The sequence below is a fragment of the Paraburkholderia haematera genome (assembly GCF_905220975.1).
Lineage (GTDB): Bacteria > Pseudomonadota > Gammaproteobacteria > Burkholderiales > Burkholderiaceae > Paraburkholderia > Paraburkholderia haematera.
In genome coordinates, this window is sequence record NZ_CAJNBK010000021.1 from 56,459 (window position 1) to 114,129 (window position 57,671).

The window sequence follows — 57,671 nt, forward strand, 5'->3', positions numbered from 1 at the left end:
CGCTCTATTGCCCTCAGCCGATTTCCATAGCTAAATGCGGACTTCGCAACCGGAGGCCGTCACATGTCGAAATCGAAGGGTTCTCGCATCGTCGCCTGGGCGATCGCTGCTGCTGTCGCCAATGCGCCGCTCGCCGTTCTTCTGACGCTCGCCACACCAGCCGGCATCGATCGCGCGGTTGCGGCGACGTCAAGCACCGGCACCGACGATTACGCGGCAACCCGCTATCCGATCATCCTCGTACATGGCCTCACAGGCACTGACAAATATCTCGGCGTGCTCGATTACTGGTACGGCATTCAGTCCGATCTCCAGCAGCATGGCGCAACCGTGTATGTCGCGAACCTCTCGGGTTTTCAGAGCGACGACGGTCCTAACGGGCGTGGCGAACAGCTACTTGCTTATGTGAAGCAGGTCCTGGCCGCAACCGGTGCGCAGAAGGTGAATCTGATCGGCCACAGCCAGGGCGGCTTGACCTCGCGCTACGTCGCGGCCGTAGCGCCCGAACTCGTTGCGTCGGTCACCACGATCGGCACGCCGCATCGCGGCTCCGAGTTCGCCGATTTCGTGCAGGACGTGTTGCAAAAAGACCCCACCGGTCTCTCGACACCGATCATCGGCGCTTTCGCGAATATATTCGGCATCCTGACGAGTAGCAGTCACAACACCAACCAGAATGCAGTAGCCGCGCTGCAAACGTTGACCACGGCAAACGCCGCGGCGTACAACTTGCGCTATCCGAGTGCCGGCCTGGGTGCGCCCGGTTCGTGTCAAACCGGTGCGGCGACTGAAACCGTCAACGGCAACACGCATCTGTTGTACTCGTGGGCGGGCAGTGCGATTCAACCGACCTCGCTGTTCGGCATTCCGGGCGCCACCGACACCAGCGTCGCGCCCATCGATTCCGCCGACCTGCTCGATCCGTCGACACTCGTTTTGTACGGCACCGGTGCCATCATGCTGAGCCGCCAGTCGGGGCAGAACGACGGCCTCGTCTCGGTGTGCAGCGCGCTCTACGGCAAGGTGCTCGGCACCAGCTACAAGTGGAATCATCTCGACGAAATCAACCAGTTGCTCGGCGTGCGCGGCGCGAATGCAGCGGATCCGGTGGCGGTGATCCGCACGCAGGCTAACCGGCTGAAGACACAGGGCGTGTGAACGGATGCGGCGATTGGATCGGCAGCAGGGCAGTGCGCGGACGCAGTGGCTGACTTTCGTCGCGGTGGGCGCGGTGTCGGCGGGCGCGGCGTTCTGGCTGAACCGGCCGCCGCCCGCGCATGATGCGTCGGCGCTGCACGTGGGGAATGCGGCGAGTTCCGCGCAACCGGCGCGCGCTTTGGGCCAGGACCCGACCGCCGGCGCAGCGACGGCCGGCACATTGCCCGCTTCGCTCGAAGGCTCGTCACCGCCACCTTTGCCAACCGATGGCCATGGCCACCTCGCGCGCACGCATGCGGTCCGTGAATTCTTCGATTACTTCCTGACGACGCAAAACGAAATCTCCGCCACGGCGTTAGACGCATTGGTGCGGCGCCAGATTGCGGCTCAACTCGACGGCACGCCAGCCGCCGCCGAAGCGGTGACGCTCTGGCAGCGCTACAACGCGTATCTCACGGCGCTCGCACAATTGCCGCCAACCTCCTCAAACCCCAATCAGAGCGGTGCAAAGCTGGACCTCGACGCGCTGCAACTTTCGCTCGATCAGCGCGACGCAATAGGTGTGCGGCTCATGGGCGAATGGAGCGAGCCGTTCTTCGGCGCCGAATCGCGGCAGCAACACACGGATGTGGCGCGCCTGCGCATCGCCTCGGATAGCTCGTTGAGCGACGCGCAGAAAGCGGCGCGTCTCGCCGCACTCGACACGGCACTGCCACCGGAAACACGTGCCGCCCACGAGCGTGCACGCCAGCAGCAGGCGGCACTCGATGCGATCGGTCAGGCGCAGAAGCAGGGCGGTTCGCTCGACGCCATGCGTGCGCAGATCACACAGACGCTTGGGCCTGAAGCGGCAGAGCGCGTCGTCCAGATGCAGCAAGCCGACGACGCCTGGCAAGCTCGCTATGCGGACTACTCGAGCCAGCGCGCGCAGATCGACAAACAGGATTTGCCGCCTCAGCAACGCAATGCGCAGATCGCGCAACTGCGTCAGCAGTTCTTCAGCAACCCTAGCGACGCCCTGCGCGCGGCGTCGCTCGATCGCGGCAGCGGTTCCGCAAACTGAACGCTCTATCGCGTGCGGTGCGGTGCGGTGCGGCGTGGCCAGTCAGCCCGGCGCCGCGCCCGTCAACTGCGAATACACGTCGTGCGAGAGCTGCAACAGCACCTTGCGATCGATCCCGCCTGACACGGCATAGCCAAAGTCACCGTCGACCCAGTAGAACACGTTCACCGGCCCGTCCTGATACAGCTTGAACGCGGTGGTATTCGCGTTCACCTGACGATGCGAAATGCACAACGTCACGCGTTCGCCGTTTGGCCCGCGATACATGAATTGCGCAGTCGGCCCATCGGCGCCCGGCAACAGGCGGCCGCCCGACAGGTTGAAACCGCTCTTCGAAAGAATCGGCGGATGCACGTCGGTGCCGAGCCGGTTGGAGAGCCACTGCACGAAATCCTGTTCGTGATCGGCATTCATGTCGGCCGGACGGTCGACGGCGGGCATATAGACCACATGCGCCACCGCGGCTTGCCGTGCAAACAACTCGGAACTATCGGCACTGACGGGCCGCGTATCCGAGTGACTTGCGGCTGGCGCCAAGACATCCTGTCCCCTATGCGTACCCACGCCGATACCCACGCCGATCACCAGCGCCGCGGCCATTCCGGCGAACTGCGGCCAGTTGGCGGCAATGCGCCAGCGGCGCCCGCTGGCCGGAGGCGCCTGCAGACGCTTGGGCACAGGCTCGCTCAGCACGCGGTCATAGCGTTCATGAAACATGTTGTTCAGCGAGAAATAATCGCTGATGCGTGTGGCCAACTCGGGGTTCTGTTCGAGCGCGCGTTCCACCGCGGCGCGTCGTTCGTCGGACAGTGCGCCGTCCACATAGGCGTGCAGGTCGTCTTCGCCGATCGGCGTGTGTTGGTTGCTCATCGCACCACCTGTAATTTTGCACCGCGCTGCGTGCCCGCCATCAATGCCCGAAGCCGCTCGCGCCCGCGCGAAAGACGCGACATCACCGTGCCGAGCGGAATGCTCAGCGCGAGCGCCACATCGGCATAGCTCATCTCCTCGAGGCCGACCAGCAGCACGACTTCGCGCTGTTCGATGGGCAGGCGCTGCAATGCATAGTCGAGGTCGCGCATTTCCAGCGAACGGGTCTGATCGGACGGCACGGCAAATTCGCTTTCTTGGACGCTGTCGTCGTCGACTGCCACGTGGACGGCACGCGCTGAAGCCTTGCGCGCCTGATTGGCGAACACGTTATGCATGATCGTGAACAGCCACGCACGCAGGTCGGTGCCAGGCTGGAACATGCCCGTGCGGCCGAGCGCGCGTTCGAGTGTGTCCTGCACCAGATCGTCGGCGAGATCGCGATTGTTGATCAGCGCTCGCGCGTAGCGCCGCAAGCGCGGCACATGCTCCATCAACTCGTCACGGACATCCATTTTCTATCCCAATCGTGGGGCTTCTCGTAGGCGCCGGGTGGGCGGCCGTCGATTGAATCACCACGCGTATTCGAGGTGGAAACACGCGTGGACGAATTTTATTCCGTTGTTTTTTGCAACGTTGCGAATAAACCTGAAGTGGCCTTATCGCATGGTCATCACGTCGGCGGCGCGCATCAAGCCGTGGGTCCGGGCGTCGCCGGCGACCACAAAGCGCTGGCGCTGCGCCGTCCAGGTCAGCAGCCGGATCTCGCCAATGCGGCGGGCGGTCCATTGCGGCTGGGCCGGCGCCAGCAGGGCCAGGGTGGAAATCACCACGACGGGCCGGCTGTCTCCGTTCAGATAGACGAATTCGTTGGCGCGTTGGAACGGGCCTGGCGATAGGACCCTTTGATCCACGAGCCGCAAGCCGATTGCGGCGAGCTCCGGCGCGGATACGTCGGTTCGAGTCGGCGACGCAGCGGAATACGATGCGGCGGCGGCTTCCGCCAACGCCATCACGGCGGCATTGTTGAGCGCCTGCTGGGACATCTGGGTGGCGGCGAACCATCCGCTCGCAGCCACCAGCGTCAGAACGAGTGCCGCGAGCGCATTCACCACCTTGCGCGGACGCCTTGCAGCCTTCAGCCGGTCGAGCGCGCCGCGCCATCCTCCGGGACGGTTCGACACGGGCTCGTCGGTTGTCTGGAAAGCCTGCTGCATTTGCGCATTCAACCTGCCATAGAACGCGACTCGGCGCGCTTCGGCCGGATCCCGGCCCAGATAGTCCCGCAGAAACGCCGCGCGTTCCGGCGTCAGCGTGCCGTCGGCATAGGCCTGAATGTCGGCTTCGGAAAGTGGCGCGCCGGAGGGCGCGTGGGTCGAGGTCATGGTGTCGGCGTTCATCGGATTGCGGCTATCGATGGGCGAACACAGGCAGGAGCGGGTTTATTCCCCATTCGAAATATGTTTTTTGCGTAACGCCAAGGCAGGAATAAAAGCCGCAAAGCCGTGGTTCTCCCTCATGCAAACCCGCACAAAACTCTTTGGAGTTCATCATGAAGAAGATCGTTTTTGCCGCATTGTCCGTGGTCATTCTGGCTGCTTCGTCGAGCGCATTTGCAGAAGGCAAGACACGTGCTCAGGTGTACCAGGAATTGATTGAAGCTCAACAGAATGGCCTCGATTTCATCACGGATTCATCGTATCCGGATGTGAATCCCGTCTTCGCACAGCAGGTCAAGCATCAAAAAGAAGCACTCGCCGCCAAGGCGGCCGCCGCGAACCACGTCGCGAGTGGCAGCGCGGCGACGGGCGCCGTCAATTGAAGGGATCGATATCCGGCGCGCGTCTCGAACGGACGCGCCGGATATCCAATGGAATAGATCGCCGATTTCGGTGTTTGCCGATGAGTGCATCTTTCCGAGAGTCAACGAGTCGTCATGACAAAACCATCCGTTCCCAACGCTGAACCCCGATGTCTGCCGTGCCGGCTCGCCGCGATTGGCGCGGTCGTTGCAGTCTTTGCCGGCGGCTTTGCCTACACGGCAGGCTGGCTGACACCCACGCGGCTCTCTGCGCCGCGATTCATCAATACATTCGAAGCAGTGGCAGGCCAGCCGCATCCTGGCTACCGCCGCAACCACGCAAAGGGCCTGTGCGTGGAGGGCTATTTCGACAGTAACGGCGACGGCGCGGTGTTGTCTCGCGCTGCGGTGTTCGCTACCGGCCGCACGCCGGTCACGGGGCGTTTTGCCGTACCGGGTGGCAACCCGTCCGCGCCCGATACCAGTTCACCGGTGCGCAGTATGGCCTTGTTATTCCAGTTGCAAAATGGCGAGCAGTGGCGCACGGGAATGAATTCGACACCCGTATTCGCAGTTCATACGCCCGAGCAGTTCTATCAGCAACTGCTTGCGGCGAAGCCCGATGCCGCGACCGGCAAACCGGACCCGGCGAAGCTGAAGGCGTTTTACGACGCGAATCCGGAAACCCAACCGTTTCGCGCGTGGGTGAAAGCGCATCCGCCGTCATCGAGTCTCGCGAACGCCGCGTACTACAGCATCAACGCATTCCAGTTTACCGACCGTGCGGGCAATACCCGTGCGGTGCGCTGGTCGATGGTGCCTGAAACGCCATATGCGCCGATCACCGATGCCCAAAAAGCCGGGAAGAATTTCCTCGAGGCCGACCTCGACCAGCGCCTGCAAAGCGGACCGTTACGCTGGCATCTGATCCTGACGGTCGCCCAGCCCGGCGATCCCGTCGACGACGCGACGATGCAATGGCCCGACGATCGTCAGCATATCGATGCCGGCACACTGGTGATCGATCGCTCGACATCGCAGGAAGGCGGTACGTGCCGCGACGTCAATTTCGATCCGACCATCTTGCCGGCGGGCATCCGGCCTTCGAACGATCCATTGCTCGCGGCACGCTCGGCTGCTTACGCGCTGTCGTACAAGCGCCGCACACGCGAAGAAACGCTGCATCCCGCGATCCACCAAACGCAGACAAACGGAGGCCAGTCATGAAGCAGACGCGCGCACATTTCAGTCCGCTCGCGCGAGCGCTGCATTGGACGATGGCACCGCTGATCGTCGCGATGCTGTTCATCGGGGTGGGGATGGTCGCGACGGTATCGCGTGCGCATATCACGCTGATCGCGATTCACAAGCCGCTCGGCATCGCGCTGCTGTTGTTGGTGATACTGCGCGCGAGCGTGCGGATCAGGCGCGGCAGTCCGCCGTTGCCGGTAGACATGCCGGCGTCGCAGCGCATCGCCGCCAGACTGTCGCATCTCGTGCTGTACGTGCTGATGGCGGCGATGCCATTGATCGGCTGGGCGATGCTATCCGCAGCGGGATACCCGGTCACGCTATATGGTCCGCTGTATTTGCCGCCGATCGCGCCGCATAACGTCGAATTGTTCGCGGTGCTGCGCGCGCTGCACACATGGCTCGCATTTGCATTGTTTGCCACCGTGCTGTTGCATCTCGCGGCGGCGTTACTTCATGGATTGATCCGCCGCGATGGCGTGTTTTCGAGCATGGCGCGCGGTGGGCGTTAGCGCTTCACCCGCTCCGAGCGCGGATCGTAGGGCGCCTTCAGATGCACGGTCGCCGGCAACAGATCGCCGGCGACGTCGATCATGTATTGGCCGCTGTTCAGATACGCCGCATCGGCAACGCCATCCGGATTGTTGATATAGCCCATCGCGACCGGACAGCCGAGCGTGTGCCCGAATGCCGCCGAACTGACGAAGCCGACCGGCTTGCCGTCACGCAGAATGGCTTCGCCGCCCCATAGCATGCGATCGGTGGCGCCATCGGCGGTGAGCACCGCCATCCGGCGGCGCTGCGGTTCGGCGCGCAATTTCAGCAACGCTTCGCGGCCGCGGAAAGGAATGTCCTTGTCGAGCTTGCAGGCAAATGACAGACCCGCTTCGAACGGATTCGTATCGGGAGTCAGTTCGCGCCCCCACGCGCGATAACCCTTCTCGATGCGCAAAGAATCGATCGCGTAGTAGCCCGCATTGACGAGGCCGAATGCCGTGCCCGCGGCGTGCAGCGTTTCGTAGACACCCACTGCGAATTCCACCGGCACGTAGAGCTCCCAGCCGAGTTCGCCGACATAGGTGAGACGCGTGGCGCGCACCGTCGCGTAGCCGAGATCGACCTCGCGGCTTTGGCCGAACGCAAACGCCTCATTGCTCCAGTCCGCCTTCGACACGCTTTGCAGCAACTCGCGAGAGCGTGGGCCCATCACGGCGAGCACGGCGTATTGCCCGGTGACGTCGACCAGGGTGCAGTGTTTGTCGTGCGGAATCGCTTTTTCGATGGTGTCGAAATCGCGCGTGGTTTGCGCGGTGCCGGTGACGAGCAGGTATTGATCGTCGGCGAGGCGCGTCAGCGTGAAGTCCGATTCGTAGGTGCCGCGCTCGTTGAGCATGCCGGTATAGACCGTGGTGCCTGGCGGCACGGCGACGTCATTGGTGACAATGCCTTGCAGCACGCTTTCCGCATCACGTCCTTTGATGAGAAATTTGGAGAACGACGTCATGTCGAATAGCGCGACGCCTTCGCGGCATGCGCGATGCTCGGCGCCGCTCCACGGCAGCCAGTTCTGCTGGCCGAACGCGTAGTCGATCTGTGCCTCGGCGGGTGTCGGCGCGAAAAAGTTGGCACGCTCCCAGCCCATCTTGCTGCCGAAAGAGGCGCCTTCGTCGCGCAGCAGCGAATAGAGCGGTGAGCGGCGAAACGGCCGCGCGCTGTCGAGTTCGCGATTCGGCCACGGCATCGCATAGTGCAGGCCGAGCGTTTCCTTCACGCGATCGTGCAACCACGTGTCGTTGCCGTTAAAGCGCGCGAAGCGGCGGATGTCGACCGGCCACAGGTCCATCGTAGGTTCGCCCGCGACGATCCATTCGGCGAGCGCCATGCCCGCACCGCCCGCCGACGCGATCCCCATCGAGTTGAAACCTGCGCCGACGAAAAAGCGCCGCAATTCCGGCGCTTCGCCGAGCATGAAGTTGTTGTCCGGCGTGAACGACTCCGGGCCGTTGTAGAACTGCTTCACCTGCGCCGTTTCGAGCGCGGGCACGCGTTGCAGCGCATTTTCCATCAGGATTTCGAACTGATCCCAGTCGTCGGGCAGCAACTGGAATTCGAAATTCTCCGGAATGCCGTTCATGCCCCAGGGCTTCGCGTTCGGCTCGAAGCCGCCCATCACGAGACCACCCACTTCCTCCTTGAAGTAGATGAAGCCGTCCGGATCGCGCATGACCGGCAGGTCCGGATGCACCCCGGCGATGCGTTCGGTGACGATGTAGTAGTGCTCGGCCGAGTGCAGCGGCACGGTCACGCCGCACAGGCGGCCGACCGCCTTGGCCCACTGGCCCGCGCAATTCACGACGATATCCGCGCCGATCGTGCCTTCCTCGCCGTCCTTGTTGCGCCACGCGAGGCCGCTGACTTCGCGCGCGCCGGTTGTGCCGTTGGTCTTGTTTTCGAGAGCCGTGCGCGTATGGATCGCCGTGACGCGGGTGTTCTCGACGATGCGTGCGCCGCGCGTGCGGGCGCCGCGGGCGAGGGCCTGGGTCAGATCGGTGGGATTCGCCTTGCCGTCACCGGGCAGCCAGACGGCGCCGAGCAGGTCGTCGGTGCGCATCACCGGCCATAGATCGCCGGCTTCCTGCGGGCTGATCACGTCACACGCTACGCCGTAGGCGCGCGCGACGGCGGCGGTGCGCTTGAGTTGGGTCATCCGTTCAGCCGTGCGGGCCACTGAAAGCGAGCCGCATTGCTTCCAGCCGGTCGCGAGACCGGTGTCGGCTTCGAGTTCGGCATAGAGCGCGGTCGAGTAGCGGATCAGCCTGGTCATACTTTCCTGCGCGCGCAGTTGGCCGACGAGGCCGGCCGCGTGCCAGGTGGTCCCGCAAGACAACTGGCCTTGTTCCAGCAAAACCACATCGGTCCAACCCAGTTTGGTGAGGTGATAGGCGACCGAGCAGCCAATGATGCCGCCTCCAATGATGACGACACGGGCGTGGGCAGGGATGGATGTGGACATATGTGGAAATGAGTTGAATTGATGCGCGTAGATTGCAACAAAATTTGGCAAAAAGCAATGATCGATTTGGTGCGCGTGCGATCAAAGGAGGCGGCGGTTGCACTGGCAATAAGCAGCAGCACTACCATTTTATAACCAAGTAGGTTAATATCCATTGGAGGCAAAGTTGGAAAAAAACACGCCTCACTGCACATTGGCCGATGCCCAGAGCCTCGCGCGCGAAGGGAAGATCAGAATCACGAAATCGGCCGTGATTGGGGCCGCGGCACTGGGCTTCGGGCCTGCGGCAATTGTCGACACGTTGATGTCGCTTGACCGCCGCGCTTTCAGAAAAAGCATGACCACGTATGCGGATCATCGGGTGTGGCAGGACGTCTACTGCGCCATGACCGAAGCAGGCATGGTCTATTTGAAATTGACGGTGATCGATGACGTCCTCGTCGTCTCATTCAAGGAGTGGTGAACATGAAATGCCCGAACTGCGGAGCGGCCGAGCTGGTGCGCGATACGCGCGATATGCGCTATGTCTACAAGGGAGAGATGGCCGTCTTCGAGGCCGTCACGGGTGACTATTGCCCGGCCTGCGAAGAGGCGGTGCTCGACATGGACGAGGCGACCCGCACGGGGCAGATGATGCTGGCCTTCAATAAAGAGGTGAATGCATCGCAAGTGGATCCTGCGTTCATTGCCGCGGTACGCAAGAAGCTCGATCTGGACCAGCGCGAGGCAGCGGAAATTTTTGGCGGCGGGGTGAACGCTTTTTCACGCTACGAGAATGGCAAGACCCGGCCGCCGCTTGCTCTGATCAAACTCTTGCAGGTGCTGGACCGGCATCCCGAGTTGCTGGCGGAAGTAAGGGCGAGTTGAGCATTTTTGCCACAACGTGTGGGTTCGTATGGAAATGCGTTGGGTTTTCTTGGCGAATTATGAGGGTGTTTGCTAGACTGGGCGCCGTTATCCAGGTCGCCCTCTTATGTTCTCCACCCAACGCCAAGCCGAAATTCTGCGACTCGTCCGCGAGCAGCGCACCTGCACGATCACCGATCTCGCCGGCCGCTTCGAGGTTTCCGACGAGACCATCCGCCGCAATATCAAGCCGCTGATCGCCGACGGCCTGCTCATCAAGGTCCATGGCGGGGTCATGCTGCCCGAGCGTCTCGACGAGCCGCCGTTCCAGCGGCGCATGGTGGCAAGCCGCGAGGGCAAGCAGGCGATCGGCGCGCGCATCGGCGAACTGGTTCGGGACGGGGATTCGTTGATTCTCGAGGGCGGTACGACCTGCCTGCATATCGCCCAGACGCTCGCCGCGCGCTCGCAACTCACGGTGGTGACCAATTCCATTGAAGTCGCCCGCGTGCTCGCGTCACGCAACGGGAATCGGGTGTTCATCGCCGGGGGCGAACTGCGCGCTGACGACTCCGCCGCTTTCGGCGACAGCGTGTTGACTTTCCTGCGGCAGTTCCACGTGCGCTACGCGATCGTCTCGGTCACCGCAATCGACATGCAGGGCCGTTTCATGGACGCGCTGCCCGCCGACGTGGCGTTTTCGCTCGCGGCTTTTGCGCAGGCCGAGCGGCGTGTGGTCGCGGCGGATCACGCGAAATTCGGCCATAGCGCGCTGGTACATGCTTTCGGCCCGGATGCGGTCGACCTGCTGGTGACGGACGAGACGCCGGCTCCCGCGCTAGCTCAGGTGTTTGCTGCAGCCGGCCTGGAAGTCAGTGTCGGGGCGGATATCGGCTCCGCGCTCTGAGCCGGGCCAAGCCAAGCCATTCGCCCCTCGCAGCACCTTCAAATCCGTCTCCACAGTCAATAGCCTCCAACGCGTAAAATGGCCGGTTACCACAGGCAACCTACGCTAGGCCGAATCCGCGCCGCCAGGCGCGATCCATCGCCTGCTGCGCCACTTTGCTTCCGCGCCCGATCGTTGTTGCCGGCTCGAATAGGAATGGACCCTGATGTCGTCAGTTTTCTTTGATCGGGAAAGGATTGCGGAATGGCTTGGCGACCACACTGTCGCCAAGGCGCGTTCGGTCGGCGCCGTCACGAACGTGAAATGGGACGGCGCGACGCTCAGCGGCTATGTGCAAGGCACCCGCGTGCTGCCGTATCACACGCGGGTGCGGTTTCGCACCGACGGTCGCACACCGTGGGCGCAGAGCGACTGCAGTTGCCCGGTCGGCCGCAACTGCAAGCATGTCGCCGCGCTGCTGCTCGCCGAGCTCGAGTATCACGACGAGATGGACCACATCACCCACGTCGAGATCGACTCCGATGAGCACCCGTCTGCCGGCTACCCGCAGGCGCCGTCCGGGGCGACAGCACAGCCGGCGTCCGGTGTGCGTCCCGAACTGGTCAGCTGGCTGGAGCGGTTTCGCGCGCGCGCCGAGGCCGCCGACGCGGTTGCCCAGAAGGCCGGCGCCGCGCGCACCCAAACGCTGGCCTACCTGCTGAACTGGTCCAACTTTCACATGCGCCATGAGGTCGTCCTGTACCGGGCGCGCTGCAATCCGGACGGCACGATTGTCGAAGTCGACGAGCCCTGGGGCAATGTGGAAGCCGCCTTACTCAAGCAACCCCGGTTCGTCTCCGACGAAGACCTCTCGATTCTGCGCGGCCTGTGGCTTGGCCGTTCCCGCGAGGACTTCGGCCAGTTCATCCTGCGCGGCACGAGCGGCGCGGAGATGCTGCAAAAACTGATCGCCACGGGGCGCCTGTTCTTCGAACTCAAAACGGCGCCGGGTCACGAGGGGCCAACCCCGCTATCGCGCGGCGCCGACCGGCCCGGCCGGATCGAATGGGAGCCGCTGGCGGACGAACGCCTGCGGCCCGTGCTGTGCACCGAGCCGCGCGCCACCATGGTGCTGCCCACCGAGCCGGTCTGGTTCGTGGACGGTGTGGCGAATGAGGCGGGCGTCGTCGAATCGTCTTTGCCGTTCCAGCAGTTGCCCGATTACCTCGCCATGCCGCCGATCTCGCTTGCCGAAGCGCCGCTCGTCGCCTCGGTGCTGCGCGAGATCGCGCCCGACCTGCCGCTGCCCCCCACGCACGACGCCTCCTCGATTCGCGTCATCGACGTCGATCCCGTGCCGGTGCTCACGCTCAATAGCCACGCGCTGCCGTCTGCGGCCAAGGCCGGGCAGCGCAAGTCCGAGGCGGTTGAACTGGCCGGCGTCAGCTTCGATTACGACGGCGTCAGCATCAATGTCGACAGTAGCGTCACGCTCGTGCCCGTGCCGGGTGGTGACGTTATCCATATCCGCCGCCGCTACGAAGCCGAAAAGAAGCGTTTGCTCGAACTACGCAAGACGGGGCTGCAGAAAGTCCCGACCAGCCGCGTGTACGCATCGCGGCTTTTGCCCGATACGATGCTCGGCCTGTCCGATCCCGAATCCTGGTCCGCCTTCGTCAACGACGCCGTGCCGGACCTGGTGAGCAAAGGCTGGCGCGTGACGATGGCGCCGGAGTTCCGCTACAACGTCATCGAGATCGATGCGATCGACGGCACCGCGCAGCAGGCGGGCGACGGCTGGTTCGATCTGGAGATGGGCATCCGCATCGGCGAGCGCAATGTGCGGCTCGAGCCGCTGCTCGCCGATCTGTTCCGGCGCGACCGGCGCTGGCTCGGCGGCGCGCTCGAAACGATCGCCGACGACGAGCCGATCGAGCTGAAGACCGAAGAAAACAAGCGTCTGCGTCTGCGTGCCGACCGCCTGAAGCCGGTGGTACGCGTGCTGGTCGACCTGTTCGACGCACTGGGCGGCACGTTAGCGGAGGGCGCGCCCCTGCGCGTGCCCTCAGTCGATGCGGGCCGGCTCGAAGCATTGAACAGCACGGGCCGCTGGCAATTCCAGGGCGACGATTCGATTCGCCAACTGGCGCGTCGTCTGCAGGCGGGCCCCGGCTTGCACGAGGTGCCGGTGCCGCGCGGCCTGAAGGCGGAACTGCGCGCGTATCAGCAGCAGGGTCTGAACTGGATGCAGTTCCTGCGCGAACACGATCTGGCCGGCGTGCTCGCCGATGACATGGGTCTCGGCAAGACCGTGCAGACGCTCGCGCACATCCTCGCGGAGAAAGAAGCCGGGCGGCTCGACCGTCCCGTGCTGATCGTCGTGCCGACCACGCTCGTGCACAACTGGCGCGAGGAAGCGCGCCGTTTCGCGCCCGAACTGAAAGTGCTGGTACTGAACGGCCCACAGCGCAAGGAGCGTTTCGAACAGATCGGCGAGCACGAACTGATTCTCACCACTTACGCACTGCTGTGGCGCGATCAGAAGGTGCTCGCCGAGCACGATTACCACCTGCTGATCCTCGACGAGGCGCAGTACGTCAAGAACGCAACCACCAAAGCCGCGCAGGCGATCCGCGGATTGCGCGCGCGGCATCGGTTGTGTTTGACGGGAACGCCGCTGGAGAATCATCTCGGCGAACTGTGGTCGCAATTCGACTTTCTTTTGCCGGGCTTTCTCGGTAGCCAGAAAGATTTCACCAGGCGCTGGCGCAATCCCATTGAGAAAAACGGTGACGGCGTGCGCCGCGCGTTGCTGGCGCGCCGCATCCGGCCATTCATGCTGCGCCGCCGGAAGGACGAGGTCGCGAAGGAATTGCCGGCCAAGACCACGATTCTATGTTCGGTCGATCTGGAAGGCGCGCAGCGCGATCTGTACGAAACCGTGCGTACGGCCATGCAGGAGCGGGTACGCGCGGCGGTCAGCGCCCAGGGGCTCGCGCGCAGCCACATTATCGTGCTCGATGCGCTGCTGAAGCTGCGCCAGGTTTGCTGCGATCCGCGTCTCGTGCGGAAAATCCAGGTTGACGAGACGCCGGTCGAACCCGGTGAGAAGCGCGGCAGAGCGGCAAAAACCGAAAAGGCCGGAAAGGTTGAGAAGGTTGAAAAGGTTGAAAGGGTCGAAAGAGGGACGCGCGTTACGCGTTCGGCCAAGCTCGATCTGCTGCTGTCGATGCTGCCCGAATTGATCGAGGAAGGACGGCGCGTGCTGCTGTTCTCGCAGTTCACCGGCATGTTGTCGCTGATTGCCGAAGCGCTCGAGGAAGCCGCGATTCCCTATGTGATCCTGACCGGCGACACGACGGACCGTATTACGCCGGTCGAGCGTTTTCAGCGGGGCGAGGTGCCGCTGTTCCTGATCAGCCTGAAGGCCGGCGGCGTAGGCCTGAACCTGACCGCCGCCGACACCGTGATTCACTACGACCCGTGGTGGAACCCCGCCGCCGAGAATCAGGCGACCGACCGCGCACACCGGTTGGGGCAGGACAAGCCCGTGTTCGTCTACAAGCTGATTGCCGCGGGCAGCATCGAAGAAAAGATCGTGGAATTGCAGGAGCAGAAGGCCGGACTCGCCGACAGCATTCTTTCCGAAGACGCCGCCGGCGCCACCAAGTTCTCGGACGACGATCTCGACGCGCTATTCGCGCCGATGCCGGAGATCGAAGGCGGGCGGTGAGATTATTCCTTGATCCGCTGCAAGGTAACGTCTTCAGGACGTCCGACCCACACCGCGAGTGCCGAGTAGTTATCCATCGATGCGCCGTGTGTATGCTGATGTGAAACGGCGTGGCGGAGCAGGGACAACCAGTCGTCCGCCTTGTTGACGATTCGCAGATGTTGCTCGATGTTTGTGTCGGACACGGCGTGCCATAGGCCATCGGTACATAGCAGAAAAGCGTCGCCGTCGTGGAGCGGCTGAATCGGGCTGACACAAGGTGTGATGTCGCCGCGTACGCCGAGTGCGCGATCGAGAAGATTCGGGCTGATTCCATCGAGTGGTAAGCCCGCGTCGGCCATGCGTTGCAGCAGACTGTGGTCGCGCGTGCGATGGATCAGCAAGCCACGCCGGAAGTGATAGAGCCGGCTGTCGCCGAGGTGTGCCCATTGCGCGGTGCGCGTCATGCGATCGATGAACAGTGCGACGACCGTGGCACCCATTTTCCGGTTGCGCGGATCGCGCGCCTGTTCGGCCAGAATCGCATCGTTCGCGTCCTTGATGCAAGCCTCGATCGCCACAGAAGTCATGGCGCGCGCGCTCCCCTGCGCGAGGATATGATTCACCGCGCATTGCGCCGCGACCTCGCCGCCCGGTTCGCCGGCAATGCCGTCGCTAACCACGAAGCATGCGTGTCCCTCTGCTACCACGTGACCGATGACGTCCTGGTTGCCCGAGCGGTCTCCCGTGCATGAGAAATAGGCATACGAAATATCCATGCGTTCGCCGCTTCAGCCGCGGCAGCTATTGCGGTACTGTGTGACCTCCGCGTCGTACGCCGCAAGAAACGCACTGCCGAACACAGCACTGAAATCGTCCTCGACGGCAAGCAGCGTGTCGCGGTGGAGCTTCATATATTCATCCCACAGCCGGGCCTTGCGTCGCATCGGCACATAACGATCCAGCCACTGCTGCATCGGAGTGCGCCGTTCCAGCCGCTCCGGAGCAAAACGCCGGAGCAGTTCGGTGAGCGCCGCGCGCATGCCGGCCACCATGCCGATCTGATGAGCGTGCAGATCGTTGAAGGCGTCGCTGACCGCACCTTGTGGTGACATGAACCCGGGAAAGGGCAGGCCGAACATTTGCCTGAGCACTGCGCCCCCGTCCGGAAGCAGCTTGAGCGGATTGTTTTCACGGTCGAGGAGCATCGTCATGTCGGCTTTCACTTCGCGCTTGAGAATGCTCCGCGACGAAAGCAGCTTCACTGTGCCGTTAGCGAACAGCGAGAGCAATTGCCCTGCGATGAAGAGCTGGTCGGTTGTCCACTCGTCACTCGCGGGGTCGAGACCGGCGCCTCGCATAAATGCCATCAGCAGGGGCTGAGCCGATGCGTCAAGGTGAGCCGCGGCAGGTCCCTCAGCGCTCCTGCCGGGTCGCTCGACGGCTCGCACGGTGTCCGGCGTGTCTGGTGTGTCCCGCGTCTCTGGTACAAGCGGGCGGGCGCGTATCGTCTGCGTCCATTCGCCTGCACGATCCGATGCCGTCTTCTGCGCGGCGGCTGCGCGATCGCGACTGGCTGGCGCCGCCGGTGGTAACGGCGTTGCGGGTTGCGCAAGGCTGCTCGGAGATGATTCAAACAGAGCGTCGCCTGTACTGTCAGCCGCACCAAACAATTCAAGCGGATCGGAAGGAACGTTGCGCAGTTCGTCGAATGCGACGGCGCGCTGAAGCGCATCGCTGCCGCCGCGCGATGCAGAGACGGAGATTGGTTCGCGTGGGCCGGGCTGAGCGCCTGGTTGTGTGCCTGACTGCGTGCCGCCGCCGAAGCGCGATTCGAGCGTATGCCAGAAATCGTCGCGGCTCTGCGATGCCGGCGCCTCGCTCGTACCCGCATCCATATTGTCACGCTCGGCGCGCAACAGATACGTTCCGATGCGAATCGCATCGCCGGCCTTCAGCGAGTACTCGTCCGCGCACGACAACGGCGTGCTGTTGACCTCGACCGCCGACACGCTGCTGAGATTCTTGAGCACGCAGCGATCGCCTTCGATCTGCAGCAGCGCTTGCAGCCGCGAAATCTGGCGCGTCTCGTCGGGCAGCACCAGATGATTGTCTACGTTGCGGCCAATGGTGCCGCCGGGCGGCCTGAATATCGCAGAGGCTCCGCGGTGAATGGGTCGACCGGCGTGTTCAATAACAGTCAATTGCATGATGGACGCTGACTCGATTGTGCAGATATCCCGACGCGCATCACGTTGCGCTATGACGCCGCCGCTGCTGCATGTTGCCGCCGCGCTGCTTCGAATGCCGGGCCCCAGATCGGATGTCCGCGTTCCGCTGCGGATAACTCGAAGTGCGGATCAATATCGAGGATCTTTCGGAACTCGGCGCGACATGCCGATAACTTGCCGGTGACGCAATAGCTGAACGCCATCAGCTTGTGAGCCTCGATTTGCGTGGCGCTATCGGACCGGTCTATTTCACTGGCATGACTGAGTAATTGGATCGTGCGCGCGTAATCGCCGTTCGAATAGGCACTGCGCGCATTCTGTACGGTTTCGGTGGCCGCACGCTGCTGCGGCGAAATGCTCGAGCAACCGGCAAGGATGGAGATGGAGGACGCCAACACGATAGTGACAACGCCACTGAGCCTCATGGGGTCATGCTATCCGTGGAAAACAGGTTGTTATCCGAATCAGGAATTTTTTCATCATTTCGAAATGCGACAGGTAGTTTTTTCATGAAATGAATGGAGTGTCATCTATCTGACATGGCGCGCTACTGATGCGTGCGGCAGGCCGCTCCTCACAATATATCTCGCAATTGGCAGATTGCAATTGTGAAAATTCGTAGGCCATTGGCGGATAAAAAATTAGCTAAATTCATGCCAGAGTAAGGAAATTAAAAACTAATTAGAAGAACGATGCAAGAATGCATTTTTTTAATAATGGTAAACCAGATATTGCTATTTAGTTCAGCTGTGAATTACGCTAAATAAGCGTATTTATCTGTGCATGCGTGACCGCAAAAAAGGTGCCCACAGCGAAGCTATGCCCGCTATCAGGCGGACTTCTGTCGATGGACCGGCCAGGTCAAAAAACCCTCCAGGTATCGGTGCGAATGCATGCTGCATAGCTATGCCGTTCTGACGAACGCGAGAGAGATGATGCAAGTGTCGATTAAACGGGCGCATTGGCCGCTGATGGGAATCGTGCTGGCCGGCGTGCTATTGAGCAGTTGCGCGGCAACGGATAAATCGTTGCCGGTTCCGTACGCGATTTCCTTTGAGGTGGCACCCGACGTGAACCCGGATGGAAATGCCAGGCCGTCGCCGATCGTTTTGCAGGTATTCCGGCTCAAATCGGCCGCGAGTTTCGATGGAGCCGATTTTTTTTCGCTTCAGAGCAAGACTCAAAGCACGCTGGCCGGCGAACTGTTGGGCGTGGACCGGTTGATCCTGCGTCCTGGCGAGTCGCGCACGGTCCGCTATACGGGCGACCTCGATGCTCATAGCGTCGGTGTGGTCGCGGGTTATCGCGCGCTCGAGCGCAATCGCTGGAAATTGATCGTGCCGCTGCCCGCTGCCAAAGAAACGAATCTGCTGAAATTCTGGCAAACCTCGCCCGGAGAAATCCGACTTTTGATTGCGGTGAAGAACGGCGGAATGCAAATCGTCGACCAGACGGGGGCGAACCGATGAGCACGATTGATTTGCCGCCGCGCGCAGGCGCGGCGTTGCGCCATCGCGTAGTCTGGTCCGAGGGCATGTTCCTGAGGCCCCAGCATTTCCAGCAGCTCGAACGCCATTTCGAGCGCTATGTGCAACTGCGCTGCCTGCCGGTTCAGGGTTTGTTCTGGGGGTTCAGTACGCTCGACATCGACACCGAAGCGCTTGCCCAGGGCAAGGTCGTGCTGCTCGCCGCATCTGGCGTGATGCCGGACGGCACGCCGTTCGATTTTGCCGGCGGCGACGACGCCCCGGCGCCGCTCGATATTCGCACCGACATGACGAACGAGACGATCGTGCTCGCTGTCCCGACGTGGCGCGGCGACAGTGCGCAGATTTCCTTCGACGAGAATAGTGTCTCGCCCCTGTCGCGTTATGTTGCCACGGAGACCGAGGTCGCCGACGTGAATACGATCGGCCTGGGTCCGGCACTGATACAGATCGGCAAATTGCATTTGCGGCTGATGGCGCAATCGGAGATCTCGTCCGACTGGCAGGCAATGGGCGTGATGCGTATTGTCGAGCGCCGCGCGGACCGTCGTGTGATTGCCGACACCGGCTACATTCCACCGATGCTCGCGGCACAAACTAGCCCGATGCTGGCCAGTTACATGAGCGAATTGCACCGGCTGCTCACGCAGCGCGGCGAGGCGCTGGCGAGCCGCCTTACACAGCCGGGCCGATCCGGAGTGGGCGAAGTGGCGGATTTTCTGCTGCTCGAGCTGATCAACCGCTACGTTGCCGTGACCTGGCATGCGCAACAGCCGGTTGCGATTCATCCGGAGACGCTGTACCGCGACTGGCTCAAACTCGCGTGCGATCTCAGCACGTTCACGTCGAGCACGCACAGTCCGCAGGTGCTCCCCCGTTATGAGCACGACGATCTGAGCACGACATTCGGCGAACTGATGAACGAGTTGCGCCGCTCGCTCGCGACCATGCTTGAGCAGAACGCGATCCAGATCGAGTTGAAGGATGCAGGCAACGGCGTGCGCGTGGCAATCATGTCGGATACCGAATTAATGCGCGATGCCGGATTTGTGCTGGCGGTACACGCGGACGTGCCGGCAGATGTCTTGCACACGCGATTTCCTGCTCAGGTGAAGCTCGGCCCGGTCGAGCGGATCCGCGATCTCGTGCAGCTCCAGTTGCCGGGCATCGGCGTGCGCGCGTTGCCGGTCGCGCCGCGGCAGATTCCGTATCACGCGGGCTATGCGTACTTCGAGCTCGACAAGAGCGGCGATCTGTGGCGGCAACTCGACCGTTCAGGCGGGCTCGCGCTTCATCTTGCCGGCGAGTTTCCCGGATTGTCGATGGCTTTCTGGGCGATCCGCGGCTGAGGCGGACGAGGCGGACGACGGACGGAAATGACCCATGAACCACTGGAATGATGCAGTTGCAGGCACGCCCGGCGGCTTCGTGCATCCGAACCCGGGTGGCGCGCCCCCCATCTCCGACGCGGCCGGTGCGGGTGGGGCTGATGGCGAGCCGCTGCCGCAGCGGGTAGCGCCGAGCGGCAGCAACCCGCTCGTCGCGGCAGCCAATCCGTTATTGAGCCTCGTGCCGCAGATTCGCTGGACGGTGCATCACCCGAATCCCCGGTGGTTACGCGAGCATCTTGCATCGGAGATCCGGCAGTTCGAAATGCGCGCGCAACGCACGGGAATCGCGCTCGACGTGATCGTCGGGGCGCGCTATTGCCTGTGTACCGCGCTTGACGAGGCGGCGTCGCTGACGCCGTGGGGCGGGGGCGGTGCGTGGTCTGCCGATAGCCTGCTGGTTGCCTTTCATAACGAGACCTGGGGCGGCGAGAAATTCTTCCAGGTGCTCGCGCGTCTTTCACAACAGCCGCAGCAACACCTCGATCTGATCGAACTGCTGTACTACTGTCTCGCGCTCGGCTTCGAGGGGCGCTACCGTGTGCTCGACAACGGCCGTGGCCAGCTCGACACGCTGATACACCGCATCGCGCAGCTAATTCGCCAGGCACGCGGCGAATACGATGCGCCGCTCTCGCCGCACTGGCGCGACGAGATTCCGGCCGAACGTGCGCGCCGTCTGGCAGTGCCGGTGTGGGCGTGGGCCGCCGTTGCAGGGGTGATTGGATTCGGCGCGTTTGTCGCATTGGATCTGACGCTCGCGCGGCGATCCGATGAATTGTTCACGGCGATCGACCGCGTACGTGTGCCTCATTTGCAGCAGCAGGCGGTGGCGGTGGCCGTTCATCCCGCTGCCGCACCGCGTCTTGCCGGGTTCCTCGAGCCCGAAGTGCGTGCGGGGCTCGTATCGGTTCGCGACGACGCCGAACGCAGTGTCGTGACGCTGCACGGCGACGGACTGTTCGAGTCGGGTTCAGCGTCGGTGATCGACCGCTATACGCCGGTGCTTGCGCGAGTGGCCGATGCGTTCGAGCATGTGCCGGGCAACATCATTGTCGCGGGCTACTCGGACAATGTGCCGGTGCGCAGCGCGCGTTTCGCGTCAAACTGGGACCTGTCGCAAGCGCGCGCGCAGGCGGTCGCGCAGATGCTCGCGTCGCGCATGACGCAAACCGGCCGCATCCGTGCGGAAGGCCGTGGCGAAATGGACCCGGTCGCCGCGAACGACACGCCGGCCAACCGTGCGCGCAACCGGCGCGTCGAGATAACGTTGCTGACGGCGCCTGCGCGCGCAGCGTCGGCCGCGCAGGGGACACCATGAGCTCCTTCGCTTCATCGCTGCCGTCCCGGCCGTTCCCCGCGCGATCTTTCTGGGTGTTCGTCGGGCTCGTGGCGGTTGCCGTGCTCATCTGGGTTGCCGGGCCGCTGATCGCCTTCAGCATGTGGCGCCCGCTCGAATCGACTGGTGCGCGCGCGGTGCTGATCTGCGGGCTATTCGCCGCCTGGGGGCTGCGCATTGGATACCGCCGCTGGCACGCGGCACATCTGAACGCACAGTTGCTGAACCAGTTGCGCGCGAGCGAAGCCGCGCCGGCCGATCAAAGCGCGGATCCCGCTCATCTGGCCGAATTGCACCACCGCTTCAACGAAGCCGCAGCGCTGTTGAAGAGCATGCGCCTCACCTCCGGTGAGCGTGCCCGAGCGGGGCTGGCTGGCTGGATCGAACGCTTTTCGCCGCGCTATCTGTATCAGTTGCCCTGGTACGTCTTCATCGGCGCGCCCGGTTCGGGCAAAACCACGGCACTCGTCAACTCGGGGTTGAGTTTTCCGCTGGCCGAGCAGTTCGGCCGTGCCGCGATTCGAGGTGTCGGCGGCACGCGGCACTGCGATTGGTGGTTCACCAACGAAGCGGTGCTGATCGACACGGCCGGACGCTACACCACCCACGAGAGCAATCGGGCGCTGGACGAGCAGGAGTGGCGGAGCTTCGTCGGCCTGCTCAGGAAGTACCGGCCGCGCCAGCCGCTCAATGGTGCGTTGCTGACGATCAGCGTTACGGACCTGCTCGGCGCCTCCGATGCGCAGCGCACCGAGCACGCCATGTCGCTGCGCAAGCGGCTTCAGGAATTGCGCGAACAACTTGGCATTCAGTTTCCCGTCTACGTGCTGGTGACCAAGGCCGACCTGCTGGCCGGCTTCGCCGAGTATTTCGCCGTGCTCGGGCGGACGCAACGGGCTCAGGTTTGGGGCTTCACGTTCCAGCTCGACGAGACCCACAAGCCGGATTTCGACCTGCGCGGGGCATTCGATCGCGAATACCAGTTGCTGCACCGGCGCCTGAACGACGCGCTGCCGGAGTTGCTGGCGGCTGAATCCGACGTGCGCCAACGCGAGCTGATCTATTCGTTGCCGCAGCAGTTCGCGCTGCTGCAAGACGTGCTCGGACAACTGATCGGCGAGGTGTTCTCACAGTCGAAGTTCGACTCGCTTCCGCTGTTGCGCGGCGTCTATCTGACGAGCGGGACTCAGGAGGGCACGGTGTTCGACCGCGTGATGGGCGGCATCAAGCGGTTTCTGCAGATCGAGGGCGTGCCACCGGCAACTCACAGCGGGGCGAATGGGCGCAGTTTTTTCCTGAAAGACCTGTTGCAGGCACTCATCTTCAGCGAGACGTCGCTCGCCGGTATGAACCTGCGGTGGCACAGGCGGCAACGCGTGCTGACCTTCGCGGGCTATGGCGCGGCGGCCGTGTTGCTGTGCGTTGCGCTTGCGCTGTGGATACGCAGCTATGCGAACAACAGCGACTATCTCCAGCAGATGAGTGAGCGCGTGAGCGTACTCGACAGGCAGTTGCAGCGCACGTCGATTACCGATGCCGCCGGCATGGGGCAGGTGCTGCCGGTACTCGACGAACTGAGAGGACTGGCGCGAACCGATCGCGTCGATCCCTCGTCGCCGCCGCTCGCGTATCGCTGGGGGCTCTTTCAGGGCGACAAGACGCAGGCAGCGGCGAGCGGCGTCTATCACCGCGCGCTTGACGAGTTGTTGCTGCCGCTCGCGGCACGGCGTCTCGAACAGACGCTGCGGGACGCGCGCCAGGACGATCCCGCGTTCGCGTATTCAGCACTCAAGGCCTATCTGATGCTTTACGACAGCGCGCACTACGACCCCGCCTTCGTGCAGGCCGTGCTCGACCTCGAATTCGAGCGTTCGTCGCCGCGGCCGCTGAGCGCCGCGCAACGTGAGGCATTGAGCGCCCATCTGGCCAGCCTGTTCGCGGACCGCGTCGTGCTGTCGCCGTTCGCGATGGACGAGCGGCTCGTCGCCGATACGCGCGACAGGTTGCAGCGGCTCACCTTCGCGCAGCGGCTCTATGCGCAACTCACGCACACGCTGCGGACCAGCACCGCGTCCTATGGCTTCGACGTCGCGCATGCCGCGGGCCCGTCGGCCGCACTGGTGTTCCGGCGGGCGAGCGGCCAGAGCCTGAACGACGGGCTACCCGGGTTGTACACGTATCGAGGCTACTGGGACGTCTTCGACAAGCGGCTGGACGATTCGATCGATGCGTTCGCGGCGGAGGAAAAGTGGGTGCTCAATCTGAAAGAATCCGAAGTGCCGAATCGCGCCGCGCAGGAGTCGTGGTCACGCGATATCCGCTCGCTCTACCTGAACGACTACGTGCGCGAGTGGGACGCGTATCTGGGCGACATTCGCCTGCAAACTGGCGATTCGCTGACGCAGAGCATTCAGGCCGCGCGGGTGCTCTCGGCGCCGGATTCACCGCTGACACGGCTCATCGACGCAGCCGCGCGCGAGACCGCGCTGACCCGCAGCGACACGGGCACGGCCGGCGCGGGACTCGCGGACCGCGCGCAGGACAAGGTGGAGAGTGCGCGTCACGCACTGGCTGGAATCTTTGCGGACGCGCCGGCTAGCGACGGCGCGGCGGTGTCCACCGACAAGCCGGAGGCCGTGGTCGACAACCACTTTGCCGGCTTGCGACAGTTCGCGCACAGCAGCGAACGCCAGGATTCCGCGCCGATCGACGCCGCGCTGAAGCTGATCGACGAGCTTTACACGTACCTGAGCGCGACCGACTCCGCGTTGCGCAGCGGCGGGATACCGCCGCCGTCCGATGTGCCGGACAAGGTGCGTGCGCAGGCCGGCCGCATGCCCGCACCGTTCAGGCAGATGCTCGGCGACCTCGCCGATGCCGCGAACGGCAGCGTGGCGACGCTCGCGCAGCGCAATATCGCGCGCAGCGCATCGGCCGATATCGGCGACTTTTGCCGTCAGGCGATCGCGGGGCGCTATCCGTTTTCGCACGGCTCCTCGCGCGATGTCGCGCTTGGCGACTTCGCGCAGCTATTCGCGCCGTCCGGGCTGATGGACGACTTCTTCCGCAAGAACCTGCAGGGTCAAGTTGACACGACCACTCGCCCGTGGCGTTTCAATACGGCGCCGAGTAGTGGCAATACAGAGGGAAATGCAGCGCCGTTCCTCGCGTCGTTCGAGAAGGCGTCCGTGATCCGCGATGTGTTCTTTGCCGGAGGGGCTCACGATCCCGGCGTGAAGGTGCAGATCAAGCCGCTCGACATGGACCCGGCGCTATCCGAGTGGGCCCTCGATGTGGGCGGCCAGAGCGTGCGCTACGCGCACGGTCCGCAAGCGCCGGTCGCCGTGCAATGGCCGCCGTCGGGAGGCAGCAACCAGGTTCGCTTGCAGGTTGTCGAGCAGTCGGGAGCGACCGATGGATGGGTGGCGGATGGGCCCTGGGCGCTGTATCGCCTGTTCGATCACGCGCGCATCGAGCCGGGTCACGCACCTGAGGAACTGATCGCCAGCTTCACGGTGGACGGCAAGCAATTCAAGGTCGAGCTCACCGCGGATTCGGTGCACAACCCGTTCCGTTTGGCGCAAATGGAGTCGTTCACGTGTCCGGGCAAGTCATGAGGATCGCAGAGGCGAACGGCCACGTGTTGTGGCCCGGCTGGTACGGGAAGGTCCCCGGTGCGGGCGATTTCGTCAACCGTGGGCTGTCCGCGGGGCTCGCCGCATGGTGGGACCGCTGGATTCAGCAGGGGATGGCTGCGCTTCGCCAGGACGCGCCGGACGGACTCAGCCGTTATTTCGCGATTGCGCCGGTGTGGAATTTCGTGATCCCGGCGGGCGCGGGCGCCGACTGTGTTCAGCTCGGCAGCCTCGCACCGAGTTGTGACCGCGTCGGCCGCTATTACCCGGTCATTGCGACGCTTGCACTGGACGCGGTCGGCTATTCGAGCCACACGACCGCGTCGGCCGGCGAGTTTTTTCGGCAGGCCGGGGCGGCGCTGCTCGATGCCGTTCGCGATGCGCATGGACCCGAGCAACTCGATCTGGCGTTGAGCCGCATTCGGCTTCCGCGCGACACCGGGCTCTTCGCGCAACGGGATGACGGGGTGCTGGCAGGTGGTGTGGTACGCGCGATGGACCATGCGGCGGGCTGGCCCAATTTGGCCGAGTATTTCGACCCGCACGGAATGACGAGCTTCTGGTGGACCTATCAGGCAGACGACGTGCTGCCGAAAACGCACGCGCATACCGGCAGGTTCGATGCGCGGCTGTTTCAGACGCTTTTCGGCGCGCCGCCGCGCGATACGTATTGACGCGGCGGCCACGCGCGGCGGCATTCGCGCACGCTTGCCCGAAGCTGTATTGACGAGAGGTCGTGGATGATGGACCCGTTGTTTAAAGAACGCATGACGGCTGCTCCCGACGAGGGGCACGCTGGCGGATCGCGGCCGCTGCCGATCGGGCACCGGCTCGGCGAATTCGAACTGGACTCGGTGCTGGGGATCGGCGGTTTCGGTATCGTCTATCGGGCGTTCGATCGCACGTTGCAGCGTACGGTCGCCGTCAAGGAATACATGCCCTCGCTGCTCGCGCGGCGCGGCGGCGATTTCACCGTATGCCTGCGCGCGGACCGCTTCGCGCAGGCATTCGACTCGGGGCGCGCCGCATTCCTGAACGAGGCGAGGCTGCTCGCGCAATTCGATCATCCCGATCTCGTGAAGGTGCTGCAATTCTGGCAAAACCATGGCACCGCGTACATGGTGATGCCGTTTTACGAAGGGCAGACGTTGAAGCAGCGCGCGGCGACGCACGCGCCGATGGGCGAAGCGGAGCTGATGAGCCTGCTTGCCGCGTTGCTCGGCGCGCTTGGCACACTGCATCGCGCGCAATGCTTTCACCGCGACATTTCGCTCGACAATGTGCTGATCCGGGCCGACGGCAAACCGGTGCTGCTCGACTTCGGCGCGGCGCGCAAGTCGATTGGTGACGCCGTCGACGAAACGTCGGTGATGCTCAAGCCCGGCTATGCACCGATCGAGCAGTACACGGACGACCCCGCATTCGTGCAGGGGCCGTGGACCGACATCTATTCGCTCGGCGCGCTGGTCCACGCGATGATTGTCGGCGAGCCGCCAGCCGCCGCCGTCGTGCGCAGCATTCAGGATACCTGGCAGCCGCTGGCGTCGCGTGAATTTCCCGGCCGCGAACGATACAGCCGACCGTTTCTGGAGGCGATCGACTGTGCATTGCAGTTGCGCATCGCCGACCGTCCGGATTCTGTGGCGGCGTTCGCGCAGTTGCTGGGACTGCGCGATGCGGGCGCGGGGATGTACATCGCGGGCGACCGCTCGCAAGGAATGCGGGAGCCTGCAGCCCTGTCGGCAGGCGCGCAAGGGATCGCGACTGCCGGCATCGCTGCAGCGGCAGCGCAACCGAATGAACCGCAAGCGGGCGCCAATGATCTGCCCGGCGTCCCGCGGCCGTCTTCCGCAGGCGAAATGTCACGCCCGTCAGATGCCGATGCGGGCGGCAAAGACCAAAGCGGTGCGGTGATTCAGGGAGCGACAGGTCTGCTTAACGACGCGTCGGGTAGCGCTGCCGAAGCGAGCCTCATCGCCGAGACACCCGAGGTCACGCAGAGCGAGCCGGCTGCCAATGGTCAGCACGATGATCTGCGCCTCGGCGCGCAGCGCCCAGGCGGCCACCGTCCCTATAGGATCGCGGGCGCGCTGGTCCTGATCGTTGCGGCATGCGTCGGCACGTTCAAATTGCTGCAGTTCGCCATACGCGTCCCCGAACAACACGCTGCCGCGGCGACGACACCCGAGGTTCAGGCGCCTGTCGTGGTCGTTCCGCGCGAGCCCGCGCCACCTCTCGCGCAGGCCGTTCCGGTCCAGCCGCCGCAAGCGGCGCATGCGTCCGGTGCGAGTGAGTCCGCGCCTCACGAGCCGGTTGAACAGGCGAATGCGGCTGCCGCTCCCGCCACGGCCGCGTCGGCGCCGGACTCGATCGCAGCCGACGCGCAGGCCGCATCCGCTTCGATCACAGCCGACGCGCAGGCCGCATCTGCTGCCGGCGCGTCTGGGCAGAGCGCCACGCAACGCGTCGCCGCCGGCGACGATCGCAAGACGGCCAAGCTCGTGGCGGTCAGGTTCCAGGTCTATCCGTGGGGCGAAGTCTATGTCGGAGGTGTCAAGCGTGGCGTCAGCCCGCCGCTGAAGACGCTCACACTTGCGCCCGGTACGTACGACATCGAAATTCGCAATGGCGAGTTGCCGCCAATGCGGCGCACGGTCCAGCTCGATGCCGGCGGCGGACCGGTCAGCATCAGTTACACGTTCGAATGACCGGCGATACCACCAATCGCGTGGACGCATGGGGCTTGCACAGGAAATCATCGACATGATTGAACGCTTTCTCACCCCCGTCGATACGAACTCACGATGCGGGCCCGATCTCGAGTACGACGCCGATTTTCTGCGGCTGCAACAGTGCGCGGCGGGTCGGCCCGAGCAGCAGTACGGCGCGACGGTCATCGCAGCCGAGGCGCCGGACTGGACCGAAATCGAACGCCTCGCGCAGTCGCTGCTCGCGCGCACGCGGGATCTGCGCATCGTGCCGCCGCTGGTGCGCGCGTGGATCGACTCTCGTGGTCTGGAAGGTTATGCGGACGGGCTGATGCTCGTGCGGACATGGCTCGACGATTACTGGGACGACCTGCATCCGGTGCTGTCCGTCGACGGCGAGGCCGACCCGGCGCCGCGGATGAACGCGCTCGCCGAACTCGTCGGTGCGCATGCGTGCGCCGGGTCAGCGCGCGAGCAGCCGCTCGCCGGCGCGCTCAGTGTGCGCGAGGCTGCCGACGTGCTCGACGGCCGCGCGCTCGATGTGGCCCATTATCCGGGCGGTCCCGAGCGCCTGAAGCGCGAACTGGAACGATTGCGGGACGAAGGCGGGCGCGAGTGGCTTGCCGCACACGCCGTGCTCGACGGTCTCGATGGGATTCGCGCCATGGTGACGGCCCTTCTCGGCGCGCAATGGATGCCCGAGCCGAGCCGTTGCGAATTGGCGCTGCGGCGCATATGCCGCGAGGTGGGCGAGCCGCAGGCAGCGGGCGCGCACGACGCGGGTACTGCACACCGTGACGCGTCCGCGCAGGGCGGTGCCGATGCCGGCCAGGCTCACCGCATCGATGACGGCAAGGGTAGCAACCGCGGCAATGGCGTATCCGCCGTGCCGCAGCCACATCCATGGCGTGAGGTCGAGTTCACGAACCTGGCCGACGTCGCGCTCGTGCTCGACAAGATGTGCCGCTATTTCGAGGACCACGAACGGAGCCATCCGGCGCCGCTGCTGCTGCGCCGTGTGCAGCGTCTGCTGACGCTCGATTTCTACGAGATCGTCAGGGACATTGCGCCGGAAAGTTTGCAACAGGTCGAGTTGCTGAGCGGACGGCGCACGGATGCGTAGAGCGGGGCGTGCGACGCCGGCGGATGGCCGCATGCCTCTTACCGTTGAACCAGGATCAGCGCACATCGGGTGCGCGGGGAGTATGAGCGAATGCCACGTCAGAAACTTTCATCCAGCGGACAGAAACAGATTGCGCGCAATCGCGCGCCTCGGGTCCAGATCGAATACGACGTCGAACTGTACGGTGCGCAGCAGAAGGTGCAACTGCCGTTCGTGATGGGCGTGCTGGCCGATCTGGTCGGACATCGGGCCACGCCGCTGCCCGATCTCGTTGAGCGCAAGTTCATGGAGATCGACATCGACAGCTTCGACGAGCGCATGAAGGCGCTCGCGCCGGCGCTGTCGCTCGAGGTGGACAACACGTTGACCGGCGAAGGCAAGCTGAAGGTCGACGTCGCGTTTCAACGCATGGACGACTTCGGTCCCGCGGCGCTCGCGCGTCACGTCGAACCGCTGCGGCTGCTGCTCGAGGCACGCACCGAACTCGCGAACCTGCTGACGTATATCGACGGCAAGCGCGGCGCGGAGCAACTGATCGCGCGGGCGCTTGCCAATCCTGCCCTGCTGGCGGCGCTTGCCGGAACGGGAGCGCGCGGCGCGACGGCGCAGGCCGGCGATGCCCCGCGTCTCGAAGGAGAAGATCATGAATAGGAGTGTGCAGACACTGACGCAAGTGGTCGACGCGACGCTGACGGACGAGCGGTTTGCCGCGCTGCTCGACGCGGAAGTCAAACCGACGACCGAGCAGGCGCGCGACGCGGTGCAACGCGCGGTGCGCACGCTCGCCCATCAGGCCCTCGAGAACACAGTCACGCTGTCGTCCGATGCCTATGACGCGATTGCGCAGTTGATAGGCGAAATCGACGGGAAGCTGGGTGAGCAGATCAATCAGATCCTGCACCACCCGGAATTTCAGCAGCTTGAGGGCGCCTGGCGTGGCCTGCATTATCTTGTGAATCACACCGAGACCGACGAGTTGCTGAAAATTCGTGTGCTGCCGACAAGCAAACGGGAGCTCGCACGCATGTTCAAGCGCCACAAGGGCGTCGCATGGGACCAGAGTCCGCTGTTCAAGAAGGTCTATGAAAACGAGTACGGACAACTGGGCGGCGAACCGTTCGGCTGCCTGATCGGCGACTACCATTTCGACCATTCCGCACCAGATGTCGAGATGCTCGGCGAACTCGCGAAAATCTCCGCGGCGGCGCATGTGCCTTTCATTGGCGGAGCGTCTCCCGCGCTGATGCAAATGGAGTCGTGGCAGCAGCTATCGGATCCGCGCGATCTGACGAAGATTTTCCAGAACACCGAGTACGCCGCGTGGCGCAGCTTGCGCGAGTCGGAGGATGCGCGCTATCTCGGCCTCGCGATGCCGCGCTTTCTTGCCCGGCTGCCCTATGGCGCGCGCACCGACCCCATCGACGAATTCGACTTCGAGGAGGAAATCGACGGCGCGCGCCACGACCGCTATACGTGGGCCAATGCCGCCTACGCGATGGCCGCGAATATCAACCGTTCGTTCAAGCTCTACGGCTGGTGTTCGTCGATTCGCGGTGTCGAGTCAGGAGGCGTGGTCGAGAATCTGCCGTGCCACACGTTTCCGACCGACGACGGCGGCATCGATATGAAATGCCCGACCGAGATCGCGATCAGCGACCGGCGCGAAGCAGAACTCGCAAAAAACGGACTGATGCCGCTCGTGCATCGCAAGAACTCCGATGTTGCCGCATTCATCGGCGCGCAGTCGCTCCTGAACAGCGCCGAATATCACGATCCCGATGCGTCGGCCAACGCGCGCCTGTCTGGTCGGCTGCCGTATCTGTTCGCGTGCTGCCGCTTCGCGCACTACCTGAAGTGCATCGTGCGCGACAAGATCGGCTCGTTTCATGAGCGCAGCGACATGGAGCGATGGATGAACGACTGGATCATGAACTACGTCGACGGCGACCCCGTGCATTCATCGCAGCAGACCAAGGCGAGCAAGCCGCTCGCGGCCGCCCAGGTCGTCGTCGAGGACGTCGCGGACAACCCCGGTTACTACGCGGCGAAGTTTTTCCTGCGCCCGCACTATCAGCTCGAAGGGCTGACGGTGTCGTTACGGCTTGTTGCACGGCTGCCGTCGGTCAAGGCGGTGGATCGCTGAAGCGCGGCGCTTATTTCAATTGGAGGGTGTGATGGCAGTGGCAATGTTCATGAAGGTAGATGGCACGACCGGCGAGTCGGCCGACGATCAGCATCAGGGATGGAGCGATATCCAGTCGTTCGCGTGGGGCGCGAGCCAGCCCGCGGCGATGGCGGTGGGCGGCGGCGGCGGCACCGGCAAGGCCAGCTTCAACGATTTGAAGGTGGTCGCGTACATGGACAAGGCGGCGCCGGCGATCATCAAATGCTGTGCGAGCGGCAAGCATCTCGACAAGGTCGAGATTTCCTCGTGCAAGACCGGCGGCACGCAGATCGAGTTCTCACGGGTGACGCTCGAGGAAGTGCTCGTTACCTCCGCACAGGTTGCCGGCACCGATCCGGCCGACCCGGCCGACCGGCTGCTGATGAACTATGCGTTTCAGGCCGCGCGCGTCAAGAAGCAGTACTGGGAACAGAACGCGAACGGCGGCAAGGGGGCCGAGGTGACGATGGGGTGGGACATCAAGAAGAACAAGGAGATGTAGCCGGGAGGCGGCGACGATGCTCGAAACCGATGATCCACCGATGGACCACCCGTCCGGCTCGCGACGCCATGGCGCGCGTGACCGGTTGCAGCCCGCGCTGCTCGACCGGCTTACCGACATGGCGCCCCGCGATCGCACGGAAGCTTTGCCGGCGCACTGGATCGATGAGCGCAAGCTGCGCGCCGCGGTGCTGCGCGATCTGTCCTGGCTGTTCAATACAGCGAACATGCAGGACGTGATCGATCCGGCGGCCCATCCGGAAGTGCTGCGTTCGGTTGTCAATTACGGCGTTCCTCCGCTTGCCGGCGTGCAGATGTCGGGCATCGATCATGGCGCGCTCGAGCGCTGGATTCGCGATGCACTCGTGTACTTCGAGCCACGATTGTGCGCCGGAAGCATCGACGTGCATTGCGTGACGGATCCACGCGGGGCGAACCATCAGAACCGGCTGACCCTGGAGATCCGCGCGAGGCTGTGGTCGGTGCCGTATCCGCTCGAGATTTTGCTGCTGTCCGATCTCGATCTCGAATCGGGCGTCGTGTCAGTCAGGGAACGCACGGGGGTATAGCGCATGGACGAGCGATTTCTTGACTACTACAACCGGGAACTGACCTATCTGCGGCAGCTGGGTGGCGAATTCGCGCAGCAGTTTCCGAAGATCGCCGGCCGCCTCGGCATGCATGGCATCGACGTCGCCGATCCCTATGTCGAACGGCTGCTCGAAGGATTCTGCTTTCTGACTGCGCGCGTGCAGATGAAGATGGATGCGGAATTTCCGCGCTTTTCGCAGCGTCTGCTCGATGTCGTCTATCCGAACGCGCTCGCGCCGATGCCGGCGATGGCGATCGTGCAGATGACGCCGGATCAGAACGAAGGCAGTCTCGTACGAGGCTTCGCGGTGCCGGCCGGCACCGCGTTGCAGGCGAAGGTCGCGAGCGGCGAAGTGACACCGTGTGAATTCCGCACCGCGCATGATCTCGTGTTGTGGCCGCTCGCGATTTCCCAGGTGCAGATGACCGGGGTTCCGGTCGATCTGCCGCCCGGTGCGCTCAGACGCCGTGCGCGCGCCGCGCTGCGCATCAGGATCGACGTGACGGCCGGTGCGCTGGCGAACCAGTTGCCGCTGGATCAGTTGACGTTCTATCTGTCGGGCCCGGAGTCTCAGGCGGCGCGCCTTGTCGAGCTGATCACCGCTCACGTCGCCGGCGCTATCCTGCACGCACCGGGCGATGCGGCTCGCAACGCCATCGTCCTCGACGCGAATGCGATTGCGCACGAGGGATTCCATCCGTCGCAAGCCATGTTGCCGAACGACGGCCGGATGTTCGAAGGTTACCGGCTCATCCAGGAATACTTTGCGTTCCCCGCACGCTATCTGTTTTTCAGCGTAGGCGGCTTGCGGCGCGCACTCGCGCAATGCGGCGGCAGTGCTTTCGAGTTGACGCTGCTGCTCGACCGGGACGACGCGGCGCTCGCATCCGAGGTCGATACGCGCCATCTGGCGTTGAACTGCACACCAGCGGTCAATCTGTTTCCGAAGCGTACCGACCGCATTCCGGTTACGCCGCGCACGCATGAATATCATCTGGTCGTCGACCGCGTGCGGCCGCTCGATCACGAGGTATACGCAGTGACACGCGTCACGGGTCATCGTATCGGCGACGCAGGAGATTGCGACTTCAGTCCGTTCTACGCGTCGTACGGCGGCGACAGTGGCGAGTCAGGTGCGTACTACTCAGTCCGGCGCGAAGGGCGTCTGGCATCGGCTCAGATACGCGCCAACGGCGCACGCACCAGCTATCCCGGAACGGAAGTGTTCGTCTCGCTCGTCGACCGGCAACAGGCACCGTTCGACGAACGCATGCGGCATCTTTCCGCCGACACCCTTTGTACGAACCGGGATCTGCCACTTCTGCTGCCACGCGGCTCGGCGAGCGATTTCACGCCGAAGATATCCGCACCGCTCAAACACATCAAGGTATTGCGCGGACCGTCGCGCCCGCGGCCACCGCTCGCGCAGGACGCGGCGGCGTGGCGGCTCATCAGCGGCCTCGGATTGAACTATCAGCCGTTGACCGGCATCGACGATGAAGCCGGTGCGCGCGCGCTGCGCGAATTGCTGGGGCTGTATGCGCAACAAGGGGACGCGGCGACGCGCAAGCAGACCGGGGCATTGCAGCGGCTCGCTTGCGAACCGGTTTATCGCCGGCTGCCGGAGTGTGGCCCGATCGTGTTTGGCCGTGGCGTGCGTGTGACGCTGACCGTCGACGAGCAGGCATTCGCCGGCGACAGCCCTTATCTTCTGGGCGCGGTGCTCGAACAGTTTTTTGCCCGGCATGCGTCGATCAACGCGTTCACCGAGTTCGCGTTGCATTCCGTTCAGCGTGGCGAACTCGCGCAATGGCCCGCGCGTATCGGGCGGAGACCGGCAATATGACGCACCGCGATCCACTGGCGAGCGCCGCGACACGATACGACGCGTATTGGGCGCGTTTGCGCGCTGCGCCCGAGGAGCACGATCTGTTCAACGCACTGCGCTGGCTCGACGCATTGTCCCAGCATGCGGCGCCGCTCGGGCGGGCGACCCACCCGCGCGACGAGCCGTTGCGGCTTGGCCAGGAGCCGTCGCTTGCGTTCGCTGCGTCGATGATCGCTGCCGTGCGCGACGCGGGCGCCGTGCCGCGCCTGACGATTCACGGCTTCGGCCTGTTCGGGCCGAATGGGCCTCTGCCGCATCATCTGACTGAGTACGCCCACGAACGGGCGAATGCGTTCGACGACCGCACGATGTCCGGTTTCGCCGACTGGTTCCATCACCGGCTGATCCTGCTGTTCTATCGCGCGTGGGCCGACGCGCAGCCGGTGGTCGGCCATGACCGTCCGGGGCGATCGCGCTTCGACCGGTATGTCGCGAGCCTGATCGGCCGCGCGGTCGATCCCGTTGAGACCCGCGACCCCGCGCACGCGCAGTATTTCCATGCAGGCCACTGGGCGCGGCAGACGCGCAATCCGGAAGGTCTCGTCCAGATTCTGCGGCGCGAGTTTGGCGTGCCGGTGCGCATCGTCGAACACATCGTGCATTGGACGCTGATCGGCGCACCGCTGCGCACAACGCTCCACGCGACCGCTCCCACGCAACGCCTCGGCGATGGTGCGGTGCTCGGCCGCGCGGTACGCGATGCGCAGTCGCGCTTTCGCATCGTGGTCGGGCCCATGCCGCTCCCTACGTATCGCACGTTCCTACCCGGCGGCACGAATGCGGCGCGCCTGGCGCACTGGGTGCGCGAATACATTGGCGCCGAGTTCGCATGGGAACTGCAGCTGGAGCTTGCGCCCGATCACGTGCCTGCGCTGACGCTTGGGCGTGCGGAGGGGCTCGGCCGTAGCACATGGCTCGGCACGCGGTGCAGCGGCGCGCCGGCAAGCGATGTCGTCATCGATCACGCCGCGATCCGGCGGGCGCCGCGCGATACGGCGGATTGCGCGGCTGGCGCGCAGCCTTGAACCAGCTGAACCAGGAGGGGGCATTCGTGTCACGCATCTTTACGTTGGACAGTCCGCTGGGTGACCAATTGAAGTTCCGCAGCTTGAGTGGCGACGAGGAGTTGGGCCGGATGTTCGAGTTTCGTATCGACGCGCTCGCCGACAGTCATAGTCTGTCGCTGCAAGCGCTACTGGGCCAGTCGGTCACCGTGCATATCGAGGAGCAGGGCGGCGCGACGCGTTACCTGAACGGCGTGATCGCGCGGGCGTCGCTTGCCGGACGCGATGCCGCGCGCCACTACCGGTATGAACTCGTTGTGCGGCCGTGGCTGTGGCTCGCGACGCGCCGCACGGATTGCAGGATCCACCAGATGCGCAGTGTGCCGGAGATCGTTCAGGAGACGCTCGCGCCCTATGGCTTCCAGATCGAGAACAGGCTGACCGGCAGCTATGCGCCGCGGGAGTACTGCGTCCAGTACAACGAGACCGACGCGGATTTCGTCTCGCGACTGATCGAGAATGAAGGCATCTACTATTACTTCGAGCACGCACCCGGCAAGCACACGCTGGTGCTGTGCGACGCCATGTCGTCGCACCATCCGTTGCCGGGATACGCAAGCATCCCGTACCTCGGTCAGGACCGGGCAACGATCGCTGACGAAGAACATATCGACACCTGGATACCTGCAAAAGAAATCAACGCGGGGCGGCACGAGGCCGACGACTACGATTTCACGAAACCGCGCGCCGATTTGTCGGTACGCCGGGCCGATCCTCGCGGGCACACTCACGACAGTTTGCCGGTGTACGAATGGCCGGGCGGATATCGCGACGACGCGCACGGGGAGCGGTACAACCGTGTGAGGCTCGAGGAGTTGCAGTCCGAACATGAACGCGCGGCCGGGCATACGAATGTACGCGGTGTCGCGCCGGGGTATCTGTTCACGCTGAAGAACTGTCCGCGCGACGATCAGAATCGCGAGTATCTGGTGGTCCGATGCAGCTACCGTTTTCAGGAAAACGTGTACGCGAGCGGTATTGACGACGAGGTGATGCACGACACGCAGCTCGTCGCGCAGCCGACCAGCCTGCCGTACCGTTCGCAGCGCGTCACGCCCCGACCTCGCACCAGCGGCCCGCAGACCGCAGTCGTGGTCGGCCCGCCGGGAGAGGAGATCTGGACCGACCAGTATGGGCGCGTGAAGCTGCAGTTCCAGTGGGACCGGTACGGGCAGCGCGACCAGAACTCGTCGTGCTGGATCCGGGTGTCGAACCCGTGGGCGGGCGGCGGGTTTGGAGGCGTCCAGATTCCGCGCGTGGGAGACGAGGTCATTGTGGATTTCCTGAACGGCGATCCTGACTATCCGATCGTGACCGGGCGCGTGTACAACGGCGAGCGGATGCCGCCGTGGGGGTTGCCGGCGAGCGCGACGCAAAGCGGGATCCTGTCGCGCTCGACGCCGGGCGGCACGACCGAGCATGCGAATGCGATGCGCTTCGAGGACCGTAAGGGCGCGGAGCAGATGTGGATGCACGCGGAGCGCAACTTCGACGCAGAGACTGAACAGGATCACACGTTGTCAGTCGGGCACGACCATGCGCATACGGTCGGTAACGACGAGACGTTGAGCGTGAAAAACAATCGTCAGCGTAGCGTCGGGCAGAACGAGACGGTGAACGTCGGGCTGCATCGGGTGGCGCAGGTCGGGGGGAATGAGACGCATGGGGTGGGGGGGAGTCGCAGCGTGTCCGTAGAAGGCAACAGTACGCATACCGTAGCAAAAGGGAATCACAGTCTGGCGGTGGTGAGCGGCAAGCACGACGTATTCGTGAAGGGAGACAGCACGCATGTCGTCGAAGCGGGCTCGTATGCCGCACAAGTCAAGGCGGGCGATTATGCGATCGAAGTTGCGAAGGTCGCGTCAATGGTCGCGCGAGATCACATCGAGATGGGCGCAGGGCAGAGCGGGATGGCGATCAACAAGGAGAACGTTGGCGTATCCATTGGCGGGACGGGCGGCGAACTCGGTGTCGGTCTCGCAGGCTATGGCGGCGGCGTCAGTATCGCCGGATACGACAAGGGCGTGGAAATCGCCGGCTATACGCAAGGCGTCAAGATCTACGGCGAGAACGATCTCAAGCTTGCAGGCAAGGCGACGGCGAATCTGCAGGCGCCGAAGATCAACATCGATAACGGCACGGACGGTTGCGAAGTCAACGTCACGGCGACGAAGATCGTCCTCTCGACGAAAGGCGGTTCTGTCACGCTCGACGGTTCGGGCGTGACAATCCAGGGGACGATCGCCCATATCAATTGATTTTGACGGAGCGGCCGGCGGTCGACGACCGCTTGCCGATTCCATGGTTTCACTCGAAGCATGGGAGACATTCGATGGAGAACGAATCGGATCAGATGACGATCGACGACGTGCTTGAAGCGGATACCGTCAAGGCATTGCGCCGATTGTTCGAAAACGACGCACCGCCGAATGCTTCCCCTCCAGTCGAACGTGCCGAATCGGCGACGCTGATCGGAGACGTGACCGATACGCATCATCCCGATGCGATGGGGCGAATTCGCGTGAAATGGTCGATGCAGGACGGCAACACGTGCGAGCGTTGGCTCGAATGTCTGGATGGCGTGAAGCCGGGCATCGGCGATCGCGTGTTGCTGCAGTCACCGGCGAACTGGCCTGAGTATCTGGTCTCCGGTTCGCTGAGGCGTGCAGGCTGCGGCGAGCCGGTCGAACCGGTCGTCGAGCCTGCCGTCGCACTTGCGCTCGCAGCGGACAAATGCGTGCAGGTGTCGGATGCGTCGGGTTGTCCGCTGTTGCAGGTACGTGCGTCGCCAGACGGGCCGGTCGTGACGTTGCTGAACCGGAACGTGAATATCGAAGTCGCCGGCAAGCTGCGGCTAAGCGCGCAGACACTCGAACTCGAAGGAGGCCGCGGCGGCGTCGACGTTCGGACGGAAGCGGACACCGTCGTGCGAAGCCGGTATGTCCGGTTGAACTGACAGGGAAGCGCGCCGTCATGCATCGTGAGTTCGCCGCCATCGAATCGTCAATCGAAGCATTTGTCGAGCAGCCCGACGATCCGACGCTGCTGCTTGAAATGACCGACAACGACGTCGTGCCTGTTCTAAAGATGCTGCAATTGCTTGATCAGCGTGTTGGCGATGCGATCTTCCTGACCTTCCCGTTCCCATGCGACGCGGTCGACACGTACCTGCAAAAGTGCATGGAAGCGCTTGGCTATCAGATCGACGAAGAGAACCCGGCGCGTCTCGAACGCGGCGAATCGCGCTGGCCGCCATTGCCGCTGACGTGCGCCGATCCGAGGCGCGCGCCGGCGGAACGGCTGCGCGACGCCGTCATGCACGTTCATACGCTGGTGCCGGAAGGCGCGAAAGTCGTTTGGGCATGGTTGCCGTCGCAGATCGGCGATGTCGCCGGTTTCGCGAAGATGGTGTTGCAATTGCTGGCACTGAACGGCTTCGAAGACTGGATGGAAGGGCACCGCTTCTGCATCCGCGACGATCGGGATCATTGGTGCCTGATTCCGCTTGCTCGGGAGAGAAAGGCGGAGCATGTATTGATACTTCTCGTGGACTTCTCGTCCGGGAAAGCGACCCGCGACCTGGTCGACGTCGCAAACGATGAGGCGCAGCCGATCGCACAGCGTATGGGGGCGTTGATGCAGATCGCGGCGATTGACCTCGCGCACGGCAGGCTGCCGGATGCGCAGCGCAAATATCACGCGCTGTATGCGTTCCACGCCGGACGGCAGGATGCGACGGGCTGCGCAACGGCGTTGTACGGCCTGGGTGACGTTGCGTTACGCCAGGGATCGCAGGGCGACGCGAAGGAGTGGTATGTGCGGGCACTGCCCGCGGCGCTCGGCGGCCGCAATCTGCTCGTCGTACTCAATTCGCTGATGGCGATCGGCAATTGCTGCAACACACTCGGCGAACATGCGAAGGCGGCAGTCTATTTCGAGCTGGCGAGTGGCGCCGCCGGCAGGTTGATGCTCGTGCATACGAAGATCGAAGCGATGGAGAAGGCCGGCGTCGCACTGCTGGCGTGCGGCAAGGCGGCGGAAGCCGCGAAGAGCTGGATCGATGCGAAGGGATTGTGCGAGCAGTTTGGCTGCGAACGGCAACGCTGCAGCATTCTTGATCGGCTTGTGTCGCTCTATGCGAAGGCTGGCCTGAAAACCGAGGCAAGGGCGTACGAGCTGGAAAAGGATCCGCTTTTCGCGGCTCGACAGCGGGGGGCTGCGGTGTCCGCTACACACGGTAGCCGGATATGACTGAGGCACTGCGATGAGCGATTCGGGAGACCGGTTGACTCGTGCGTCCGATTCGATACCGCGTGGCGAGACGCGATCAGAATCCAAGGTGGACACGTCGTGCGATGCACTTCTTGACACGATCAAGTCGACTAGCGACCCGTTCAAGGAAACCTTCTCATCGAAGGGGAGCACGCTTCATCACCTCAGCGAGGCCGTGAATGCACTGGCGTCGCTGCAGGGCGCACCTTCGCAGTTGCTCAATACCGGCATCGCGCAGATACCGCTGCTCGACAAGATGCCGGGGATGCCGGCTGCCGTTATCAGCGCCGCACATCTTGGTACGCCGCATGCGCACGATCATCCGCCGAGCGACGGCTTTCCATTGCCGAGCGTCGGCGCGACGATCGGCAGCGGCTGCCTGAGCGTGCTGATCGGCGGCATGCCGGCGGCCCGCGTGACGGACATCGGCATCGCGCCGACGTGCGGCGGGCTGACGCCATTTTTCGACATTCAAACGGGTTCGAGCAATACGTTTATCGGCGGGATGCGTGCCGCGCGCATGGGGATCGACATGACGCGCCATTGCAATCCGATGGGGCATGCGGGGAAGTCCAGTGAAGAAGCGGAGGGTGCCGCGGAGAAAGGTGAGCAAGCCGCAAGCGAAGCCGCCGAGGTCTCGAGTCGGGCGCGCTGGATGGGGCGGGCGGGCAAGGCGTGGAAGGTTGGCAATATGGCAGTCGGGCCGGCGTCCGGCGCGGCGGGCGCTGCTGCCGACGCGACGCATGGCGAGGTCCTGGCGGCCGCGATGATGGCCGCGCAGACGGCCGCGGATGCCGCGATGATGCTGCTGGGCAATCTGATGGGCAAGGATCCGGGGATCGAACCGAGCATGGGCATGCTGATGGACGGCAACCCGACCGTTCTGATCGGTGGGTTTCCGCTGCCCGATTCACAGATGATGTGGCATGGCATCAAGCATGGCCTTGGCAAGAAGGTCCGGCCGAAGCTGCCGAAATGGGCGCAGGAGTTGGCGTGTGAGTTCTTTGGGGAACCTGTCAGCGCGGTTACCGGCGAGGTCAAGAACGACTTCACGGACTACGAGACCGACGACGTGGTGCCGTTCGAATGGGGGCGTCACTACTGCAGCGGGTGGCACACGGGGGACGGTGTGCTGGGATACGGCTTCCGGCATACGTGGCAGCACGAATTGCGGCTGCTGCGTACGCGTGCGATCTATATCGATCCGCGCGGCACGGAATACACGTTCAGCAGACGGGCGGATGGGACATATGGCGGCTGCTGTCAGGGATTCGAGATCGAACAGCTTGACGGCAGGCGCTTCGTCGTCCGGCATGAGGTGGACGGTGACCTGGACTTCGAACGGTCCTCGGCAGCGGACCGGTCCGCGCACTGCGCGAGTCATATTCGCGATGGGGCGCGCAGCGTCCTGTACTGGAACGAAGACGGGCGTCTCGGGAGGATTACGCAAGCCGACGAGCGAGGTCAGATCCGGCGGGTGATCGGATTCGGATATGACGGGTTCGGGCGGATCCTCCAGGTTGTGCTGACGGACGCCGACGGCCGCATTAACCGCATTGCCCGGTACGCCTACGACGCGAACGGCTGCCTGACCGCCCATCGCAATGCGCTTGAGTCGATGGCGAGCTACGCCTACGACGGTCAGCGCCGCATGGTGCGCCTCTCCGATGCGAACGACTATTCGTTCTTCTATCGCTACGATGCCGAAGGGCGCTGCGTGGAAAGCAGGGGGCAAGACGGCTTGTGGCACGTGCAGTTCCAGTACCACGCGGGGCGGACGATCGTCACCGAAAGCGAAGGTGGAAAATGGACCGTCCTCTATAACGAAGCCGGAACGATCACGCGTGTCATCGATCCATACGACGGTGCGGCGGAGTACGTGCTTGGCGAGGACGGCCGCATTGACAGCGAATTCGATTCGGGCGGGCGCGTGACACGCTGGCTTTACAGTGCGAGCGGGCGTAACACCGGACGTCTGGACAGATGGGGCAAACGCAGGCCGACGAAAGACGAGGCGCCGGTCTTGCCTAATCCCCTTGCGCACACCGTACCCAACACGCCGCTGGCCTTGCAATGGGGTGAGGCCAGGCGGACGGATCTGGCCGATACCGTTTTGCTTCCCCCCGAAATAGCGAAAATCACCGCATCGTTATTCCAGCAGCCTTCTTTCGCGCCCACCGAACAGTATGATGCGGCGGGACGGGTAGTCACCCGGACTGACGGATATGGTCGAGCGGAACGCTTGGGACTCGATGCGGCAGGAAATCTTGTGCAGTTGCGCGACAGGGACGGACGCGAGTACCGCAATGGCATCGCATCGTGGAATCTGCGTGAAAGCGAGACCGATCCGCTGGGCAACACCGTTCGGTACCGGTATTCACCCAAGCAGAAAATCACCGCGATCATCGATGCGAACGGCAATGAAAGCACCTACACGTATGACTACAAGAGCCGGATGACCCGCGTCACGCGGCACGGCGTGGTACGTGAGACTTACGTATACGACGCGGGCGACCGGCTGATCGAAAAGCGTGACGGCGCAGGTAACGCGCTGCTGCGTTTCGAGGTGGGTGACGATGGGCTGCACAGCAAGCGCATCCTCGCGAGCGGCGAAACGCATACCTACGCGTACGACCGTCGCGGGAATATTACGGGGGCGTCGACGGATCGATTCGATATTACGATCACCTACAACGCGCACGGTCGCCGTACCGGGGACCGGCGCGATGGGCGCGGCGTCGAGCACGTCTATGGCGACGGGCGGTTATCGCGGACGACATACCTCGGGCGCTTTGAGGTGCGCTACGAACCCGGGGTGAACGGCGAAGTATTCATCGAGACGCCGGTAGGGGGCACCCATCGACTCCAACGCTCCTGCGATGGCCAGATTTTGCTGCGCCTGGGCAATGGCGCGAATGTATGGTGCCGGTTCGATGCGCATGGTCAATGCGTCGGGCGGCTCCTGTGGCCTGAAGGGCGCGCAAAAGAGAGCCACTGTGTCGAGTATCAGTACAGCGCAATGGGCGAATTGCGGCGCGTAATCGATAGCGCAACGGGCCCCACGGAATATATCTACGACGAAGCCCATCGTCTGGTCGGCGAAAGTCGCGATGGTTGGCCTGTTCGACGCTACGAATACGATCGCGGCGGTAACCTGCTATCGGCGCCGACGTGTTCGTGGTTGCGCTATACCGAGGGCAACCGGCTTGCGACGGCATCGCATGGGGCGTTTTACTACAACGATCGCAATCACCTCGCCGAGGAGATTGGTGCGGATGGCCGGCGCACGACTTGGCACTACAACAGCAAGGACCTGCTGGTGAAGGTGGAATGGAGTGACCGGGACGAGGTCTGGGGAGCGGAGTATGACGGGCTCTGCCGGCGCATTGCCAAGACGATGGGCGAGGCCCGCACCGAGTTCTATTGGGACGGAGATCGGCTGGCGGCGGAAGTGGGGCCTGGCGGGCAGTTGCGGATCTACGTGTATGCAAACCAGAGCGCGTATCTGCCATTCATGTTCATTGATTACGCAAGCCAGGATGCGCTGCCGGAATCGGGTCAGGCGTATTTCGTGTTTTGCAATCAGGTTGGCTTACCGGAATGGATCGAGGACACGGAGCGACGGGAAGTGTGGCTGGCGGAGGAGATTGATCCCTATGGAACGGTTCGAGTTGCGGCGGGAAACACCGTTGACTACGCGCTTCGATGGCCTGGACACTACTTCGACGGCGAGACACGGCTGCATTACAACCGGTTCAGATCATATCGTCCGGCGCTCGGGCGGTACCAGCAGTCGGATCCAGCAGGACAATCGGGTGGCATGAACCTGTATGCGTATGGGGCGAACCCGCTGGTCTACGTGGACGTATTGGGGCTGACATGCCCGACTCATGGCAATGAATGCCCGGATGATTGTGCGGAATCAGATAAGGAATCAACGCCAGAAAAGGATGGCAAGCCGTCTGAGCAGGATGAGAGTAAGTCCACAGATTTGAGTGATGACGACCTCAGGCCAGAATGGGAAACCAATTTGAAAAAGAAGGCGGAAGAAGCGGCGGAGATAATTCCGAAATTGAATAGCAGGTTGGCCGAACTCAGGGCAGAATTTTATAAAGAAGTCGGGCGGGAGCAGGGCTCTGCTGAAGGAGTGGATCCGTTCAATAACACAAATCAATGGCCGGAATTCAATAAAATTTCTACAGAAAAAAAGAAACTAAATCAGATAATTGACAATGTGAATCAAGGTATAGAAACCCACAGGAATGCTGCTTTTGGTGAGTATGTCGCCAACGAGGAGATGAAGAAAAAAAACTATGAACCGCTTGGCAAAACCGATGATCCCTACGTGCCTGGAGATCAAGGAATCGACGGCGTTTATAGAAATCCAGATCCGAATGGTCAACCAGCTTACATTATTACTGAAGTAAAATACGGTGGTGCGCACCTGAGTAAAGGCCTCGACGACGGTACGGACCAGATGGATGACAAGTGGGTGGATAAGCGGTTGAATAAGGCTGTGGGAACAACCGTTGCCACGAACATCAGGGAGCAAATGGAGCGTGGAAATGTGCAGAAGTGGCTAATTAATGTCGATTCGCGAGGTCGAATAACGAAATCCCTTCTCGATAGCAAGGCAAATGTGATACCGGGTACGACGCGTGGTTTTATATGAGGATTTGTAGATTATGCTTCGCGACCAACGAAAGACGAAAGAGTTTTTTGATCACTGGATCCGGTTTGACGAGACACAGATGAGGAAAACTGAGGCCAGGCTCGATTCAGGCGCTATAGATCGGACTGAGGGAAGAGTGATTGCGGCTTATCATCAGTTTGACGGAGTATTGCGCCGGGTGATCATGAGATATTCGCGTGGAGACGCCTTGGCCGATTTGCGTGGAGACGTGGCTTTGTTACTGTCGATGAGTGAGCAAGTTCTAAAATATTGCGATGCTCTGCCACCTGAGCAACAATCTGTACGCACAATATACGAGCAGCTGTCTTTCGATAGCTATATCGACTGGTTTTGGTGGCTGTCTCTTGCTGTCTGCCTGGATATGGGCCGGGAGCATGTCCTCCGAGTGCTCGAACTGATCGGCAATGCAGGTCAAGATACGCTTCTCGATCGCATAGCGGTCCGTCTGGGCGAAGAGCGGACCGTGGGCGCGAACCTGAAGTTTCCAAAGCAATACGGGACCTTGCTTCAAGCACTGGCTGCGCCTTCTCGCGAGCAGCAGACGAATTTCGCAAGGACGTTCCTTGACGGTTGGTACGATGGCTGCTCCCATGCGGCATGGCACGAAAATCACAGCGGCGAAGATACCGGCTACATTGGCTACTGGTGTTTCGAATTGGCGCTGGTGGTGAAGTTATTCGACATCGACGATGCCAGCTTTCGCGATAATCCCTACTATCCCGCTGATCTCGTGCGCGGCCCTTGAAGCCATCCTTGCAACTTAAGCCGGTGGCGCCCTGCGAATGATCCTGAGGAAGCTACGGCTTCTTGGCATCGTTATTCTGGCTGCCTTGCCTAACCGCCGCATTGCTGCGGTCTCATCGCCGTAACGCCAGTGGTCGGCAATACGAATTGTTCATGACGGACTACCGGCTCAACTGGTTCCGTAAACGTCAGCACCAGAATTCGGTAATCTGCCCGGCAAGGGCTCTGCCTTGCTTGTAACCGGCTCGAGCGGCGGGCGGACGCGTCGACGGATCCATCGCATTGACGCCGAACATGTCCCGGGAGTCGCTGTCCGGGAAGATCGTCTCGACTCTGCTGCCGTGTGCGCGTAGCTCGTCGACCTGCGCCGAGAGCTGCATGCCCCAGTGCAGCGGATGCCGTGATCTGCCGCCGAATGGTGACAGCACCAGCACCCGCGCGTATCCGACCGCCAGATCGGCATTCTCGTTTCTTCGGTAGCCGCCATTGATGTATCGGTTGTCGCCGATGCTGTAGGGAGGGACGCCGAAGCCATTGGCACAGCTGGCGGCGACGGCGTCCACCAGGTCGACGCCGCTGTGGCGGTCGAACACGACCGGTTCACCGGTATGGGCATCGACAGCCACGATGAGCATCGGCTGTTGTGGCCAGTGCTGACTGGGCAGCCGGGCGGCGACGACCGCGCGCCACTGAGCTTGCACAGAGCCGTCCGACGCCGCATCCATGTCGAGCGCCGCCGCCCCCATTCTGCGGCGCATGTCGGGCGCATCCTCAGCGGCACCGATGATTTCGCTCGTCCTCTCCATATGGTCCGCCGCCGGCCTCGGAACGCGTCCACGGTCGGCTTCGACCGGACCCGTCCGTGGCTGGAGCGCCTCGGCAAGGATGTTGGCAAGCAGTTCGGTCGGTGGGGTCCCGCTGGTTATTTGGGCCGCGACCGTCGATCCGGCCGATGTCCCGATGATCAGATCGGCCTCGGTCACATCCAACCCGGCATCAAACAGGCCGGCGATGACGCCGATCTCCCAGGCATTGCCTGCCGCTCCGGCACCAGCAAGGACCAACGCTCGCTCACGATCAGGCATTCTTCGCAACCTCTCGGTGATCTCAGCCCGTTACCAGGTGGGTGATGGGGCGGTGTGCGTCGGTCAGGTGAAAACCGTGCGCTTCGATGTCAGCGAGGCAGGCGCTCACGTCCACGCCCCTTTGGGGTTCGTCGGGATACATTTTCAAAGATTTTAAAGCGATCCACGGACCGTATTGCGCCGCAAGGCTGATGGCAACATCGACCGGGTCTTTTCGGGCACGGTGCATCTTCTTCATCAGAACCCGCTCCTGGACCTTTCAATCATCCACGGCGACGGCACGACGACTGCGGCAAAAAAAGGCGGCGACAACCTCGGGTATAGCGGACACAAGCATCTCAAGGGCTGCAAGGTCGTCGCCTTCTGCAATCGCATCCTCAAATGGGTTTGACAATCTTTAAACGATTTATTTTGAGACTGTTCCTATACTGACTCGCAAATTGTCAAATCGCCGTTACCCGAATGCGGGCCACGGCCGCCCATGACAAAGGCAGACGGGGCCAACTACCGTGCGGGCGAGACCAACTGACCCGAATAACGACCCATTGAGGTCGATTTCAATAACAGGCCGAGCCTGAGAGACCTTTGGGGAAAGCCCAAAGAACGGTTCGCAATGACCGAACCGAATGGAGCCAGCCGGATAGCCGCTTAATCGCATCCGGGAAAAGAGCGGCCGTTTTCGATTATGATGATCTGCCCCCTCGTAATGCGCGCGCTAAAGGCAAAAATACGCGCTAATTTCGAGACGGGATGGCGGCAGAGTTGAACGGGGCGCGAGGCAAAGGACCGTTAATCGAAAAAGCGTGCAGCCGCAGATGAACACAGGAAGCTGGATCGACGGTGCTAGCGCCGTCATCTTGTTCATCTGCCGGCTCGCCGGCCACCAGTTACGAAGGACGATGTCGCATTGCGGGGTTTTATGAGAATTGCAGTCCTGGATGACGATTCGGCGCAAGCCGACCTTGTTTGCCAAACGCTGTCGGCGGCTGGCCACGTTTGCCATGCTTTCGGTGCGGGCCGCGAACTGGTGCGGCAGTTGCGGCGCCAGACGTTCGACCTGCTCGTGCTCGACTGGAACGTGCCCGACATGTCGGGCGAAGAGGTGCTGCGCTGGGTGCGCGAAAGCCTCTCCGAGCGCTTGCCGGTCCTGTTCATGACGAGCCGCGGCCGCGAAATCGATATCACCTCGATCCTCAACACCGGCGCGGACGATTACGTCGTCAAGCCGGTCTCCGGGGCGGTTCTGCTGGCGCGCGTCGGTTCGTTGCTGCGCCGGGCGTATCACCTGAAGCCGCCCGCGGCGAAAGAAGTGTTCGGCGAATTCGAATTCGATCTGGGCGCGAAGCACGTGGTGGTGCGCGGCGCGACCGTCGCCGTGACTGCGAAGGAGTTCGAGCTTGCGCTGCTGCTGTTCCAGCACCTGAGCCGGCCGTTGTCGCGCGCGCACATTCTCGACGTGATCTGGAAGCAGGCGACGGACATTCCCTCGCGCACGATGGACACGCACGTGTCGATGCTGCGCAGCAAGCTCGGCTTGCGTCCGGAGCACGGTTATCGTCTGACGCCGATCTACGGCTACGGGTACCGGCTCGAGCGGATCGAATCCGGCACGCCGCCCCTGGTGGCCGAAGAACGCCGCGAAGCGGGGGACGCGTGACGGTTTCGTTCGATGGGGTAGTGCCCGGCTGTTCAGGCTCGCCGGGGCGCCGCACCGGCGCGATGCTGGCGGCGGCCGGTCTGATTGCGATGACGTGTTTCGCGCCGGTATCGGCGGATGCGCAATCGTCCCGTGCGCCGAAGCCGCGTACCAGAACGACCGCGCCGGTCTATGTTCCCTACGTGACGCACGACGGCGACACGTTGTACGAAATCGCCGGCCGCTATCTGCGCGACGCCGGCGATTGGGCTTTGTTGAGCCGCCTGAATCACGTGCCCGCGCCACGCCGCATGCCGGCCGGGATCGCGCTGCGTCTGCCGGCCGACAGGCTCAAACAGGATCCCGAGTCGGCGCGCGTGATTGCGACGAGCGGTCCGGCCGAGCACGCGTTCGGCACGAATCCTTACACGCCGCTCTCGGCGGGCGCGACGCTCGGCGAGGGCGATCACATCCGCACGGGCCACAACGGTTTTGTCACGCTGGAGCTGCCGGACGGCTCGCATGTCACCATGTCGCAAGACGGCCTGCTCGACATCGACAAGCTGCGGCGCACCGTCCTGACGGGCGCGAGTGATCGCGTACTCGATCTGCAGCATGGCGAAGTCGATAGCCAGGTCACTCATGCCACCAAAAAAGACGACCGCTTCCAGATCCGCTCGCCGTCGGTGGTAGCGGGCGTGCGCGGTACGCGCTTCAAGGTCGCCTACGACGGCGACGCGCGAACCACGGCGGTGGAAGTGCTGGACGGCGCGGTTGGCGTCGACCCGGCCGCAGCCGGCGGCCAGGCGTTTGCGCCGCCGCCCGGCGTGCCGCTGCAGGCGTCCGCGCAACTCGTCAAGGCACGCTTTGGCAGCGTCACACGGACAGGCAGCGCGATTGGCGCTCCGGTGGAATTGCTCGCCGCGCCGTCGCTCACCGAGCCGGCCAAAGTGCAGGACGGCAAAACCGTCACTTTCGATCTCGTACCCGACGATCGCGCCGTGGCCTATCGCGTCCAGATTGCACGCGATGCCGATCAGCTCGACCTGATCCGCGATCTGCGGGTGAGTGCGCCGCATGCGGACTTCGGCGAACTGGCTGACGGCACGTATTTCGTCCGAATCGCCGCGATCGACGCGAACGGCCTCGAAGGCTTGCCGCAGGTGTACGGTTTCGAGCGGCGTCAACTGGGTCTGGCGGCATCGGCGGGCCCGCGTGCCGGCAGCCGCGACTACGAGTTCCGCTGGTTCGTCAGCCGTTCCACGGTCGAGACGCGCTTTCGCTTCGTGCTGGCCACGAGCGCCGATCTGCGCCATCCGCTCGTCGACCGGACCGATCTGACGGGCGGCCAGTTCGTGGTCAGCGACCTGCCAGGCGGCGTCTACTATTGGACGGTCGTCGCCGAGCAATTCGAAAACGGCCGCTTCTATGAGAAGAGCAGCACGGTCCGCTCGTTTACGCTTGCGCGCTGACGCTGGTAGATTCACGGGACCGGGCCAACAACGAGCCGTCTCCTTGGCTCTCAACCACGTCACGCTTTGCCGAACCCACCCACGCGCCTGAGCCTCGACCCGCGCGCCCGTCTTGGACGGCGCGCCGGCCGTCGCTTTCTGCTCGAATGGGTGGGTATCGGCTGCCTGGGCATCGCGGTGATTCTGCTCAGCTCGCTCGGCCGTCTGACCGCGAGCGTCGATAACCTGGTCTACGACCGCTTCTTGAGCCTGCGCGCGCAACCGTTGCTGCGCGATATCGTGGTGCTCGAAATCGACAACGCCAGCATTGCGCAGCTTGGCCGCTGGCCATGGCCGCGCAGCGTCCATGCGAGGCTGCTCGAACAGATCGCAAAGGCGAAGCCTGCCGCGGTGATCTACGACGTGCTCTTTACCGAAGCCAATCCGGAAGACGCCCAGCTCGCCCGCGCAATCGCCCTGAGTCCCACCTATTTGCCGATGCTGCTGACTCCGCCGGACAGCGACGGCCGGCGTGTCGCGGTCGAACCGGTGGCGCCGCTAGCGCAAGCCGCGGCCGGGCTGGGGCATATCAACCTCGAGGTCGACAGCGACGGCATTGTGCGCAGCGTCGCCCGCTTCGAAGGTGGCGCTGCCTCGCGCTGGCCGCAATTGATGGTGCCGGTCGTACAGGCCGTCGAGCGTGGCGCGCTGCAATTGAACGAGCGGCCGCGCAGGCAGTCGCCGGACAAGGCGGTGCCCCAATCCAATGGCAATGACGAAGGCGAAAGCCGTTTTCTGATCCCCTTCGGTTTGAATGCGCAGAACTACACGAAACTGAGTTTCGCCAGTGTGCTCGCGGGCAACGTCCCCGCGGACCAACTGCGCGGGCGTATCGTGCTGATCGGCGTGACGGCGTCCGGCTTGTACGACCGCTTTGCGACACCGGTGTCCGGCGAGCTGGGGCCGCTGCCCGGTGTCTATATCCACGCGAACGTGCTCGATACGCTGCTGACCGGTCGTGAGCTCGAGCCTGCCGAGCCATGGGTGCTGTTCGCGGTGTCGTTGTTGCCGCTCGCCGCGCTGCTCGCCGGCTTCCTGGTGCTGTCGCCGCGCCGCTCATTGCTGCTGACCGTCGCGTTGGGTACGCTCGCCACAGCCGGCAGTGCGGTCTTGCTGTACGGCGCGCGGCTATGGATGTCGCCGGTGCCGGCGGTCTTCGGTTTGATCGTGGTGTATCCGATCTGGAACTGGCGGCGCCTCGAAATGACGATGGCCTATCTGCGCGAGGAGCTGCAGCGCCTGGCCGACGAGCCCCACCTTCTGCCGGAAACACCCCAGCGCCGCCGTGAGTTCGGCGGCGACGTGCTGGAGCAGCATATGGCGCTGATGGCGCAGGCCGCGCAGCGCGTGCAGGACATGAAGCGTTTCGTGTGGGACAGCCTCGACAGCATGCCCGAGCCGATCCTGGTGAGCGACGTGCAGGGTATCGTGCTGATCGCAAACCATGCCGCCAAGGCGCATTTCGCACACCTCGGAGCGCCGCTGCCGGAAGGCCGGCCGATGCGGGAGGTGCTGGGCGGCCTGACGCTGGTCAAGACCATCGACAGCGGCTCGGCGTCGGACGCCGAAAACAATCTGCTTGCGCATGCCCAGTGGCCAGCGCTGCTCGATCCCGCGCGCCGCGAGTTCGCCGCGCTGATGGCGCAAGGCGTCGAGGTGCGCGATGCTCATGAACGCGACCATCTGCTGCGCTATGCGAATTGCACGAATGAGCAAGGCGAGACCACGGGCTGGATCGCGGGTCTCGTCGACGTGTCGGCCTTGCATGCGGCCGAGCGTCAACGGGAAGACGCCTTGCGGCTGCTGTCGCACGATATGCGCTCGCCGCAGGCTTCGATTCTGGCGCTGGTGGAGATCGAGCGGGCGCGCAGTGAACCGGTGCTTGCGCGTGGCCTGCTGGAGCGCATCGAGCGCTACGCGCAGCGGGCGCTGACGCTGGCCGACGATTTCGTGCAACTCGCGCGCGCCGAATCGCAAACCTATGTGCTCGAACCGGTGAGCATGACCGAGCTGATGATCGACGCCAGCGACGAGGTCTGGCCGCAGGCCCACGCCAAACGCATCACGCTGCAAACCGATACGGGCGGCGAGGCGGCTGAAGGGGAGGACGAGGGTCACTGGATCTGCGCCGACCGCTCGCTGATGACGCGCGCGCTCGTCAACATTCTGAACAATGCGGTCAAGTACAGTCCGCCGGATACGCGGATCACGTGCAGCCTGAAGGGCCTCGGCACCACGGGTGGCCTTGCGCAGGCGGCCGCGCCTGGCGCGGTAAAACGCGTGTCGTGTACGATTCGCGACGAAGGTTACGGTATTCCCGAGGAGCAGCAGGCGGGTCTGTTCGAGCGCTTCCGGCGCTTTCACGAGACGGAGCGGCCTGAAGTAGGCGGTGCGGGATTGGGCATGGCGTTTGTCAAAACCGTCGTGACGCGCCATGGCGGCAATGTCGACGTGGTCAGCGCGCCTGGCAAGGGCACGGCTTTCACGATTTGCTTGCCGGCACTCGACGACGCGCAGTCCGATTCCGCCGCAACCGCGCGCTCATGACCTATGAACCCTCACCTTATCGAAGCGAGAATCTGGTGAAAGCGATATTGATCTGTGCCGTGCTGGCCGCGGCGAGTCTGACCGGATGCGCGGGTTTGAACGCCGACGTGCACACGGCGAACCCTTCGGCCGTGCTGCAGGGCGAGCGCACCTATACGATTGCGCGCATGCCGTCGCAGGATGCCAGCGCGGACCATCCGCAATTTGAAACCCTGCTGCGTGATGAACTGGCGAAGAACGGCTTCACCGATACGGCGGGCCAGTCCGCGCACTATTTATTGTCGATTGCGTATGCCACGCGGCCAGCCACGGTCGGTGTGGGCGCGAAGGATTGCGCGCCGGGTACATGCGAGCGCTCGCCCGAACCGCCGTTTTCGCTGTTCGGCGGACGCGCTTATCAGCACGCGTTGACGCTGCGATTTTTCGAGCGATCGAGCGGACAGGAAGTCTATAAAGTGAGCGCGGCCAGCAGCGATCGCGATGCCGATCCCTTGCACGCCATGCCGCTGCTCGTGAAAAGCGCGCTGGCTAAATTTCCGTTCGATGCGCCGCCCGACTGGCGCGTGAAACTGCGCCCCGATAACACGGGCGGCGTGCCGGAGGTGGTGTCGCTTAAACCGGTTCAGCCTCCTCAGCCGTAAAACAGCCGCCTTATTCCGGCGCTTTGCCGCTGTCCGGCCAGCGGTTTTCGAACACGCAATCGGCGAGCGGCATACGGCTTGCCCAGCGCTCGGTTTCCAGCATCGGTTCGCTATAGAACTGATCGACGTGGCCGAGACACAGGATCGCCACGGGCCGCGCGCCCTCGGGCATGTGCAGCAACTGGCGGACCGCGTCGACGTCGAATAGCGACACCCAGCCCATTCCCAGGCCTTCCGCGCGCGCGGCCAGCCACATGTTCTGGATCGCGCATGCCACGGAAGCCAGGTCCATCTCCGGCAAGGTGCGGCGTCCGAAGACGTGCCGCTCGCGGCCGTCCATCAGCGCCATCACCAGCAGTTCGCCGCACTCCAGCATGCCTTCCACTTTCAGCTTCATGAACTCTTCGCGACGCTTGCCGAGTGCGTCGGCGGTGGCGAGGCGCTCGTTTTCGACCGTTGCATGCAGAGCCATGCGCAGCGCCGGATCGGTGATGCGCGCGATGCGCCACGGCTGCATGAAGCCGACGCTCGGTGCGTGATGCGCCGCGTCGAGCAGGCGTTGCAACACGGCAGGGTCGACCGGCTCGCGCACGAAGTGACGCATGTCGCGCCGTTCGTAAATCGCGCGGTAGACGGCTTCGCGCTCGGAATCGTTAAAAGGCTTCGCCATGGAACAGGGCGGCCGTGAAGGCCGGGTTGGAGGGCCAATAAGCATGCATATACGTCGCCACGATTGATCCGGCGCGGAACACCGCCTCGCCGGGGGCATCGCTCTGTGGCCGGGTGGCTGAACGCAGCGGCGTGAGCGGCGTCGTCAGCTTCGAGTAATGAAACGTGTGGCCGGTCATTGGACCGTGCAGACTGTCGATCTGTTGCATGCCGAGCGCGGTGAAGCGCGTTTGCATTGTGGCATGGCCAGGCAGCAGGCCGAGCATCGGCGTGCTGACGCCGTGCGTGTCGGTCAACTGGTCGAGCAGGTAGAGCATACCGCCGCATTCGGCGACGATCGGTTTGCCGGCGGCCGCGTGCGCGCGAATCGTTGCGGCACTGCGCGCATTGCCTGCGAGCACGGCCGCGTGCAGTTCGGGATAGCCGCCGGGCAGGTATAAGGCGTCGGTGTGTTCCGGCAGGGCTTCGTCGGCGAGCGGCGAGAAATAGTCGACCTGCGCGCCGAGCGCGTCCAATAGCGTGACGTTGGCCGGATAGATGAACGAGAACGCCGCATCGCGCGCAATGGCGATGCGCTTGCCTTGCAGAAGGCGCGGCAGTGCTTCTGGCGCGGGCACGCCGAATTCGACCGGCGGCGGTAATTCAGTCAGCGCGGTGTGCGCGAGCGCATCGGCGGCGCGATCCAGACGCGTCTCCAGATCGGCGATCTCCTCGGCCTGGTGCAAGCCAAGATGACGATCGGGCAACTCGATTTCGTCGTTGCCGCTGATGGATCCACACCAGCGCAGTGCCGGCGGCAATGCCTCTTCGAGCATCTGCGCGTGCCTTGGCGAGCCGACGCGATTGGCGAGGACGCCGTAAAACGGCACCTGCGGCCTGAATTGCGCGAGGCCGAAGGCGACCGCGCCGAAGGTCTGCGCCATCGCTTTCGCTGAAATCACCGCGAGCACCGGCACGCCGAACGTGGTTGCCAGATCCGCGCTGCTCGGCGTGCCGTCGAACAGACCCATCACGCCCTCGATCAGGATCAGATCCGCTTCAGCCGCCGCCTGCGCGAGCAGATTCTGGCAGGCCGATTCGCCCACCATCCACAGATCGAGCGACAGGACCGGCGCGCCGCTGGCACGCGCCAGAATCATCGGGTCGAGAAAATCGGGGCCCGTCTTGAACACGCGCACGCGCCGGCCCAGCCGCCGGTGGTAGCGCGCGAGACCCGCGGTAATCGTGGTCTTGCCCTGACCCGACGCGGGCGCGCTAATGAACAGGGCGGGGCAGGCTACGACGGAAGTCCCCTCGGACATTGCTCAGAACTCCACGCCGCGCTGCGCTTTCACGCCTTGCTCGCGATACGGGTGCTTGACGATGCGCATTTCGGTGACGAGGTCGGCGGCTTCGATCAGCGCGTCGGGCGCATGGCGGCCGGTCACCACCACGTGCAGCATCGCCGCGCGCGCGTTCAGTACGGACAGCACTTCGTCGAGCGGCAGGTATTCGTACTTCAGCACCGTGTTCAGTTCGTCGAGGATCACCATCTGATAGTCGCCGCTCTCGATCATCCGGCGCGCTTCGGCCCAGCCTTTGCGCGCGGTGGCGATGTCGGCGTCGCGATCCTGGGTGTTCCAGGTGTAGCCGTCGCCCATCGTGACGAAGTCGCAATGGGCGATCGCACCGAGGAAGTCGCGCTCCGAGGTATGCAGCGCGCCCTTGATGAACTGCACGACGCCGAGGCGCATGCCGTGCCCGAGCACGCGCACGGCCATGCCGAACGCGGCGGTGGTCTTGCCTTTGCCGGTGCCGGTGTTGACGATTAGCAGACCTTTTTCGACGGTGGCGCTGGCCTGCTTTTTCTCGTGGCCTTCGCGCCGGCGTTCGGTCATGCGTTGATGCGATTCGGGGTCGGTCTTCATGAAGGGTCCTGTTCTTGAGGGGCGTGGTTTGTGTGTTCGCGGGCGGGCTTGGCGGAGGTCGAGGCTATCGCTACCGTGATGCCGTCGTGGATGGTTTTGCGGGCGAGTAACCGTGCATTGAGGGTATCGGGCGCAATCGATTCTCCAACCGAGGCGGTTGACGCTTCCGATGCAAGCGCCGTACGAGGTGCACTGGCCAGATCAGATTCTTCGGCCGCGGCAGCGAGCAACGCGCAGGGTTCGCAGACACCGTCGAGGCCAAGATGCTCGCGTGCGGCGGCCGACGGCTCGTCCACTGAAATCGCCGCAATCTGCGCACGGCTGAACAGCTTCAGCGGTAGCGCGTGACGTGCGCAGAATTCAAGCAGGCCGGCTTCGTGCGCTTTGGTGTCGATTGAGGCAATCGCGCCGATTTCATCGAATGCGTGCGAGCCGAGCGCGGCACGCACGGCCGCTTCGATCTGCTCGGCCGAGCTATGCAAGCGACAACCAATGCCGATAGCGAGAGTTTTCATTGCGCGTCCAGCGCGCCGACCGCACCGGTATTCACAGCATCTCGCGCCAACGCCAGCGACGCCACGCCACCGATCACCACGATCGCGGGCGAGCCGAGTCCGGCGCGCGAAACCGCATTCGCGAACTCGCCGAGTTGAGCGAGCGCATGCCTTTGCTCGGGACGCGTAGCCGATTCGATCGCCGCACACGGTGTGTCGGCGCTCATGCCAGCCGCGAGCAACGCACCGGTGATATCGTTCAGCCGCCGCATGCCCATGTAAATCACCAGCGTCATCCGTGTGGCGACGAGCGCGGCCCAGTCCGGCTCGCCGCTGCCGGCGCCGTGCCCGGTGACGAACACCACGCCTTGCGCGTAATCGCGATGCGTCACGGGAATACCGATTGCCGCAGGTGCCGCAATCCCGGCGGTGATGCCGTTGATCACCTCCACACTGATACCCGCTGCACGCAGCGCCTGCTGTTCTTCGCCGCCACGGCCGAACACGAATGGATCGCCGCCTTTCAAACGCGCGACGCTGCGCCCGGCCTGCGCGTGCTCGAGCATCTGCGCGACGATACCGTCCTGCGGCGTCGACGGATGGCCGCCCCGTTTGCCAACGTACACGACCTGCGCGTCGGCGCGCGCGAACTGCAAAACATCGGGGTTCACCAGATCGTCGACCAGCACCACATCGGCTTGCGCGAGAGCACGCGTCGCCTTGAGCGTCATCAGTTCGACATCGCCGGGGCCGGCGCCGATCAGCCAGGCGCGGCTCATTGCGGCATGCACGGCGCGCGCCATGTCGTGACAAGCGGGAGCGGGTGAGGCGCGAGGAGGCTGGAGGCGGCGGAAATTGAGGTCATGCGGCGCTACGGATTATTTGTCAGACAGTGGCATCAAAAACGCATGCGCGACGCGAAAGCACCGCGGGTTGCTTACCGTTGCGGGGACAACACAGGTTGAGCGCGGCAAGCGCGGTCTGTTTCCCGTTTAACTGCACACGCGAGCGCAAATACGGGCACCAAACGCGCGCATACGATAGCACAGGGCAGGCCGCACCGGCACTGCGGAAAGGCCTTGTCGCGGCCCGCGTTTCCTTGACGGCACGGGGCTCTCGGCCTAAACTCGCACGCACTTTGGTGCTCGTGTGCGCGCTCGTGCGCATGCAGTTAAACGGGAAACAGGGGGCCCACCTGCAACGGACCGGGCCAACCTGTGCTGCCCCCGCAACGGTAAGCGAAAAGCGGTGTCAGGTTGATGGCCTGGCGCCGCGGAGCCGGCTTCGATGTCCACGCGCAAGGCCGCGTCGGCATATAACCACTGGGCGAGAAACCACTCGTCCGGGAAGGGGAAGCGGCGCTTTCGCCAGCCCGGATACCGGCCAGACTACGAAGAACGACCTCCGCGGGGATGCGGCGGCGCGTTCATGACTTCATTCCCGTTTTCTGTTTTTCTGTTGCTTTGGCAACGCCGTTGTTCGTCCCCGTGTGTGGTTATTGTCGTGCTTTGGGGCTTGTGCCCCGTTGGCCCGGTCTATAGAGACATACGCGAGGACGCACCAGCGTACACGCGCAACGCTTACGGATGGACCTCACAATGCAAACTCAAATGCGCAAGATCCCCGTCACCATCGTTACGGGCTTTCTCGGCAGCGGCAAGACCACCCTGTTGCGGCACATTCTTCAGCATGCGGGCGGCAAGCGCATCGCGGTGATCGTCAACGAGTTCGGCGAACTCGGCATCGACGGGGAAATCCTCAAGGGTTGCGGCATCGGCTGCGACGAAAACGGCGTCGAAACCGAAGGCCAACTGTATGAACTCGCGAACGGCTGCCTATGCTGCACCGTGCAGGAAGAGTTTTTCCCGGTGATGGAAAAACTCGTGGAGCGCCGCGAGCAGATCGATCACGTGCTGATCGAAACCTCCGGTCTCGCGTTGCCGAAACCGCTGGTACAAGCGTTTAACTGGCCGCAGATCAAGAACAGCTTTACCGTCGACGCGGTCGTCACCGTGGTTGACGGCCCGGCTGCGGCGAGCGGCCAGTTCGCCGACAACCCGGTCGCCGTGGATGCGCAGCGCAAGGCGGATCCGAATCTCGATCACGAATCGCCGCTGCACGAATTGTTCGAAGATCAATTGTCGGCGGCCGATCTGGTGATTCTGAACAAGACGGATTTGCTCAACGAATCGCATCAGGCGGCTGTCGAAGCCGTCATCCGCGAAGAAATTCCGCCTCAAGTGAAGATCGTGCGCGCGCAGATGGGCCAGCTCGATCTGCATACGTTGCTGGGTCTCGAAGCGGCCTCGGAAGAAACGATCCACTTGCGCCACGATCACCACGGTTCGGCCGAGGATGCCGATCACCATCACGACGAATTCGATTCGGTTGTGGTGCACGCGAATGTTGCTTCGCGCGAGGCCGTGATCGCAGCGTTGCAAGGGCTTGTCGAAACGAACACGATTTACCGCGTCAAAGGGTTCGCGGCGTTGCCGGGCGCGGCGATGCGTCTGGTGATTCAGGGTGTGGGCCGGCGTTTCGATAGCTACTTCGACAGGCGCTGGCAGGCGGGCGAAGCTGGCGAAGGGCAGCAAAGCCGCTTCGTCCTGATCGGTGAAGACCTCGACCAGGCCGCGCTGCAACAGGCGTTCAACGTTGCCTTGGGCGCCGTCGCGAACGCCCAGCCGCAACAGGCGTAACCGGTCATGCATCTGCTGCGCACCACGCCGGGCGGTTTTGTCGACGATACGCA

At 63.5% G+C, this 57,671-nt stretch carries 47 protein-coding genes and 1 riboswitch (1 of these 48 cut by a window edge); of the genes, 33 read left to right on the forward strand and 14 right to left on the reverse strand.

What is annotated here, in order from left to right:
• The first annotated feature begins 63 nt into the window (after positions 1-63).
• Both KHO23_RS26935 and KHO23_RS26940 read left to right on the forward strand, forming a co-directional pair.
• Complete coding sequence (locus tag KHO23_RS26935; protein ID WP_211614749.1) at positions 64-1,158, forward strand: triacylglycerol lipase; 1,095 nt, start codon at positions 64-66, stop codon at positions 1,156-1,158.
• A 4-nt stretch (positions 1,159-1,162) separates the two neighbouring features.
• Positions 1,163-2,221 carry a lipase secretion chaperone gene (locus tag KHO23_RS26940; protein WP_211614751.1) on the forward strand — a complete coding sequence of 353 codons (1,059 nt, stop codon included), beginning with the start codon at positions 1,163-1,165 and terminating at the stop codon, positions 2,219-2,221.
• A 42-nt stretch (positions 2,222-2,263) separates the two neighbouring features.
• Here the strand turns inward: KHO23_RS26940 and KHO23_RS26945 are convergent, their stop codons facing one another.
• The 3 genes from KHO23_RS26945 to KHO23_RS26955 form a co-directional block, all read right to left on the reverse strand.
• A complete protein-coding gene (locus tag KHO23_RS26945; RefSeq protein WP_211614753.1) occupies positions 2,264-3,091 on the reverse strand; it encodes an anti-sigma factor family protein in 828 nt (275 codons plus the stop codon).
• The gene (locus KHO23_RS26950) at positions 3,088-3,606 is read right to left on the reverse strand and encodes a sigma-70 family RNA polymerase sigma factor (RefSeq protein ID WP_211614755.1); all 519 of its coding nucleotides are present in this window, start codon (positions 3,604-3,606) and stop codon (positions 3,088-3,090) included. The genes KHO23_RS26945 and KHO23_RS26950 overlap by 4 nt, the downstream gene beginning before the upstream one ends.
• Before the next feature lie 144 nt (positions 3,607-3,750).
• On the reverse strand, positions 3,751-4,476 hold the full coding sequence (locus tag KHO23_RS26955; RefSeq protein WP_211614858.1) for an anti-sigma factor family protein: 726 nt from the start codon (positions 4,474-4,476) through the stop codon (positions 3,751-3,753).
• A 167-nt stretch (positions 4,477-4,643) separates the two neighbouring features.
• Here KHO23_RS26955 and KHO23_RS26960 point away from each other — a divergent pair, with 167 nt between their 5' ends.
• The 3 genes from KHO23_RS26960 (at position 4,644) to KHO23_RS26970 (ending at position 6,655) form a co-directional block, all read left to right on the forward strand.
• On the forward strand, positions 4,644-4,913 hold the full coding sequence (locus tag KHO23_RS26960) for a DUF4148 domain-containing protein (RefSeq protein ID WP_211614757.1): 270 nt from the start codon (positions 4,644-4,646) through the stop codon (positions 4,911-4,913).
• 114 nt (positions 4,914-5,027) lie between these two features.
• Positions 5,028-6,119 carry a catalase family peroxidase gene (locus tag KHO23_RS26965; RefSeq protein ID WP_211614759.1) on the forward strand — a complete coding sequence of 364 codons (1,092 nt, stop codon included), beginning with the start codon at positions 5,028-5,030 and terminating at the stop codon, positions 6,117-6,119.
• Positions 6,116-6,655 carry a cytochrome b gene (locus tag KHO23_RS26970; RefSeq protein ID WP_211614761.1) on the forward strand — a complete coding sequence of 180 codons (540 nt, stop codon included), beginning with the start codon at positions 6,116-6,118 and terminating at the stop codon, positions 6,653-6,655. The genes KHO23_RS26965 and KHO23_RS26970 overlap by 4 nt, the downstream gene beginning before the upstream one ends.
• Here the strand turns inward: KHO23_RS26970 and KHO23_RS26975 are convergent.
• Positions 6,652-9,156 carry a GcvT family protein gene (locus KHO23_RS26975; protein WP_211614764.1) on the reverse strand — a complete coding sequence of 835 codons (2,505 nt, stop codon included), beginning with the start codon at positions 9,154-9,156 and terminating at the stop codon, positions 6,652-6,654. The two genes, KHO23_RS26970 and KHO23_RS26975, sit on opposite strands and share 4 nt — an antisense overlap.
• Positions 9,157-9,322: 166 nt before the next feature.
• Between KHO23_RS26975 and KHO23_RS26980 the strand changes: the two genes are divergently transcribed.
• From KHO23_RS26980 to KHO23_RS26995, 4 genes are all read left to right on the forward strand, one after another.
• Positions 9,323-9,619 carry a type II toxin-antitoxin system MqsR family toxin gene (locus KHO23_RS26980; protein WP_211614768.1) on the forward strand — a complete coding sequence of 99 codons (297 nt, stop codon included), beginning with the start codon at positions 9,323-9,325 and terminating at the stop codon, positions 9,617-9,619.
• A gap of 2 nt (positions 9,620-9,621) precedes the next feature.
• Complete coding sequence (locus KHO23_RS26985; RefSeq protein WP_211614770.1) at positions 9,622-10,023, forward strand: type II toxin-antitoxin system MqsA family antitoxin; 402 nt, start codon at positions 9,622-9,624, stop codon at positions 10,021-10,023.
• Between the two features lie 106 nt (positions 10,024-10,129).
• Positions 10,130-10,909 carry a DeoR/GlpR family DNA-binding transcription regulator gene (locus KHO23_RS26990; protein WP_211614773.1) on the forward strand — a complete coding sequence of 260 codons (780 nt, stop codon included), beginning with the start codon at positions 10,130-10,132 and terminating at the stop codon, positions 10,907-10,909.
• Between the two features lie 205 nt (positions 10,910-11,114).
• On the forward strand, positions 11,115-14,621 hold the full coding sequence (locus KHO23_RS26995; protein WP_211614776.1) for a DEAD/DEAH box helicase: 3,507 nt from the start codon (positions 11,115-11,117) through the stop codon (positions 14,619-14,621).
• A gap of 2 nt (positions 14,622-14,623) precedes the next feature.
• On the opposite strand, the gene KHO23_RS27000 is transcribed toward KHO23_RS26995, so the two are convergent.
• Genes KHO23_RS27000 through KHO23_RS27010 form a run of 3 tightly spaced genes read right to left on the reverse strand, consistent with a single transcriptional unit; the run spans position 14,624 to position 17,256 of the window.
• The gene (locus tag KHO23_RS27000; protein ID WP_211614779.1) at positions 14,624-15,379 is read right to left on the reverse strand and encodes a PP2C family protein-serine/threonine phosphatase; all 756 of its coding nucleotides are present in this window, start codon (positions 15,377-15,379) and stop codon (positions 14,624-14,626) included.
• Between the two features lie 12 nt (positions 15,380-15,391).
• Positions 15,392-16,810 (reverse strand): type VI secretion system-associated FHA domain protein TagH, encoded by a 1,419-nt coding sequence (tagH, locus tag KHO23_RS27005; RefSeq protein ID WP_211614782.1) that lies wholly within the window; start codon positions 16,808-16,810, stop codon positions 15,392-15,394.
• Between the two features lie 50 nt (positions 16,811-16,860).
• Complete coding sequence (locus tag KHO23_RS27010; RefSeq protein WP_211614784.1) at positions 16,861-17,256, reverse strand: TssQ family T6SS-associated lipoprotein; 396 nt, start codon at positions 17,254-17,256, stop codon at positions 16,861-16,863.
• A gap of 510 nt (positions 17,257-17,766) precedes the next feature.
• Here KHO23_RS27010 and tssJ point away from each other — a divergent pair.
• From tssJ to KHO23_RS27100, 18 genes are all read left to right on the forward strand, one after another.
• Positions 17,767-18,300, forward strand: coding sequence for a type VI secretion system lipoprotein TssJ (tssJ, locus tag KHO23_RS27015; RefSeq protein WP_407946077.1), 534 nt, complete (start codon positions 17,767-17,769; stop codon positions 18,298-18,300).
• A complete protein-coding gene (gene tssK / locus KHO23_RS27020) occupies positions 18,297-19,667 on the forward strand; it encodes a type VI secretion system baseplate subunit TssK (RefSeq protein ID WP_211614787.1) in 1,371 nt (456 codons plus the stop codon). The genes tssJ and tssK overlap by 4 nt, the downstream gene beginning before the upstream one ends.
• A 34-nt stretch (positions 19,668-19,701) precedes the next feature.
• Positions 19,702-21,027, forward strand: coding sequence for a DotU family type VI secretion system protein (locus tag KHO23_RS27025; protein WP_211614790.1), 1,326 nt, complete (start codon positions 19,702-19,704; stop codon positions 21,025-21,027).
• A complete protein-coding gene (gene tssM, locus KHO23_RS27030; RefSeq protein ID WP_211614792.1) occupies positions 21,024-24,662 on the forward strand; it encodes a type VI secretion system membrane subunit TssM in 3,639 nt (1,212 codons plus the stop codon). Before KHO23_RS27025 ends, tssM begins: the two co-directional genes overlap by 4 nt.
• Positions 24,659-25,354, forward strand: a complete 696-nt coding sequence (gene tagF / locus KHO23_RS27035) for a type VI secretion system-associated protein TagF (protein WP_211614864.1) — start codon at positions 24,659-24,661, stop codon at positions 25,352-25,354. The genes tssM and tagF overlap by 4 nt, the downstream gene beginning before the upstream one ends.
• A 66-nt stretch (positions 25,355-25,420) precedes the next feature.
• Positions 25,421-27,388, forward strand: a complete 1,968-nt coding sequence (locus tag KHO23_RS27040; RefSeq protein ID WP_236067002.1) for a serine/threonine protein kinase — start codon at positions 25,421-25,423, stop codon at positions 27,386-27,388.
• A 55-nt stretch (positions 27,389-27,443) separates the two neighbouring features.
• Positions 27,444-28,511 carry a type VI secretion system protein TssA gene (gene tssA, locus KHO23_RS27045; protein WP_211614795.1) on the forward strand — a complete coding sequence of 356 codons (1,068 nt, stop codon included), beginning with the start codon at positions 27,444-27,446 and terminating at the stop codon, positions 28,509-28,511.
• Positions 28,512-28,601: 90 nt separating this feature from the next.
• Positions 28,602-29,162 (forward strand): type VI secretion system contractile sheath small subunit, encoded by a 561-nt coding sequence (gene tssB, locus KHO23_RS27050; RefSeq protein ID WP_211614798.1) that lies wholly within the window; start codon positions 28,602-28,604, stop codon positions 29,160-29,162.
• Positions 29,155-30,654, forward strand: a complete 1,500-nt coding sequence (tssC, locus tag KHO23_RS27055) for a type VI secretion system contractile sheath large subunit (protein WP_211614801.1) — start codon at positions 29,155-29,157, stop codon at positions 30,652-30,654. Before tssB ends, tssC begins: the two co-directional genes overlap by 8 nt.
• 31 nt (positions 30,655-30,685) lie before the next feature.
• On the forward strand, positions 30,686-31,177 hold the full coding sequence (locus KHO23_RS27060) for an Hcp family type VI secretion system effector (RefSeq protein WP_211614803.1): 492 nt from the start codon (positions 30,686-30,688) through the stop codon (positions 31,175-31,177).
• A gap of 16 nt (positions 31,178-31,193) precedes the next feature.
• Positions 31,194-31,745 carry a type VI secretion system baseplate subunit TssE gene (gene tssE / locus KHO23_RS27065; protein ID WP_236067003.1) on the forward strand — a complete coding sequence of 184 codons (552 nt, stop codon included), beginning with the start codon at positions 31,194-31,196 and terminating at the stop codon, positions 31,743-31,745.
• Positions 31,746-31,748: 3 nt separating this feature from the next.
• Complete coding sequence (gene tssF / locus KHO23_RS27070; RefSeq protein WP_211614805.1) at positions 31,749-33,614, forward strand: type VI secretion system baseplate subunit TssF; 1,866 nt, start codon at positions 31,749-31,751, stop codon at positions 33,612-33,614.
• A complete protein-coding gene (gene tssG / locus KHO23_RS27075; RefSeq protein ID WP_236067004.1) occupies positions 33,611-34,681 on the forward strand; it encodes a type VI secretion system baseplate subunit TssG in 1,071 nt (356 codons plus the stop codon). The genes tssF and tssG overlap by 4 nt, the downstream gene beginning before the upstream one ends.
• 26 nt (positions 34,682-34,707) lie before the next feature.
• The gene (locus tag KHO23_RS27080; protein WP_211614809.1) at positions 34,708-36,978 is read left to right on the forward strand and encodes a type VI secretion system Vgr family protein; all 2,271 of its coding nucleotides are present in this window, start codon (positions 34,708-34,710) and stop codon (positions 36,976-36,978) included.
• Between the two features lie 74 nt (positions 36,979-37,052).
• Positions 37,053-37,676, forward strand: a complete 624-nt coding sequence (locus KHO23_RS27085) for a hypothetical protein (protein ID WP_211614811.1) — start codon at positions 37,053-37,055, stop codon at positions 37,674-37,676.
• Positions 37,677-37,693: 17 nt separating this feature from the next.
• Positions 37,694-38,971 carry a tetratricopeptide repeat protein gene (locus KHO23_RS27090; RefSeq protein WP_211614813.1) on the forward strand — a complete coding sequence of 426 codons (1,278 nt, stop codon included), beginning with the start codon at positions 37,694-37,696 and terminating at the stop codon, positions 38,969-38,971.
• 13 nt (positions 38,972-38,984) lie between these two features.
• The gene (locus KHO23_RS27095) at positions 38,985-43,664 is read left to right on the forward strand and encodes an RHS repeat-associated core domain-containing protein (protein WP_211614814.1); all 4,680 of its coding nucleotides are present in this window, start codon (positions 38,985-38,987) and stop codon (positions 43,662-43,664) included.
• A gap of 13 nt (positions 43,665-43,677) precedes the next feature.
• On the forward strand, positions 43,678-44,430 hold the full coding sequence (locus KHO23_RS27100; protein ID WP_211614817.1) for a PoNe immunity protein domain-containing protein: 753 nt from the start codon (positions 43,678-43,680) through the stop codon (positions 44,428-44,430).
• A 187-nt stretch (positions 44,431-44,617) separates the two neighbouring features.
• Here KHO23_RS27100 and KHO23_RS27105 read toward each other — a convergent pair whose 3' ends face one another.
• Positions 44,618-45,514 (reverse strand): patatin-like phospholipase family protein, encoded by an 897-nt coding sequence (locus tag KHO23_RS27105; protein ID WP_211614819.1) that lies wholly within the window; start codon positions 45,512-45,514, stop codon positions 44,618-44,620.
• 22 nt (positions 45,515-45,536) lie between these two features.
• The gene (locus KHO23_RS27110; protein WP_211614821.1) at positions 45,537-45,752 is read right to left on the reverse strand and encodes a hypothetical protein; all 216 of its coding nucleotides are present in this window, start codon (positions 45,750-45,752) and stop codon (positions 45,537-45,539) included.
• 681 nt (positions 45,753-46,433) lie between these two features.
• On the opposite strand from KHO23_RS27110, the gene KHO23_RS27115 reads away from it, so the two are divergent.
• The 4 genes from KHO23_RS27115 to KHO23_RS27130 all read left to right on the forward strand — a co-directional run bounded on the left by KHO23_RS27115 (position 46,434) and on the right by KHO23_RS27130 (position 51,849).
• On the forward strand, positions 46,434-47,171 hold the full coding sequence (locus KHO23_RS27115) for a response regulator transcription factor (protein ID WP_211614823.1): 738 nt from the start codon (positions 46,434-46,436) through the stop codon (positions 47,169-47,171).
• Between the two features lie 62 nt (positions 47,172-47,233).
• Complete coding sequence (locus KHO23_RS27120) at positions 47,234-48,622, forward strand: FecR family protein (protein WP_211614873.1); 1,389 nt, start codon at positions 47,234-47,236, stop codon at positions 48,620-48,622.
• A gap of 66 nt (positions 48,623-48,688) precedes the next feature.
• Positions 48,689-51,208 (forward strand): CHASE2 domain-containing protein, encoded by a 2,520-nt coding sequence (locus KHO23_RS27125; protein ID WP_211614824.1) that lies wholly within the window; start codon positions 48,689-48,691, stop codon positions 51,206-51,208.
• Positions 51,205-51,849 carry a DUF4136 domain-containing protein gene (locus tag KHO23_RS27130; RefSeq protein ID WP_211614825.1) on the forward strand — a complete coding sequence of 215 codons (645 nt, stop codon included), beginning with the start codon at positions 51,205-51,207 and terminating at the stop codon, positions 51,847-51,849. The genes KHO23_RS27125 and KHO23_RS27130 overlap by 4 nt, the downstream gene beginning before the upstream one ends.
• A 10-nt stretch (positions 51,850-51,859) precedes the next feature.
• Here KHO23_RS27130 and bluB read toward each other — a convergent pair whose 3' ends face one another.
• From bluB to cobA, 5 genes are read right to left on the reverse strand one after another with little or no spacing between them, the layout of a single operon-like run.
• Entirely contained in the window at positions 51,860-52,519 is a 660-nt protein-coding gene (gene bluB / locus KHO23_RS27135) for a 5,6-dimethylbenzimidazole synthase (protein WP_211614827.1), read from the reverse strand.
• Positions 52,503-53,819, reverse strand: coding sequence for a cobyrinate a,c-diamide synthase (locus tag KHO23_RS27140; protein WP_211614829.1), 1,317 nt, complete (start codon positions 53,817-53,819; stop codon positions 52,503-52,505). The genes bluB and KHO23_RS27140 overlap by 17 nt, the downstream gene beginning before the upstream one ends.
• Before the next feature lie 3 nt (positions 53,820-53,822).
• Entirely contained in the window at positions 53,823-54,425 is a 603-nt protein-coding gene (gene cobO, locus KHO23_RS27145; protein WP_211614831.1) for a cob(I)yrinic acid a,c-diamide adenosyltransferase, read from the reverse strand.
• On the reverse strand, positions 54,422-54,940 hold the full coding sequence (locus KHO23_RS27150) for a cobalamin biosynthesis protein (RefSeq protein ID WP_211614834.1): 519 nt from the start codon (positions 54,938-54,940) through the stop codon (positions 54,422-54,424). The genes cobO and KHO23_RS27150 overlap by 4 nt, the downstream gene beginning before the upstream one ends.
• Entirely contained in the window at positions 54,937-55,698 is a 762-nt protein-coding gene (gene cobA, locus KHO23_RS27155) for a uroporphyrinogen-III C-methyltransferase (RefSeq protein WP_211614837.1), read from the reverse strand. Before cobA ends, KHO23_RS27150 begins: the two co-directional genes overlap by 4 nt.
• A 343-nt stretch (positions 55,699-56,041) precedes the next feature.
• Positions 56,042-56,321, forward strand: a riboswitch (cobalamin riboswitch).
• A 196-nt stretch (positions 56,322-56,517) separates the two neighbouring features.
• On the opposite strand from cobA, the gene cobW reads away from it, so the two are divergent.
• Both cobW and cobN read left to right on the forward strand, forming a co-directional pair.
• Complete coding sequence (gene cobW, locus KHO23_RS27160) at positions 56,518-57,618, forward strand: cobalamin biosynthesis protein CobW (protein WP_328822007.1); 1,101 nt, start codon at positions 56,518-56,520, stop codon at positions 57,616-57,618.
• A gap of 6 nt (positions 57,619-57,624) precedes the next feature.
• Positions 57,625-57,671 carry the start of a cobaltochelatase subunit CobN gene (gene cobN / locus KHO23_RS27165; protein WP_211614841.1) on the forward strand. Its footprint extends 3,754 nt past the window's final position, so 47 of the gene's 3,801 nt are visible here — the first part of the coding sequence; the start codon lies at positions 57,625-57,627; the stop codon falls past the right edge of the window.

What these genes read in the sequence shown, in the direction of transcription:
- tssG (WP_236067004.1), top strand. Translation starts at nt 33,611, where the DNA reads ATGACGCACCGCGATCCACTGGCGAGCGCCGCGACACGATACGACGCG.
- KHO23_RS27025 (WP_211614790.1), top strand. Translation starts at nt 19,702, where the DNA reads ATGAACCACTGGAATGATGCAGTTGCAGGCACGCCCGGCGGCTTCGTG.
- KHO23_RS27105 (WP_211614819.1), bottom strand. Translation starts at nt 45,514, where the DNA reads ATGCCTGATCGTGAGCGAGCGTTGGTCCTTGCTGGTGCCGGAGCGGCA.
- KHO23_RS27140 (WP_211614829.1), bottom strand. Translation starts at nt 53,819, where the DNA reads ATGTCCGAGGGGACTTCCGTCGTAGCCTGCCCCGCCCTGTTCATTAGC.
- KHO23_RS26940 (WP_211614751.1), top strand. Translation starts at nt 1,163, where the DNA reads ATGCGGCGATTGGATCGGCAGCAGGGCAGTGCGCGGACGCAGTGGCTG.
- KHO23_RS26960 (WP_211614757.1), top strand. Translation starts at nt 4,644, where the DNA reads ATGAAGAAGATCGTTTTTGCCGCATTGTCCGTGGTCATTCTGGCTGCT.
- KHO23_RS27010 (WP_211614784.1), bottom strand. Translation starts at nt 17,256, where the DNA reads ATGAGGCTCAGTGGCGTTGTCACTATCGTGTTGGCGTCCTCCATCTCC.
- KHO23_RS27040 (WP_236067002.1), top strand. Translation starts at nt 25,421, where the DNA reads ATGATGGACCCGTTGTTTAAAGAACGCATGACGGCTGCTCCCGACGAG.
- KHO23_RS26970 (WP_211614761.1), top strand. Translation starts at nt 6,116, where the DNA reads ATGAAGCAGACGCGCGCACATTTCAGTCCGCTCGCGCGAGCGCTGCAT.
- KHO23_RS27090 (WP_211614813.1), top strand. Translation starts at nt 37,694, where the DNA reads ATGCATCGTGAGTTCGCCGCCATCGAATCGTCAATCGAAGCATTTGTC.
- KHO23_RS27120 (WP_211614873.1), top strand. Translation starts at nt 47,234, where the DNA reads ATGCTGGCGGCGGCCGGTCTGATTGCGATGACGTGTTTCGCGCCGGTA.
- tssM (WP_211614792.1), top strand. Translation starts at nt 21,024, where the DNA reads ATGAGCTCCTTCGCTTCATCGCTGCCGTCCCGGCCGTTCCCCGCGCGA.
- tssK (WP_211614787.1), top strand. Translation starts at nt 18,297, where the DNA reads ATGAGCACGATTGATTTGCCGCCGCGCGCAGGCGCGGCGTTGCGCCAT.
- tssC (WP_211614801.1), top strand. Translation starts at nt 29,155, where the DNA reads ATGAATAGGAGTGTGCAGACACTGACGCAAGTGGTCGACGCGACGCTG.
- cobW (WP_328822007.1), top strand. Translation starts at nt 56,518, where the DNA reads ATGCAAACTCAAATGCGCAAGATCCCCGTCACCATCGTTACGGGCTTT.
- KHO23_RS26965 (WP_211614759.1), top strand. Translation starts at nt 5,028, where the DNA reads ATGACAAAACCATCCGTTCCCAACGCTGAACCCCGATGTCTGCCGTGC.
- tssJ (WP_407946077.1), top strand. Translation starts at nt 17,767, where the DNA reads ATGCAAGTGTCGATTAAACGGGCGCATTGGCCGCTGATGGGAATCGTG.
- KHO23_RS27095 (WP_211614814.1), top strand. Translation starts at nt 38,985, where the DNA reads ATGAGCGATTCGGGAGACCGGTTGACTCGTGCGTCCGATTCGATACCG.
- KHO23_RS27150 (WP_211614834.1), bottom strand. Translation starts at nt 54,940, where the DNA reads ATGAAAACTCTCGCTATCGGCATTGGTTGTCGCTTGCATAGCTCGGCC.
- KHO23_RS26975 (WP_211614764.1), bottom strand. Translation starts at nt 9,156, where the DNA reads ATGTCCACATCCATCCCTGCCCACGCCCGTGTCGTCATCATTGGAGGC.
- cobA (WP_211614837.1), bottom strand. Translation starts at nt 55,698, where the DNA reads ATGAGCCGCGCCTGGCTGATCGGCGCCGGCCCCGGCGATGTCGAACTG.
- KHO23_RS26995 (WP_211614776.1), top strand. Translation starts at nt 11,115, where the DNA reads ATGTCGTCAGTTTTCTTTGATCGGGAAAGGATTGCGGAATGGCTTGGC.
- KHO23_RS27060 (WP_211614803.1), top strand. Translation starts at nt 30,686, where the DNA reads ATGGCAGTGGCAATGTTCATGAAGGTAGATGGCACGACCGGCGAGTCG.
- KHO23_RS26955 (WP_211614858.1), bottom strand. Translation starts at nt 4,476, where the DNA reads ATGACCTCGACCCACGCGCCCTCCGGCGCGCCACTTTCCGAAGCCGAC.
- tssA (WP_211614795.1), top strand. Translation starts at nt 27,444, where the DNA reads ATGATTGAACGCTTTCTCACCCCCGTCGATACGAACTCACGATGCGGG.
- KHO23_RS26985 (WP_211614770.1), top strand. Translation starts at nt 9,622, where the DNA reads ATGAAATGCCCGAACTGCGGAGCGGCCGAGCTGGTGCGCGATACGCGC.
- KHO23_RS27000 (WP_211614779.1), bottom strand. Translation starts at nt 15,379, where the DNA reads ATGGATATTTCGTATGCCTATTTCTCATGCACGGGAGACCGCTCGGGC.
- KHO23_RS27085 (WP_211614811.1), top strand. Translation starts at nt 37,053, where the DNA reads ATGGAGAACGAATCGGATCAGATGACGATCGACGACGTGCTTGAAGCG.
- KHO23_RS26945 (WP_211614753.1), bottom strand. Translation starts at nt 3,091, where the DNA reads ATGAGCAACCAACACACGCCGATCGGCGAAGACGACCTGCACGCCTAT.
- KHO23_RS27100 (WP_211614817.1), top strand. Translation starts at nt 43,678, where the DNA reads ATGCTTCGCGACCAACGAAAGACGAAAGAGTTTTTTGATCACTGGATC.
- cobO (WP_211614831.1), bottom strand. Translation starts at nt 54,425, where the DNA reads ATGAAGACCGACCCCGAATCGCATCAACGCATGACCGAACGCCGGCGC.
- tssE (WP_236067003.1), top strand. Translation starts at nt 31,194, where the DNA reads ATGCTCGAAACCGATGATCCACCGATGGACCACCCGTCCGGCTCGCGA.
- KHO23_RS26990 (WP_211614773.1), top strand. Translation starts at nt 10,130, where the DNA reads ATGTTCTCCACCCAACGCCAAGCCGAAATTCTGCGACTCGTCCGCGAG.
- tssB (WP_211614798.1), top strand. Translation starts at nt 28,602, where the DNA reads ATGCCACGTCAGAAACTTTCATCCAGCGGACAGAAACAGATTGCGCGC.
- KHO23_RS27115 (WP_211614823.1), top strand. Translation starts at nt 46,434, where the DNA reads ATGAGAATTGCAGTCCTGGATGACGATTCGGCGCAAGCCGACCTTGTT.
- KHO23_RS27110 (WP_211614821.1), bottom strand. Translation starts at nt 45,752, where the DNA reads ATGAAGAAGATGCACCGTGCCCGAAAAGACCCGGTCGATGTTGCCATC.
- tssF (WP_211614805.1), top strand. Translation starts at nt 31,749, where the DNA reads ATGGACGAGCGATTTCTTGACTACTACAACCGGGAACTGACCTATCTG.
- tagF (WP_211614864.1), top strand. Translation starts at nt 24,659, where the DNA reads ATGAGGATCGCAGAGGCGAACGGCCACGTGTTGTGGCCCGGCTGGTAC.
- bluB (WP_211614827.1), bottom strand. Translation starts at nt 52,519, where the DNA reads ATGGCGAAGCCTTTTAACGATTCCGAGCGCGAAGCCGTCTACCGCGCG.
- KHO23_RS26950 (WP_211614755.1), bottom strand. Translation starts at nt 3,606, where the DNA reads ATGGATGTCCGTGACGAGTTGATGGAGCATGTGCCGCGCTTGCGGCGC.
- tagH (WP_211614782.1), bottom strand. Translation starts at nt 16,810, where the DNA reads ATGCAATTGACTGTTATTGAACACGCCGGTCGACCCATTCACCGCGGA.
- KHO23_RS27130 (WP_211614825.1), top strand. Translation starts at nt 51,205, where the DNA reads ATGACCTATGAACCCTCACCTTATCGAAGCGAGAATCTGGTGAAAGCG.
- KHO23_RS26935 (WP_211614749.1), top strand. Translation starts at nt 64, where the DNA reads ATGTCGAAATCGAAGGGTTCTCGCATCGTCGCCTGGGCGATCGCTGCT.